The 57,671-nt window shown below is 38.9% G+C and carries 51 protein-coding genes and 1 pseudogene (2 of these 52 only partly in view); 50 read left to right on the plus strand and 2 right to left on the minus strand.

The window, feature by feature from the left end:
- The 10 genes from nusA to pnp form a co-directional block, all read left to right on the plus strand.
- Window positions 1-48: the 3' portion of a transcription termination factor NusA gene (gene nusA, locus CD33_RS17340; protein ID WP_036203091.1), read on the plus strand. It extends 1,104 nt beyond the left edge of the window; only the last 48 of its 1,152 coding nucleotides appear in the window; the start codon falls outside the window, past its left edge; its stop codon occupies window positions 46-48.
- A 70-nt stretch (window positions 49-118) separates the two neighbouring features.
- A complete protein-coding gene (rnpM, locus tag CD33_RS17345) occupies window positions 119-397 on the plus strand; it encodes an RNase P modulator RnpM (RefSeq protein ID WP_036203094.1) in 279 nt (92 codons plus the stop codon).
- Window positions 394-699, plus strand: a complete 306-nt coding sequence (locus tag CD33_RS17350; protein ID WP_301138584.1) for a YlxQ family RNA-binding protein — start codon at window positions 394-396, stop codon at window positions 697-699. Before rnpM ends, CD33_RS17350 begins: the two co-directional genes overlap by 4 nt.
- A 14-nt stretch (window positions 700-713) precedes the next feature.
- Window positions 714-3,143, plus strand: a complete 2,430-nt coding sequence (infB, locus tag CD33_RS17355) for a translation initiation factor IF-2 (RefSeq protein ID WP_036203101.1) — start codon at window positions 714-716, stop codon at window positions 3,141-3,143.
- A complete protein-coding gene (locus CD33_RS17360) occupies window positions 3,143-3,421 on the plus strand; it encodes a DUF503 domain-containing protein (RefSeq protein WP_036203105.1) in 279 nt (92 codons plus the stop codon). The genes infB and CD33_RS17360 overlap by 1 nt, the downstream gene beginning before the upstream one ends.
- Window positions 3,422-3,623: 202 nt before the next feature.
- On the plus strand, window positions 3,624-3,965 hold the full coding sequence (gene rbfA, locus CD33_RS17365; protein WP_036203108.1) for a 30S ribosome-binding factor RbfA: 342 nt from the start codon (window positions 3,624-3,626) through the stop codon (window positions 3,963-3,965).
- Between the two features lie 163 nt (window positions 3,966-4,128).
- The gene (gene truB / locus CD33_RS17370) at window positions 4,129-5,034 is read left to right on the plus strand and encodes a tRNA pseudouridine(55) synthase TruB (protein ID WP_036203111.1); all 906 of its coding nucleotides are present in this window, start codon (window positions 4,129-4,131) and stop codon (window positions 5,032-5,034) included.
- Between the two features lie 19 nt (window positions 5,035-5,053).
- Entirely contained in the window at window positions 5,054-6,007 is a 954-nt protein-coding gene (ribF, locus tag CD33_RS17375) for a riboflavin biosynthesis protein RibF (protein ID WP_036203114.1), read from the plus strand.
- Between the two features lie 131 nt (window positions 6,008-6,138).
- Complete coding sequence (gene rpsO / locus CD33_RS17380; protein WP_036203117.1) at window positions 6,139-6,408, plus strand: 30S ribosomal protein S15; 270 nt, start codon at window positions 6,139-6,141, stop codon at window positions 6,406-6,408.
- 445 nt (window positions 6,409-6,853) lie between these two features.
- Window positions 6,854-8,974: a polyribonucleotide nucleotidyltransferase gene (gene pnp / locus CD33_RS17385; RefSeq protein ID WP_036203119.1), complete on the plus strand. Its 2,121-nt coding sequence runs from the start codon at window positions 6,854-6,856 to the stop codon at window positions 8,972-8,974.
- 122 nt (window positions 8,975-9,096) lie between these two features.
- On the opposite strand, the pseudogene CD33_RS20955 reads toward pnp, so the two are convergent.
- Window positions 9,097-9,394: pseudogene (locus tag CD33_RS20955) on the minus strand (FtsX-like permease family protein); the annotation flags it as partial.
- 243 nt (window positions 9,395-9,637) lie between these two features.
- Between CD33_RS20955 and CD33_RS17390 the strand changes: the two are divergent.
- The 6 genes from CD33_RS17390 (at window position 9,638) to dapA (ending at window position 14,927) form a co-directional block, all read left to right on the plus strand.
- Window positions 9,638-10,864, plus strand: a complete 1,227-nt coding sequence (locus tag CD33_RS17390; protein ID WP_036203121.1) for a M16 family metallopeptidase — start codon at window positions 9,638-9,640, stop codon at window positions 10,862-10,864.
- Window positions 10,865-11,259: 395 nt separating this feature from the next.
- The gene (locus CD33_RS17395; RefSeq protein WP_036204096.1) at window positions 11,260-11,526 is read left to right on the plus strand and encodes a YlmC/YmxH family sporulation protein; all 267 of its coding nucleotides are present in this window, start codon (window positions 11,260-11,262) and stop codon (window positions 11,524-11,526) included.
- Complete coding sequence (locus CD33_RS17400) at window positions 11,527-12,309, plus strand: NAD(P)-dependent oxidoreductase (RefSeq protein ID WP_036203124.1); 783 nt, start codon at window positions 11,527-11,529, stop codon at window positions 12,307-12,309.
- Entirely contained in the window at window positions 12,303-12,893 is a 591-nt protein-coding gene (locus CD33_RS17405; RefSeq protein WP_036203127.1) for a dipicolinate synthase subunit B, read from the plus strand. Before CD33_RS17400 ends, CD33_RS17405 begins: the two co-directional genes overlap by 7 nt.
- 80 nt (window positions 12,894-12,973) lie before the next feature.
- Window positions 12,974-14,011, plus strand: coding sequence for an aspartate-semialdehyde dehydrogenase (locus CD33_RS17410; protein WP_036203130.1), 1,038 nt, complete (start codon window positions 12,974-12,976; stop codon window positions 14,009-14,011).
- A 13-nt stretch (window positions 14,012-14,024) separates the two neighbouring features.
- Entirely contained in the window at window positions 14,025-14,927 is a 903-nt protein-coding gene (gene dapA, locus CD33_RS17415) for a 4-hydroxy-tetrahydrodipicolinate synthase (RefSeq protein ID WP_036203133.1), read from the plus strand.
- A gap of 75 nt (window positions 14,928-15,002) precedes the next feature.
- Here the strand turns inward: dapA and CD33_RS17420 are convergent, their stop codons facing one another.
- Window positions 15,003-15,908 (minus strand): nuclease-related domain-containing protein, encoded by a 906-nt coding sequence (locus tag CD33_RS17420; RefSeq protein ID WP_036203136.1) that lies wholly within the window; start codon window positions 15,906-15,908, stop codon window positions 15,003-15,005.
- A gap of 1,266 nt (window positions 15,909-17,174) precedes the next feature.
- Here CD33_RS17420 and CD33_RS17425 point away from each other — a divergent pair.
- From CD33_RS17425 to CD33_RS17590, 34 genes are all read left to right on the plus strand, one after another.
- Window positions 17,175-18,842: a ribonuclease J gene (locus CD33_RS17425; protein ID WP_036203139.1), complete on the plus strand. Its 1,668-nt coding sequence runs from the start codon at window positions 17,175-17,177 to the stop codon at window positions 18,840-18,842.
- 149 nt (window positions 18,843-18,991) lie between these two features.
- Complete coding sequence (locus CD33_RS17430) at window positions 18,992-21,340, plus strand: FtsK/SpoIIIE family DNA translocase (protein ID WP_036203141.1); 2,349 nt, start codon at window positions 18,992-18,994, stop codon at window positions 21,338-21,340.
- Between the two features lie 180 nt (window positions 21,341-21,520).
- Window positions 21,521-22,249 (plus strand): GntR family transcriptional regulator, encoded by a 729-nt coding sequence (locus CD33_RS17435; RefSeq protein WP_036203144.1) that lies wholly within the window; start codon window positions 21,521-21,523, stop codon window positions 22,247-22,249.
- Window positions 22,250-22,302: 53 nt separating this feature from the next.
- Window positions 22,303-23,385, plus strand: a complete 1,083-nt coding sequence (locus CD33_RS17440) for a BMP family lipoprotein (RefSeq protein ID WP_036203147.1) — start codon at window positions 22,303-22,305, stop codon at window positions 23,383-23,385.
- Between the two features lie 463 nt (window positions 23,386-23,848).
- On the plus strand, window positions 23,849-25,390 hold the full coding sequence (locus CD33_RS17445; protein ID WP_036203150.1) for an ABC transporter ATP-binding protein: 1,542 nt from the start codon (window positions 23,849-23,851) through the stop codon (window positions 25,388-25,390).
- Window positions 25,387-26,436, plus strand: coding sequence for an ABC transporter permease (locus CD33_RS17450; RefSeq protein ID WP_036203153.1), 1,050 nt, complete (start codon window positions 25,387-25,389; stop codon window positions 26,434-26,436). The genes CD33_RS17445 and CD33_RS17450 overlap by 4 nt, the downstream gene beginning before the upstream one ends.
- Before the next feature lies 1 nt (window position 26,437).
- Entirely contained in the window at window positions 26,438-27,397 is a 960-nt protein-coding gene (locus CD33_RS17455) for an ABC transporter permease (RefSeq protein WP_036203155.1), read from the plus strand.
- Between the two features lie 391 nt (window positions 27,398-27,788).
- Complete coding sequence (gene yfmF, locus CD33_RS17460; protein ID WP_036203158.1) at window positions 27,789-29,051, plus strand: EF-P 5-aminopentanol modification-associated protein YfmF; 1,263 nt, start codon at window positions 27,789-27,791, stop codon at window positions 29,049-29,051.
- A gap of 6 nt (window positions 29,052-29,057) precedes the next feature.
- A complete protein-coding gene (gene yfmH, locus CD33_RS17465) occupies window positions 29,058-30,353 on the plus strand; it encodes an EF-P 5-aminopentanol modification-associated protein YfmH (protein ID WP_036203161.1) in 1,296 nt (431 codons plus the stop codon).
- A complete protein-coding gene (gene ymfI / locus CD33_RS17470) occupies window positions 30,354-31,082 on the plus strand; it encodes an elongation factor P 5-aminopentanone reductase (RefSeq protein ID WP_036203165.1) in 729 nt (242 codons plus the stop codon).
- 44 nt (window positions 31,083-31,126) lie between these two features.
- On the plus strand, window positions 31,127-31,384 hold the full coding sequence (locus CD33_RS17475) for a DUF3243 domain-containing protein (protein WP_036203168.1): 258 nt from the start codon (window positions 31,127-31,129) through the stop codon (window positions 31,382-31,384).
- Window positions 31,385-31,780: 396 nt separating this feature from the next.
- Window positions 31,781-32,581 (plus strand): DUF3388 domain-containing protein, encoded by an 801-nt coding sequence (locus tag CD33_RS17480; RefSeq protein ID WP_036203171.1) that lies wholly within the window; start codon window positions 31,781-31,783, stop codon window positions 32,579-32,581.
- Between the two features lie 177 nt (window positions 32,582-32,758).
- Window positions 32,759-33,640, plus strand: a complete 882-nt coding sequence (locus CD33_RS17485; RefSeq protein ID WP_309299214.1) for a helix-turn-helix domain-containing protein — start codon at window positions 32,759-32,761, stop codon at window positions 33,638-33,640.
- Between the two features lie 138 nt (window positions 33,641-33,778).
- Entirely contained in the window at window positions 33,779-34,357 is a 579-nt protein-coding gene (gene pgsA, locus CD33_RS17490) for a CDP-diacylglycerol--glycerol-3-phosphate 3-phosphatidyltransferase (RefSeq protein ID WP_036203177.1), read from the plus strand.
- Window positions 34,358-34,370: 13 nt separating this feature from the next.
- Complete coding sequence (locus CD33_RS17495; RefSeq protein WP_036203180.1) at window positions 34,371-35,624, plus strand: competence/damage-inducible protein A; 1,254 nt, start codon at window positions 34,371-34,373, stop codon at window positions 35,622-35,624.
- 234 nt (window positions 35,625-35,858) lie between these two features.
- Window positions 35,859-36,926 (plus strand): recombinase RecA, encoded by a 1,068-nt coding sequence (recA, locus tag CD33_RS17500; protein WP_309299215.1) that lies wholly within the window; start codon window positions 35,859-35,861, stop codon window positions 36,924-36,926.
- 729 nt (window positions 36,927-37,655) lie between these two features.
- Window positions 37,656-39,209 (plus strand): ribonuclease Y, encoded by a 1,554-nt coding sequence (gene rny, locus CD33_RS17505; RefSeq protein ID WP_036204102.1) that lies wholly within the window; start codon window positions 37,656-37,658, stop codon window positions 39,207-39,209.
- A 626-nt stretch (window positions 39,210-39,835) separates the two neighbouring features.
- Window positions 39,836-40,966 carry an S-layer homology domain-containing protein gene (locus tag CD33_RS19605; protein WP_052130319.1) on the plus strand — a complete coding sequence of 377 codons (1,131 nt, stop codon included), beginning with the start codon at window positions 39,836-39,838 and terminating at the stop codon, window positions 40,964-40,966.
- Window positions 40,967-41,109: 143 nt separating this feature from the next.
- Window positions 41,110-41,868, plus strand: coding sequence for a hypothetical protein (locus CD33_RS17515; protein WP_036203182.1), 759 nt, complete (start codon window positions 41,110-41,112; stop codon window positions 41,866-41,868).
- 210 nt (window positions 41,869-42,078) lie between these two features.
- Window positions 42,079-42,843 (plus strand): YveK family protein, encoded by a 765-nt coding sequence (locus CD33_RS17520; protein ID WP_052130320.1) that lies wholly within the window; start codon window positions 42,079-42,081, stop codon window positions 42,841-42,843.
- The gene (locus CD33_RS17525; RefSeq protein ID WP_036203185.1) at window positions 42,803-43,504 is read left to right on the plus strand and encodes a CpsD/CapB family tyrosine-protein kinase; all 702 of its coding nucleotides are present in this window, start codon (window positions 42,803-42,805) and stop codon (window positions 43,502-43,504) included. Before CD33_RS17520 ends, CD33_RS17525 begins: the two co-directional genes overlap by 41 nt.
- A 47-nt stretch (window positions 43,505-43,551) precedes the next feature.
- Complete coding sequence (locus tag CD33_RS17530; protein ID WP_235863135.1) at window positions 43,552-44,319, plus strand: tyrosine-protein phosphatase; 768 nt, start codon at window positions 43,552-43,554, stop codon at window positions 44,317-44,319.
- Between the two features lie 147 nt (window positions 44,320-44,466).
- Window positions 44,467-46,326, plus strand: coding sequence for a polysaccharide biosynthesis protein (locus CD33_RS17535; RefSeq protein WP_036203190.1), 1,860 nt, complete (start codon window positions 44,467-44,469; stop codon window positions 46,324-46,326).
- Between the two features lie 144 nt (window positions 46,327-46,470).
- Complete coding sequence (locus CD33_RS17540; RefSeq protein WP_036203192.1) at window positions 46,471-47,484, plus strand: Gfo/Idh/MocA family protein; 1,014 nt, start codon at window positions 46,471-46,473, stop codon at window positions 47,482-47,484.
- A 13-nt stretch (window positions 47,485-47,497) separates the two neighbouring features.
- The gene (locus tag CD33_RS17545; RefSeq protein ID WP_373906709.1) at window positions 47,498-48,832 is read left to right on the plus strand and encodes a nucleotide sugar dehydrogenase; all 1,335 of its coding nucleotides are present in this window, start codon (window positions 47,498-47,500) and stop codon (window positions 48,830-48,832) included.
- 2 nt (window positions 48,833-48,834) lie between these two features.
- Window positions 48,835-50,094 (plus strand): lipopolysaccharide biosynthesis protein, encoded by a 1,260-nt coding sequence (locus CD33_RS17550; protein ID WP_036203194.1) that lies wholly within the window; start codon window positions 48,835-48,837, stop codon window positions 50,092-50,094.
- A gap of 180 nt (window positions 50,095-50,274) precedes the next feature.
- Window positions 50,275-51,378 carry a glycosyltransferase family 4 protein gene (locus CD33_RS17555; RefSeq protein ID WP_036203197.1) on the plus strand — a complete coding sequence of 368 codons (1,104 nt, stop codon included), beginning with the start codon at window positions 50,275-50,277 and terminating at the stop codon, window positions 51,376-51,378.
- A 110-nt stretch (window positions 51,379-51,488) separates the two neighbouring features.
- Entirely contained in the window at window positions 51,489-52,196 is a 708-nt protein-coding gene (locus tag CD33_RS17560) for an acyltransferase (RefSeq protein WP_036203198.1), read from the plus strand.
- Window positions 52,197-52,203: 7 nt separating this feature from the next.
- Window positions 52,204-53,424 carry a glycosyltransferase family 4 protein gene (locus CD33_RS17565; protein WP_036203200.1) on the plus strand — a complete coding sequence of 407 codons (1,221 nt, stop codon included), beginning with the start codon at window positions 52,204-52,206 and terminating at the stop codon, window positions 53,422-53,424.
- Window positions 53,405-54,016, plus strand: coding sequence for a sugar transferase (locus tag CD33_RS17570; RefSeq protein ID WP_036203203.1), 612 nt, complete (start codon window positions 53,405-53,407; stop codon window positions 54,014-54,016). Before CD33_RS17565 ends, CD33_RS17570 begins: the two co-directional genes overlap by 20 nt.
- Window positions 54,001-54,642 (plus strand): acetyltransferase, encoded by a 642-nt coding sequence (locus tag CD33_RS17575; RefSeq protein WP_036203205.1) that lies wholly within the window; start codon window positions 54,001-54,003, stop codon window positions 54,640-54,642. The genes CD33_RS17570 and CD33_RS17575 overlap by 16 nt, the downstream gene beginning before the upstream one ends.
- Before the next feature lie 22 nt (window positions 54,643-54,664).
- Window positions 54,665-55,819, plus strand: a complete 1,155-nt coding sequence (locus CD33_RS17580; RefSeq protein WP_036203208.1) for a DegT/DnrJ/EryC1/StrS family aminotransferase — start codon at window positions 54,665-54,667, stop codon at window positions 55,817-55,819.
- Window positions 55,820-55,831: 12 nt separating this feature from the next.
- A complete protein-coding gene (locus CD33_RS17585) occupies window positions 55,832-56,965 on the plus strand; it encodes a DegT/DnrJ/EryC1/StrS family aminotransferase (RefSeq protein ID WP_036203210.1) in 1,134 nt (377 codons plus the stop codon).
- Between the two features lie 312 nt (window positions 56,966-57,277).
- Window positions 57,278-57,671 carry the 5' portion of an O-antigen ligase family protein gene (locus tag CD33_RS17590; RefSeq protein ID WP_036203212.1) on the plus strand. 881 nt of this gene lie beyond the right edge of the window, so 394 of the gene's 1,275 nt are visible here — the first part of the coding sequence; it begins with the start codon at window positions 57,278-57,280; the stop codon falls past the right edge of the window.

The raw sequence follows: 57,671 nt of genomic DNA on the forward strand, positions 1-57,671 counted from the left end.
TATGATGAAGAAGTGGCTTACGATCTTTATCAAGATGACGAAGAATAAGCATATATTTGTGCAAAGCGGTAAGTATGATTAAGAATAAGTGCTTACTCATAAGGGAAGGTGAGTTCTTATGGCAACACAAAGAAAGGTTCCTCTACGTAAATGTGTCGTAACAGGCGAAAGCTTGCCTAAAAAATCGATGATACGTGTTGTCCGTTCGAAAGAAGGCGAAGTATCGGTTGATGTTACGGGAAAGAAATCTGGACGTGGGGCTTATATCTCTAAATCTGAAGAGGCAGTTGAAACTGCAAGAAAGAAAAATATTCTGGAACGCCATCTAGAAGCGAAAATCCCCGAAGAGGTTTATGATGAATTGATTAAGCTGATTCGCAGGGAGTCCATATTATGAGTGAAAGATTACTCCAATTACTAGGTTTGGCAGCTAGAGCTAGGAAGATCGTTACTGGGGAAGAGTTAGTAGTAAATCAAATACGTACAAATAAAGCAAAGCTGGTACTACTAGCATCGGACGCCTCAAAGAATTCTAGCAAGAAGATTCAAGATAAATGTACGTATTATAACGTTGAGTATCATGTGTTTGGTGATCGCTACCAGCTAGGGACTGCAATTGGTAAAGAAGCACGTGTGGCAATAGCTATTGTAGATAGTGGATTTGCGAAAAAGATGTCTAGTCTACTCAACGAAAATTAATCGGGGGTGAGCAGATGACCAAATTAAGAGTTCATGAATATGCGAAAAAAGTAAATAAATCAAGTAAAGAAGTAATCGAAGAGCTTAAAAAGCTAAACGTTACTGTGTCTAATCATATGTCGACGCTTGAAAGTGATGCTGTTACAAAATTGGATTCTGTTTTTAAAGGATCTTCTAATTCTGCACCAAGAAACACAGAAGCACGACAAGAGAAGAACCAGGCTTCTTCAAGTGGTCAAAGGGCACAATCCAACGAGCAATCGAATCGCCCGAATCGTCCGGCGAATGGTTCGTCGAATAGACCGTCTAATGGGCAAAATCGTCCGGCCAATGGTTCAACAAACCGACCATCAAATAATTCATCAAACAGAACGTCAAATGGCTCAGCAAATAGACCATCAAACGGCCCATCAAACAGACCGGCCAATAACAATTCAACGAATCGTCCATCGAACAATTCGTCTAATGAACAAAGATCAACGGCACAAAACAGTGGCGAAAAATTTAAGAATGCAAAAGGTAACCAAAATCGAAATATGTCCCAAAATAATAATAATAACAACTCAAACAACAACAAAAATAAAGGCGGCTTTAACAATCAACAACGCAAAAAGCCGGGTATTCACGGAGGCAAACGCCGCCATCCAAAGACACATCAACCAACTATTCCACAAGCTCCAAAAGAGCTGCCGGAAAAAATTACGTTTTATGAGTCTCTATCCGTTGCAGAATTAGCGAAAAAGCTTCACAGAGAACCATCTGAAATCATCAAAAAATTGTTCATGTTAGGCGTTATGGCAACGATTAACCAGGAATTGGACAAAGATGCAATCGAGCTGATCTGTGCTGAGTACGGCGTAGAAGTAGAAGAAGAAGTGCGTATTGATAAAACAGACTTGGATGTTTACTTCGACCAAACAGAGGTAGTTGATGAACAACAAGTAATACGTCCTCCGGTTGTAACAATCATGGGTCACGTGGACCATGGTAAAACAACATTACTTGACTCAATCCGTAATTCAAAAGTAACTGCTGGTGAAGCAGGCGGAATTACGCAACATATTGGTGCATACCAAGTAAAAATCGATGACAAAAAAATTACGTTCCTTGATACTCCAGGACATGCTGCATTTACAACGATGCGTGCACGTGGTGCGAGCATTACCGATCTAGCAATTATCGTTGTTGCCGCTGATGATGGTGTGATGCCACAAACAGTCGAAGCAATCAACCATGCGAAAGCTGCCGAAGTGCCAATTATTGTTGCAGTTAATAAAATGGATAAGCCATCTGCGAATCCAGATCGCGTAATGCAAGAATTGACTGAACACGGCTTGGTGCCAGAAGATTGGGGCGGCGATACAATTTTCGTGCCAATATCTGCCTTGAAAGGCGAGGGTATTGATACGCTTTTAGAGATGATACTATTAGTGTCTGAAGTCGCTGAATTAAAAGCAAATCCAAGTCGTTCAGCTATCGGTACAGTTATTGAAGCACAACTGGATAAAGGCCGTGGCTCTGTTGCAACATTACTAGTTCAAGATGGAACTTTACGTGTTGGTGACCCAATTGTAGTAGGTCATGCTTATGGACGTGTACGTGCGATGGTAAATGATATTGGACGCCGAGTAAAAGAAGCGGGTCCTTCAACTCCAGTTGAAATCACTGGTATCAACGAAGTGCCGCAAGCAGGTGACCGTTTCGTAGTCTTCGAAGATGAGAAAACTGCCCGCCAAGTGGGTGAATCTCGTGCAATGACGGCAATCCAGGCAAACCGTTCTGAGAAACAACGCGTAACATTAGATAACCTATTTGAACAAATGTCCCATGGCGAAGTTAAGGAATTAAACTTAATCGTAAAAGCCGATGTTCAAGGTACTGTTGAAGCAATGGCTGCATCATTGATGAAAATCGAGGTAGCAGGCGTTAACGTAAAAATCATCCACACTGGTGCAGGTGCAATTACAGAATCTGATATTTCGTTAGCTGCAGCATCAAACGCTATCGTAATTGGATTCAACGTTCGTCCTGACGTAAATGCAAAACGTGCTGCCGATGAAGAAGGCGTTGATATTCGATTACATCGCATTATTTACAAAGTAATCGAAGAAATCGAAGCAGCGATGAAAGGAATGCTGGATCCAGAATTTGAGGAAAAAATTATTGGCCAAGCAGAAGTCCGTCAAACGATTAAAGTATCAAAAGTTGGTACAATCGCTGGTTCTTATGTAACTGAAGGTAAAGTAACGCGTGATTCAGGCGTTCGTATCATTCGCGAAGGAATCGTTGTATTTGAAGGTGAATTAGATTCGCTAAAACGTTTCAAAGACGATGCAAAAGAAGTTGCAAAAGGTTACGAATGTGGTATTACAATTAAAAACTTCAATGACATCAAAGAAGGCGATATTATCGAAGCCTTCGTTATGGAAGAAATTAAACGATAATGATCGTTTATGCGGAAGTTGAGTTCATCATTTCTGATTCACATTCGTTAAAAGAAAAGCGAGCAGTACTCCAGCGAATGATTACACGAACAAAACAGAAATTTAATGTTTCTGTTGCAGAAATAGATCATCAAAATGTGTGGCAACGGACAAGAATCGCTCTTGTCTGTGTGTCCTCATCCAAGATGAGTGCAGAGAGAGAAATCAATCATGCCCTTCACTTCCTAAAGTCAAATCCATCCTGGGAACAACTAGAGGTTTGGACAGACTACTTATGAAACATTTTTAAATCTTAAATTGTACTCTTACAACACAAACGGATCGCTTTTTTCGAGCAATTGGGTTGTGACATTAGAGGCAATTTTTAGCGGATAAGAGAAAGTATTTTACTTTTTTATCCGTATAAATGCAACTAAGGCTAATTGCCAAAGAGTCGGCAATTAGCCTAGTTTTCTAATCTTTATAAAGAGGTGTCACTATATGTCATTACGTTCAAATCGAATAGCAGAACAGATGAAAAAAGAGCTTGGTGATATCATCACCCGTAAATTAAAGGACCCACGTGTCGGGTTTGTCACAATAACAGATGTAGCTGTTACCGGGGACTTACAACAAGCAACAGTCTATATTTCATCTCTGGGCAATGACCGAGAACGCGAAGAAACGCTTAAAGCTTTAGTTAAAGCGGCAGGTTTCATCCGCACTGAAATTGGTCATCGCATTCGCTTGCGTCGTACACCGGAAATTACATTTGAATTCGATTCATCTATAGAATATGGCAATAAAATCGATGCACTATTACGTTCACTAAATGATGAATAATTGATCGATTCGAAGTAAAGTCTACATCTGCATAAACTTGTGCGATGTAGGCTTTTTCTTGTGATTTTTTCGAAAAAACTCCATCGATACCGACAAAAGCACTGGATTATATCCATATAATCAACCATTAAATAAAATAAACATTTTCTAAAGGAGAACACATATGAACGGCATCCTACCTCTCTGGAAAGAACGGGGCATGACTAGTCATGATTGCGTCTTTAAATTGCGTAAAATTTTAAAAACGAAGAAGGTTGGCCATACAGGGACACTCGACCCAGCGGTTGAAGGCGTGCTCCCCATCTGTATCGGACAAGCCACAAGAATTGCCGAATACTTAACTGATGCAGGGAAAACATACGAAGCAGTAGTATCTATCGGCAGAACAACGACAACAGAAGATGCAGAAGGAGAAACGGTTGAGGAGAACTTATCGCCTAAGTCATTCTCCAGACGACAACTGCTCGACGTTCTTGAACAATTAACCGGAGAAATTGAACAAACTCCACCAATGTACTCAGCTGTTAAGGTGAACGGAAAAAGGCTATACGAGTATGCACGTAAAGGGGAAACTGTCGAACGTCCAACGAGAAAAGTCACAATATATGATTTGGAATTACTGGACGATGAACAAGTATATGATGGACAAGAAGTTTCTTTTCGTATCCGTGTCGTATGCAGTAAAGGGACGTATATCCGCACACTCGCTGTTCAAATTGGCGAAAAACTTGGTTACCCGGCCCATATGGCTTCCCTCGTACGGAAAGCATCAGGGACATTTACTGAAAAGGAATGCGTAACATTGCAACAGGTGCAAGAAATCATGGATGAAGGAAAGATAGATGATGCGCTTCTACCTGTAGAATATGCACTATCGGCCTATCCATTTATTGAGATGGAGGAAGCCAATAAGAAGCAAATTTTAAATGGACAAGTGCTTCCGATACATGCATTATTGAAAGAACATGATAAAATTGTATTTAGCATTCAACAGAAAGCCAATGCAGTCTATATACAACATCCGACAAAAGAAGGGTTCATGAAGCCGGAGAAGATGTTCCCAAATTGATTAGGAGGCGAGTTCCATTATGAAGGTAGTTCATTTAAAATATCCGCATCAACTAAACGTGACACAAGAATTTACTACTGCCTATTCTCTAGCAGTAGGTTTCTTTGATGGGGTACATAAAGGGCATCAAGCAGTAATACAAAGTGCAAAAGAGATGGCGAAGCGACTCAATATCGAAAGTGCAGTCATGACGTTTGACCCTCATCCATCAATCGTTTTAGGCGGACGCAGAGAAAAGGTTTTTTACATAACTCCCCTGCAGCAGAAACTGGATGTCTTGGAAAACTTCGGTGTAGAAAATGTCTTTGTAGTTCATTTTACATCGGATTTTGCTAAACTTTCACCTGAAGACTTCATCCAATACTTTATAAAAGATCTAAATGTAAAGCACATCTCCGCGGGTTTTGATTTCTCTTTCGGCCAATTTGGAAAAGGCAATATGGAAACGATGCAAACGCTCAGCAATGGGGAATACGGTGTCACTGTCATTGACAAGCAAAGTGACCAAGAAGAGAAAATCAGCTCTACAAGAATCCGAAGATACTTGCAAGATGGCGACATGGAAAGTGCTGCAAAACTATTAGGACGCGCATTTGAAGTGCCGGGAATCGTCATTCATGGAGATAAGCGCGGGCGTACAATCGGTTTCCCAACTGCAAATATACAATCGATGGAAGGTAGCTTCATTCCAGCAACAGGTGTGTATGCCGTCAAGATTCTTGTGCAAAATAAATGGCATGATGGTGTTTGTAATGTTGGATATAAACCGACCTTTAAAAATCCCGAGGATAAACAACTGTCCATCGAAGTGCATATTTTGGACTTCAATAAAAACATCTACGGCGAAGAAGTTAAAGTAGGATGGTACAAACGAATCCGTAGCGAGAAAAAATTTGATGGGATTGAATCTTTAAAAGTCCAAATAGAAAAAGATAAAAACGAAGCCATCGAATATTTTACAGCATATTCGTAATAGTTGATTGTCAAACGGAAGTATGGTACTATTCATTAAGTGCAAAAGCACAAACCTTAGCTCGGCTTTCCGATTCTCCAACGACTGCTGTGCTATAGGGGTAAATTAAATTTATGGGAGGTCCATTCAACATGGCAATTACAAAAGAACGTAAAAACGAAATTATCGCTGAGTTCCAAACTCACGAAGGAGATACTGGTTCTCCGGAAGTACAAATCGCAGTATTAACTGCTGATATCAACGCTTTAAACGCGCACTTAAGTACGCACAAAAAAGATTACCACTCTCAACGTGGTCTTCTTAAAAAAATCGGTCGTCGTCGTCACTTATTGAAATATCTTCGTGAAAATGACGTTCAACGCTACCGTGAATTAATCAAACGTTTAGGCTTACGTCGATAATAAATGTGCCAAGCAGCTTTTCTTTTGCTACTTAGTAGCATCTCCTCAGGGAAGCAAACAGTCAAGAGCCAAGCTGCTTAGCTAGACATAGGGAAGCGGGCAACTGCCCCTTAGTTTTGGAAAAGCGGGAACATTCCCGCTTTTTATTTATGTAAAAAGTATATGGTCAAATATAACAATTTCGCCGATATCAAGTATTTAAATGAAAAATTTGGACAAGTTAAAAATAAGACTTTTTCACAAAATAAATTAAACATATTCAATCATTCATTATAAATGAACTGATTTTTAGATAATGGATAAATATCTCCTAAAGTAATTGTAAAAATTATACGAATTAGACATAATTAGATTGAAAATATTTAGCATATAAATTGGTTTTTTGATACACTTACTATGATTATAGTCGTGAAGTAGTGTGTTTCAAGAGAAAGGGGTTCATTAAATGACCGAAAAGAAAGTCTATTCATATGAATGGGCTGGCCGACAACTAGTAGTAGAAGTAGGACAGCTAGCAAAACAAGCAAATGGTGCTGCATTAATCCGTTACGGTGAATCAGCGGTACTATCAACAGCAACAATGTCAAAATCACCTAAACCATTAGATTTCTTCCCATTAACAGTAAATTATGAAGAACGTCTTTACGCAGCAGGTAAAATCCCTGGTGGTTTCATTAAGCGTGAAGGACGTCCATCCGAGCATGCGATTCTAGTTTCACGCTTAATTGACCGTCCAATTCGCCCAATGTTCCCTGATGGCTTCCGTAATGAAGTACAAGTTATTTCAATGGTCATGTCATCCGATCCAAATTGCCCGACAGATGTAGCTGCAATGTTCGGTTCTTCTCTAGCTTTGGCTGTTTCGGATGTTCCATTTGATGGCCCTATTGCCGGAGTCCATGTCGGTTATATCGATGGGGAATTCGTCCTCAATCCAACTACTGAACAATCAGAAAAAAGCACGATTCACTTAACAGTGGCAGGAAACAAAGATGCCATCAACATGGTTGAAGCTGGTGCACTAGAAGTGCCGGAAGAAATCATGCTTGAAGCAATCATGTTCGGTCATGAAGAAATTAAAAAGTTAATCGCATTCCAAGAACAAATTGTGGCCGAAGTGGGCAAAGAAAAAATCGCTGTGGAATTATATGAAATCAATGAAGAACTTCAAACACAAGTAAAAGCAATGTGTGAAGAGGAAATGATTGCTGCTATTCAAACAGTGGAAAAGCATGCGCGTGAAGAAGCAATCGGTGTTGTAAAAGAACGCGTCATGGCAAGTTATGAAGAGCAAGAAGCAGACGATGAGACATTAAAACAAGTTAAAACAATTTTAGATAAAATGGTAAAAGAAGAAGTCCGTCGTCTAATTACACAAGACAAAGTGCGTCCGGATGGCCGTAAACCGGATGAAATTCGTCCTTTATCTTCTGAAGTCGGTCTATTAGAGCGTACTCACGGTTCAGGGCTGTTCACACGTGGGCAAACTCAAGCACTATCAATATGTACATTAGGGCCTCTTGGCGATGTTCAAATCATTGATGGCTTAGGTCTTGAAGAGTCTAAACGTTTTATGCACCATTATAATTTCCCACAATTCTCTGTTGGGGAAACTGGACCAATCCGTGGACCAGGCCGTCGTGAAATCGGTCACGGTGCTTTAGGTGAACGTGCATTATTAGCAGTCATTCCTGATGAAGCGGACTTCCCATACGCGATTCGTTGTGTATCAGAAGTTCTTGAATCTAACGGATCAACTTCCCAAGCATCGATTTGTGCGTCGACACTTGCAATGATGGATGCCGGTGTTCCAATTAAAGCTCCTGTAGCAGGTATTGCGATGGGCCTTGTAAAAAAAGGTGAACACTATACAATCTTGACGGATATTCAAGGTATGGAAGACCACCTTGGCGATATGGACTTCAAAGTAGCAGGTACTGCCAAAGGGGTAACAGCACTTCAAATGGACATCAAAATCGATGGCCTTTCACGCAACATTCTTGAAGAAGCGTTACAACAGGCTAAAGCGGGCCGTATGATCATCCTTGAATCTATGTTGGCAACACTTGCTGAGTCACGTACAAATCTGTCTAAATATGCACCGAAAATTGAAGTAATTCGCATCAATCCAGATAAAATCCGTGATGTAATCGGATCTGGCGGTAAAACAATCAATAAAATCATCGATGAAACTGGTGTGAAAATCGATACAGAACAAGATGGTACAATCTACATTTCTTCTGCAAATGAAGAAATGAACAAACGTGCGAAAGAAATCATCGAATCAATCGTTCGTGAAGCAAAAGTAGGCGAGTACTACATGGCGACGGTAAGACGAATTGAAAAATTCGGTGCATTCTGTGAAATCTTCCCAGGAAAAGATGGCTTGTTGCATATTTCTGAAATCCAGGAAGAACGTACGAACAAAGTGGAAGATGTATTAAAACTTGGCGACGAGTTACTAGTAAAAGTCATCGAAATTGATAACCAAGGCCGCGTTAACTTATCACGTAAAGTGGTCATCAAAGAAGAAAAAGAACGCGCGGAACAAGCTGAACAACAGTAGACAAGTTCGAGCAGGGGAAATATTTCCTCTGCTTTTTTTCTTGTTCGGTAAGTTTAATATTAAAATTGAGTGTAAGGTCTAATAGCATAGGAAGCGATTACCGCTAGAACCGTGCCTAATTAGCCAATAAACGTACTTTCCATCAATAATAAGCGTTGAATTAGGAGGGAGAGGCACCAATACCAATCGCCTTTAAAACCCCTATTTCGCCTGTTCTTTCCGTAAGCGCCAGGGTCATCGTATTGAATATCCCGATAGAAGCGATTAGAATCGCAATGGTTCCTATAAATACCAAGCCGAAATCAAGAAGAATAAATCAAGTTCTTCCAATTGTCCTACTTGTGAATAGACTTGATAGTTTTGTTCCTTTAACAACTCACGCACAGGCATAACATTTTCAATGGAATCAACATAAATGTTATCATATTAAATCATTCCTTCATTTTATGTAATAACATCATTGCAGCTAGCAATAATGAAAAAAATGAAAGGAAAAATCTGAAGAAATTTTTAAGATTCAATATTTATGAGCTGAAAATGAAAGTTTCTAAGTTGAAGGTTCGAACAGTTTGGCATATGATTAATCAAATGGGCATTTAAAGATGTTCAGAGGACGTGAAATCTCGTCGATGTTAAAGAAATCTAGATAGGTGAGGGAAAAATTTGGTTACAGTTTATACTTGTCAAAATGGTGTTCGAATTGTTTCGGAGGAAATCCCCCATGTACGTTCCATCTCGGTTGGTATTTGGGTGGGGGCGGGCTCCCGATTTGAGCTCCCGGAAGAAAACGGGATTACACATTTTATTGAACATATGTTATTTAAAGGAACGACAACAAGGACAGCACGGCAAATTGCAGAAGAATTTGATCGCATTGGAGGGGAAATCAACGCCTTCACGTCAAAGGAAAACACGTGCTATTATGCAAAAGTTTTGGATCATCATGGTGAACTGGCCGTTTCGATTCTGGCGGATATGTTCTTCAATTCAACTTTTGATGCCAACGAATTAGACAAAGAACGTCAAGTTGTATTGGAAGAAATACTCATGAGTGAGGATGCACCTGATGATGATGTACACGAACAATTGTGGCATGTCATGTATCCGAAAGATGCTTTAGGATTGCCCATCTTAGGGACGAATAGGACTTTATCCACTTTCACTGAAGAAACGATCCGTAATTATATGGACAAATATTATTACCCAGAAAATATTGTGATATCGATTGCCGGTAATGTAACAAAGGAATTACTCTTACATATCGAGAAGCTTTTTGGCCAGTATGAACGTTCGTCTAAAGCTGTTGATACAACACTGACACATCCGGAATTCCATTCAGGTAAATTCGTGAAAGAACGGGATGTGGAGCAATCTCATCTTGCTATTTCTTATCCAGCTATAGGAGTGAAAGATCCGAATCTAAATAGTTTTATTGCATTAAACAACATTGTTGGAGGGAATATGTCCTCCCGATTATTCCAGGAGGTTAGGGAAGAAAGAGGACTGGCCTATACAATTTACTCCTATCAATCCTGCTATGCCGATGTCGGAGCGTTCACCATTTATGGGAGCACGAACAATCAACAATTGTCGGTTATGCGCGATACTATAAATACAACTTTAAAAAAAGTGCAGGCTGATGGGATAACGGATACAGAGCTGGCTAATGCCAAGGAACAGCTTAAAGGAAGTTTTGTTCTCGGATTGGAAGGCACCAATTCGCGGATGAGCCGAAATGGCCGAAATGAACTAATCCATGGACGACATAAATCAATTGACGAAATTATCTCGGAGATTGATGAAGTTTCCATGGATAAAGTAGATCAGCTCATACGATCTATTTTCTCAGCAGACCCTGCCACTTCCATTATTGGGCAAGGGGTAAAATAATTTAGAATGGCTGTCTTCTATAGCAATAGGAGATAGCCATTTTATTATGGATTGCCTTCGATATGATAATTGGAAGCAATTAAGATTTCTTGTGGATTCAGTAATAATATGTGGGTCTGATCCAGTAAATTAAACTAACTAATATACCGTTTGCAATAATTTAAAAGGTTATGCATCAACCAAATCTGCACTCTTACCGTAATTTGAAATCTGTTCAAAATGGGACTATAAGAGGGTGCCAGCTTGCACGGAATTTCCATATCGTCAAATATCCCTTTCTATAATGGAACCTGCAAAGAGTGGGACATTCAGTGAAGGAAGGAGATTCGAAAAAAGGGGCACCAACAATTCTTGCATTGCATATAGTAACAATAAGCTCATGGGGGAGGGAAAACATGCTGCTATCGGAGCTTGCGGAGAAGGAATTGATTGAGATGGAAAATGGTGTGAGATACGGCTATTTGTCAGAAACGGAATGTCTATTTGATCCCAAAACGGGAAAGATTTTCGGTTTTGAGCTTCATGAACAATCTTCCAAAATGCCATTCCAAAAGAAAAAAGCAACCACACCGCTATTTATTCCTTGGGAAGAAATTCATCTTATTGGAGAAGACAGGATTTTATTCCACCGAACATCATCAAAAAGAAGGCAGTTTGAGTAGATGACTGAAGAGAAATGGCTCGTTATAGGTACGGATATGCGAATGAAAGTATTAGCAAAAAATTTAAGCAATGAACATCGAACAGTATATTATAAAAATTTGGCAGTATGGGATGAAGAGCTTAACAGAACAGTTCTGGAATTTCATCCTGATTTTGTTGTGCTGCCTATTCATCCCTTGCTTGTAGAAGTGCCGCTTGTTTTAGGACTTTCTAAAGCTGTTGTTTTTGCTGGGAAGCTAAATGATGAGTGGCGGGAAATATTAAAAGAAAATGAAATTCATTTTTATTTAGAAGATGAAGGCTTTATATGGCACAATGCGGTTTTAACAGCGGAAGCATTTTTATCCAGCTTCTATAATACAAAAAGAGCAATTTTGGGAAAGAAGTTTGTGATTACCGGTTTTGGGCGAGTGGCCAAAATGGTGGCACATACATTAAGAAGTATGGGTGCCGAGATTTGCATTGCGGTACGCTCCAATGTGCAGCTGAATGAAGCCAAGGCATTTCGGTATGAAGCTGTTGATTTAAATGAAGTTGGAGAAATTGATGGAGATTTCTTTATTAATACAATCCCTGCAAAATGGCTTGATGAGCAATTTAATACGAAAATCTCGATGCCAATTTTTGATTTAGCCTCCTATCCAGGGTGTTTACAAGAAGGTATCAACAGAAAGCAGTATGAACTGTTGCCTGCATTGCCAGGAAAGTTTTTCCCTGAAGATGCTGGAAATGTACTATATGAATCAATTGTTGAACAATTAAGGAGGAGACACACTTGTTAGAAGGTAAAAGAATCGGGCTTGGTATAACAGCATCGCATTGCACGTATGAAGATGTGATTCCAAAAATTGAAAACTTCACGAAAGTTGGGGCAACTGTTGTTCCTATTATTACTCACTCCGTGTTAACGGCTGCAACACGATTTGGAACAGGGGAAGAATGGATTCAAAAAATCGAAGCGCTGACAGGGGAAAAAGTTGTTTCTTCCATTGTAGAGGCTGAACCATTCGGCCCGAAAAATCCATTGGATTGCATGGTTATCGCGCCGATGACAGGCAATTCCATCAGCAAATTTGCCAATGCTTCAACGGATAGCCCCGTTTTGATGGCGGCCAAGGCTACGCTTCGAAATGGATCGCCGGTGGTACTTGGGATTTCCACAAATGATGCACTTGGCTTGAACGGCGTCAACATCATGAAGCTAATGAACTCCAAAAATATTTATTTTATCCCGTTTGGCCAAGATGATCCAATAAACAAACCGAATTCATTAATCTCCGACTTCACAAAAATGGTCGAAACCGTTGAACATGCCATCCATTATAAAAAACAGCTTCAGCCTCTCCTTATCCAATATTCGAAATAACTAAAAATTCTAACACAAACAGTTTTTTTTATGATACAATTTTCAACATTATGTTATTTGTAATTGAGGAGAGATGAGTTATGGCAAAAGAATTGACAGTTGCAATTGTAGGCGCTACAGGTGCAGTAGGAACAAAAATGAAAGAACAATTATTAAAACGTAATTTTCCGATTAAACATATAAAATTTTTAGCTTCAGCTCGTTCTGCTGGAACAGAAATTGAATTCGGCGGCAATATATATCAAATTGAAGAGGCAACTCCCGAGGCATTTGAAGGGGTAGACGTCGCACTTTTCTCCGCGGGTGGTTCGGTTTCGGCAAAATTAGCCCCCGAAGCTGCAAAACGTGGAGCAGTGGTAATTGATAATACTAGTCATTTCCGTATGCACCCCGACGTACCTTTAGTGGTGCCTGAGGTCAACAGAGAAGACCTTGCCAAGCATAATGGCATTATCGCAAATCCAAACTGTTCAACAATTCAAATGGTGGCTGCATTGCAACCAATCCGTGAACAATTTGGCTTAACGAAGGTTATTGTTTCAACGTACCAAGCTGTATCGGGTTCCGGTGTTTCAGCAATTGAAGAACTTCGTACACAAAGTGCCGAGTGGGACGCTGGGAAAAATATAGAAGCGAAAATTTTACCAGCGAAATCAGATAAAAAACATTATCCGATCGCACGTAATGTCATTCCGCAAATTGACGTATTTACGGACAATGGCTTTACATACGAAGAAATGAAAATGATCAACGAAACGAAAAAGATTATGCACATGCCAGACTTGGCTGTAGCGGCAACTTGCGTTCGCGTTCCAGTTGTTTCTGGACATTCGGAATCCGTTTATATTGAAGTGGAGAAAGAGATCGGCGTTCAAGAGATGTTCGATGTTTTAAGAAATGCTCCAGGCATTGTTCTACAAGATGATATTTCAGCACAAGACTATCCAATGCCTTTATTTGTTGAAGGGGAAGATCCAGTGTACGTTGGGCGCATACGCCAAGACCTATCAAACAAAAAAGGGTTCCATCTATGGATCGTATCAGATAACCTACTAAAAGGTGCCGCTTTAAACTCAATTCAAATTGCCGAAAGCATGTTAGAGGATAATTTACTCTAAGGGGTGTTTTTTAGTGGACTTAGGTCGAGTTGCTACTGCCATGATTACCCCATTCCACGATAATGGAGCAATTAATTATGAAGTAGCAGAACGAATAATTGAGCACTTAATATCAAATGGTACTGACTCAATTGTGGTATGCGGGACGACAGGAGAGACCCCAACATTATCAATTTCGGAAAAGCGAGCTTTTATTAACTTTACAATAAAGAAAGTCAATAAGCGTATTCCGGTTATTGCGGGTGTCGGTTACAATGACACCGCATACACAATCGAAGCAACGAAAGTGGTTGAAGCTTTTGGTGCTGACGGCATCATGGTCGTGGCACCTTTCTATAACAAGCCAAACCAAAGAGGGATTTACGCCCATTTTGAGGCTGTTGCAAATACAACGGATTTACCGATTGTCGTGTACAATGTCCCAGGACGCACGGGGGTCAATATCACAGCTGACACAACCATTGCATTGAGTAAAATTCCGAATATACGAATTGTGAAGGAAGCAAGTGGCAGTTTGGAACAGATGACGGAAATTTTAAGAGGCGTTCCCGATGATACGTTTGTTTATAGTGGGGATGACGCCCTAACTTTGCCCCTCGTTTCGATAGGGGGCAGAGGGGTGATTTCCGTTGCTTCCCATGTAATCGGAAACGAAATGCAAGAAATGATCCGCGCCTATGAAGAAGGCCGACACAAAGTCGCACAAAGCTACCATCAAGCGATACTGCCACTGGCCAAACAATTATTCGTAGATCCAAACCCAGTCCCGGTTAAATACGCACTAAGTAAACTAGGTTTCCCTGTCCAGCATGTCCGCCTACCATTAGTAGGCTTGTTGGAAGAAGACAAAAAGAACTACGATAAAATCTGGGAAGAATTTGAAGAAAAAGTGCAAGAAATAAAGAGCCACTCGTGAAGAGGCGTCGATGAAGGAGCAAACACTTTTAGTAGGTGTTTGCTTTTTTGTTTTTTGCAATATTGAATGAGGCACTTATTCAAAGTGCATTCTTCGGAGAATGTCAGTTGATTTAAAATTCTTTTTAAGAATCCTTAAAATCCTTCTCCTCGAGTCGATGATCTGACACCATTCATATATCTTACTTGTCGTCACTTTTTCATTCGGAAAGAGGAGTTTAAATTCCTTTACATTTCGCACTACTGCTGATTCAACTGATTCTTTATTCCCACAGGAGGTACAAGTGCACTTCTTGCCTTGGACGGAAATGGCAAAGGACTGGCAGCACGCACAATACATTCCTTTACGTAACTGATGATAATGGTAAGGGGGGAGCTGTTGGTATGGATTTTCATCAATATGTAAAGTCAGTAACCGTTCAGCTGTTTTTATATGATCTTCAGGCACTTCGGATTCACTGGAGTGAAGTTTTTTTATAAAACCATTTAATTGAGATGGAAAAATAAAAGGTACACCGTGAGGAGCTTGATATAAAGTAAACTCGGGATTTATAAAGATTACCAAGGGGTGAATGGAAGTCTTGAACTGAAATTTTAAGAACAATTGACGGAGTAAGGATTCGGTTCTGTATAACTGAATTAAGGGGTTGGTTATTTCTGCTTGATCTTTTAGAAATATTTTATCTGTTTTGTAGCTGTAATTTCCAGAGTAATTTTTAATTTCTAGAAGGTAAACGGCATCTTTCAACATAATCAAAGAATCAATTTGAAAGGTTTGGTTATTTACTTTGAGTAACAAGTCATTTAATACGAGACACTCACACTCTATGTTTTCCAGAAGTAAGTCAAATAAAAGTTCACCTTCAAAACCCTTTTTAAGGCTAATGTAGTTTTGCTGGTAGGCCATGGACAAATCCATACGATTTCTAAGTGTCTTTAAAATTATTAATTCTTTAGGTTCGGTTCTAGGTTTGAATATCATGCCATGTATTGCTCCTTTCTTTTTTTATTATTTTATAAGGAATAATTAAAAATTGTAACAAAGGTTTCCAAAAAACAACTTTGGCATTTCGAACAAAGGAATAGGGTACATGTAAACAGGCTATTTAAATCGGAGAATTTGGAGCTAGAACGCCCCTCGAGATGGGGGAAGAGTAAACGTAGGGAAGAATGCTTGGGAGGGCACAAAAACAGGCGGCTTTAGCTAACGAAAAGGCTATGGCAAGTAAGTGCCGCTAAATAGAACGGTAATAAGACAAATCGGAGGAGCATGGGCCGAGAGATGTCACCAAACAGGCGGGAATTAGACAAATCGATGTAGGAGGAGCCAAGAAGTGTCACCTAAGAAGCTGCAATAAGACATATCGAAGAAGCAGGGGCCGGGAAGTGACACCAAACAGGCATCAATAAGACAAATCGGAGGAGCACGAGCCGGGAAGTGACACCAAACAGGCATCAATAAGACAAATCGGAGGAACACGAGCCGAGAAGTGACACCAAACAAGCATCAATAAGACAAATCGGAGGAGCGCGTGCCGAGAAGTGTCACAAAACAAACGGCAATAAGACAAACCGGAGGAGCACGAGCCGAGAAGTGACACCAAACAAGCATCAATAAGACAAACCGGAGGAGCACGAGCCGAGAAGTGACACCAAACAAACGGCAATAAGACAAATCGGAGGAGCACGAGCCGGGAAGTGACACCAAACAAGCATCAATAAGACAAACCGAAGAAGCATGAGCCAAGAATTGTCACCAAACAAGCAGCAACAAGACAAATCGGAGGAGCATGGACCGAGAGATGTCACCAAACAGGCATCAATAAGACAAACCGAAGAAGCATGAGCCAAGAATTGTCACCAAACAAGCAGCAACAAGACAAATCGGAGGAGCACGAGCCAAGAATTGACACCAAACAGGCAGCAATAAGACAAACCGAAGAAGCATGAACCAAGAAGTGACACCAAACAGGCATCAATAAGACAAACCGAGGAAGCATGAACCAAGAAGTGTCACCAAACAACCATTAATAAGACCATTCTGGATAACAAGCCCCCTATTCTATCACTAGTAAGTTACCAAAACATGCTCCACCAAACTGTACACCTACCCCCATCCCAAAAACACCAGACCCTCCCCAAACCCCCATACTTGTAAAAAATTCGCTTTTTTATTTGTGCTTCATCCGTGGACACCGTATAATGGGGTATAAGTGGTTGCGTTCGGTATAATATAGGAGGAAATCAAGTGACAAAGACTAAAAACGAAGTAATCCGAGTAATCCCTCTTGGTGGAGTTGGAGAAATCGGGAAATCGATGTATGTAATTGAAATCGATGACGAACTTTTCATTGTTGACAGTGGATTAATGTTCCCGGAAGATGAAATGCTTGGAATAGATATCGTCATCCCTGATATTACATACTTAGAAGAAAATAAAGAGCGTGTAAAAGGGATCTTCCTAACACATGGACATGAAGATGCAATTGGTTCAATTGCTTATGTACTACAAAAAATTAAAGCGCCTGTATATGGTTCCAAATTGACGGTAGCCTTGGCAAAAGAGCATTTAAAAGATTTACAAGTTTCACAGCCTGTGAAGTTTTTTGAAGTAACAAATAGAAGCCGTATGAATTTTAATTCGACGTATGTAACATTCTTCCATACGACGCATAGTATTCCAGATTCGTTGGGAATTGTTTTCCATACTTCGGAAGGGGCGATCGTTCATACTGGGGAATTTAAATTTGACCAGTCGGCAAAAGGCAAATTTAAACCGGATATTGCGAAGATGGCACAGTTAGGTGAAGAAGGCGTATTTATGTTGCTTTCTGAATCCACTGAAGCAGAACGTCCAGGCCATACAACGAGCGAAGTCGAGATTGAAGAGAAACTAGCAAAATACTTCCATGCTGCACCTGCCCGTATACTTGTGGCTGTGTATGCATCGAATTTCATTCGCATTCAGCAGGTTTTCAACCATGCTCAGGAATCAGGTCGAAAAGTGGCCGTTGTTGGAAAGAGCCTAGAAAAAGTAATCGATATCGGTTTAAATCTTGGCTATCTAACAGTGGACGAAACAACACTTATTCCTGTCAACACAATTCAGAAATATCCGGATGAGGAGTTAATCATTCTGGTGACAAGCAATCAGGGCGAGCCCTTGGAAGCAATCGATAAAATTGTCCGTAAGCAACACCGTGATATCCGCATAAAAGATACGGACACAGTGTTAATTACATTTACACCATCACCAGGCATGGAAGTGCAAATGGGAACAGCAATGAACAACCTTGCAAAAGCAGGGGCGAACGTCTTGGCAGCTGACAAGAAAATTCATGTTTCAGGTCATGGCAGCCAGGAAGATTTAAAAATGATGCTGAACTTGATGAAACCAAAATACTTTATCCCAATCCAGGGCGAATACAGAATGCTGATTGCCCATTCCAAACTTGCTCAGCAAGTGGGGATGAAAAAGTCACAAATCTTTATCGCCGACAAAGGGGATATCGTGGAATACAAAAATGGTAAAATGAGAATGAGCGGCCGTGTTCAAGCAGGCAATGTCTTAATTGACGGAATTGGTGTAGGTGACGTAGGGAACATCGTCTTAAGAGATCGTAAATTATTATCACAGGACGGAATTTTCATCGTTGTTGTTACATTAAATCGTGCTCAAAAAAGAATTGCTTCCGGCCCGGAAATTTTATCGCGCGGATTTGTTTATGTGCGTGAGTCAGAGGAGTTAATCCTTGAAGCTACTGAACTTGCACGAACAGTTATTGAAAAATATGTCAATAAAGATACTTTTGAATGGACAAACATTAAACAAGAAATCCGTGATACACTAAATGCTTATTTATTCCAAAAAACAAAGCGCCGCCCAATGATTATCCCAATAATAATGGAATACTAAGCGAGAGTTTAGGTGCGTTGTAGACAATAAAATAAGTTCTTCCTTTGCAATGTGAGGAACCGTCGCAACAAAAGGATTTTCTTAACCGTTTCTGGTCGAGGAAATCCTTTTTGTCTTCAACAAAATTTTTAGAAGAAGGGGTGAAATGAATGGCGGAAAAAAAGACGAAAGCCAAAAAGGGACTACATCCATTAGCATATGAAATCATCGGGTTATTACTAATTGGTGTGGCCATAATCATCTTCTTTGAATTTGGGGTAGTTGGAAGAACAACCCAAACCATATCGATGTTTTTATTTGGCAATCTACATATCGTAGTACCGTTCTTTCTGGTGCTGATTGCCGCTTTATTAATGATTAATAGGGAAGGAATAACGTTTACGGATCGCATTGTCCAAGGTTCGATTTTGATTGTGTGTAGTCTGGCGATTTTCAGCCATAGCGTGCTATTTGAGGAATTGCATAATAGTGACAAATTATTATCTAACTCTGTTATCCGTGAAACATGGCGTTTATTGATCGATATGGAAGGGATCGAGAAACGCAGTAATGCGATCGGTGGCGGTATTATAGGTGCGTTACTGTTCAGTATGTTCCATGTTTTATTTGACTCGACCGGTGCAAAAATAGCTGCATGGCTCCTGTTCTTTATCGGTATGATTTTAATTACCGGTAAAGCGCTAGTACCGGTATTGGTTGATAATGCGCCAAAATGGAAAAAGAAATTCCCGCGGAGAAAGAAAAGAGCAAAGCCGGTCGTAAAAGATGAGAAAAAAACAAGACGCTCCAGAGCCAAAGATGAAGGAGTGTCAGATGAGATTGCGGCAACCTCATCAGAGCCAGCACGTGAAAAAAAACAAAAAAGAAAACGGAAGACCGAACCAATATTTGAAGAAGTGATTGATGAAGAAGATGACTTTGACGAAGAACCAATCATCTCTGCTTTCACACAACATATCCAGCATAAACAGCCGGAGCCAGCGCAAATTACTATAAAAGAAGAAGAGCCGGCAATGGTTGATAAGACGAATATCGACGAAGTCATTCAAAAAGCAGTGGAGACAAATGTTGAAAATGTCGATTATCTATTGCCTTCCATGGATTTGTTATTACTGCCACCTGCTTATGATCAAAGTGGGGAATACTCCGTTATACAAGCAAATGCGAAAAAGTTGGAGCAAACCTTCCTAAGTTTCGGTGTGAAAGCTAAAGTGACCCAAGTCCATCTTGGCCCAGCCGTAACAAAATATGAAGTAATGCCCGACGTTGGGGTCAAAGTAAGCAAAATTGTAAGTTTAACAGATGACTTGGCGTTAGCACTTGCAGCGAAAGATATACGTATGGAAGCACCGATTCCAGGGAAATCGGCAATTGGAATTGAAGTGCCGAATAGCGAAATTGCAATGGTTACATTGCGGGAGGTTCTTGAGGCGAAAGAAAATAATAAACCAGATTCAAAGTTATTGATCGGCTTCGGTCGCGATATTACAGGCCAAGCCATATTAGCGGAGCTGAATAAGATGCCCCACTTACTTGTGGCGGGTTCAACCGGTAGTGGTAAGTCTGTATGTATCAATGGAATTATCATTTCCATTTTAATGCGGGCAGCACCGCATGAAGTGAAAATGATGCTGATCGACCCGAAAATGGTAGAGCTGAATGTTTATAACGGAATTCCGCATTTGCTTGCACCCGTTGTAACAGATGCACGTAAAGCATCGCAAGCACTGCAAAAAGTGGTTTCGGAAATGGAACGGAGATATGATTTATTTTCCCACACCGGCACAAGAAATATTAAAGGGTATAACGATCATATTGATAAACACAACCTGCAAACGGAAGAAAAACAACCGAAACTTCCATATATTGTCGTTATCATCGACGAGTTGGCCGATCTTATGATGGTGGCTTCCCACGATGTGGAGGATTCTATTACACGATTGGCACAAATGGCGCGTGCTGCTGGAATCCACTTGATTATTGCGACACAACGTCCATCAGTGGATGTAATTACAGGAGTCATTAAAGCAAATATCCCTTCCCGAATCGCTTTTGCTGTATCATCTGCTATCGATTCGCGCACAATACTAGATATGGGTGGTGCTGAAAGATTACTTGGAAGAGGTGATATGTTATTCTTGCCGGCTGGCTCATCTAAACCAATACGCGTTCAAGGTTCATTCCTATCTGATGAAGAAGTTGAAGAAGTTGTGGACTTTGTTATAGAACAACAGAAAGCCCAATATGACGAAGCGATGATACCCACTGATGAACCGGAAAAATCTTTTGAAGACGAAACAGACGATTTATATGATGAGGCTGTACAACTTGTCGTCGAGATGCAAACAGCATCCGTTTCCATGCTTCAAAGGCGCTTTAGAATTGGCTACTCCAGAGCGGCACGAATAGTAGACCAAATGGAAATCAGGGGAGTGGTTGGTCCTCCGGATGGAAGTCGTCCGAGACAAGTTCTGTTGGATAAAGCAAATGTAGAGTAATGGGTAAAGTTGTTAAATTATTGGGTGATGTGATAATTTTTCTAATTATTGTAGGCTATTACACAACAGTTTTTTGTTTTTACTATTTTCATTATTCAAGAAAAATGGTATATTATGAATCGATTAGTAGGAATGTTCAACATCAGATGTCTGATCTTGCGTTGTATGGTGGTGATGGAATTGTCGATAAAAACAGATCATCGTCATTTATATCTTCAAGTGATTGATCGATTAAAGGCGGATATTGAAAGCGGTATCTATCGTGAAAACGAAAAATTACCTTCAGAATTCGAACTATCGAAAAAGCTTGGAATAAGTCGAGCAACTCTACGTGAAGCGCTTCGGCTATTGGAAGAGGAAAACATCATCATTAGGCGTCATGGTGTTGGGACATTTGTAAATCCAAAACCTGTATTTACATCAGGAATTGAAAATTTATCAAGTATCTCCTCCATGATTGAAAATGCTGGAATGACACCAGGGACTCTTCTTTTTGACGCAACTGAATGTACTCTAACAGATGATGATCTTGATCGCTTTCAATGTGACAAGGATGACCGAGTATTAACAATTGAACGTGTCAAAACTGCTGATGGGGAGCCGGTTGTTTATTGTCTAGATAAAGTACTGGCCAAGCATCTTCCAGCTGATTATGTTCAAAACAGAGAAGTATCCATTTTCTCGTCACTTGAACAATCTGGTGATATTCATGTTGCTTATGCAGTCACGTACATAGATCCAGTAGGCTATCATGAACAAGTATCACCAATTTTGAATTGTGGTCGAGAAACAGCATTGCTCGTATTAAAGCAACTTCATTATGATGATAGTGATCGCGTTGTTCTTTATTCAAAGAACTACTTCAGGGCTGATAAATTCAGCTTCCATGTAATTCGAAAACGGGTGTAGAACATTTCTGAAACAATTTCCTGCTAATTACAAATCTTTGGGGGGTAACACAAATGAAAAAACGTAAATTTGGTTTAGCTCTTGCTTCAATCTTTGCGGCTGGTTCAATCCTTGCTGCATGTGGCGGAGGCGAAGAAAAAGAAGAAAAAACAACTTCAGATTCTGGCACTACTGAACAAACTTCAGACTTCTCGGTAGCAATGGTAACTGATACAGGTGGGGTTGATGACAGATCTTTCAACCAATCTACTTGGGAAGGTATCGAAGCTTTTGGTAAAGAAAACGGCCTTGAAAAAGGCGACGGTGGTTACGACTACCTTCAATCAGCTGCAGAATCTGATTATGTAACTAACTTAAATAGCTTAATTCGTCGTGATTTCGACTTAGTATTTGCAGTAGGTTTTGCTTTACACAATGCTGTAGCAGAAGTTGCTGATCAACAACAAGATGCGAAAATCGCTATTATCGATGAAGTAGTAGCTGACAAAGAAAACGTAGCTTCAATTATGTTCCGTGCAAACGAAGCATCTTACCTTGCTGGTGTAGCAGCAGCTAAAGAAAGCAAGTCTGGTAAAATCGGATTCATCGGTGGTATGACTGGTGAAATTATCGGTGGATTCCAAGCTGGTTTCGAAGCTGGTGTAGCAGCAGTTAACCCTGATATCGTAGTTGACGTTGAATATGCAGAAAGCTTTACTGATGCTGCAAAAGGTCAACAAATTGCTAAAAGAATGTATGATTCTGGTGTAGATATTATCTTCCACGCAGCTGGTGGTGTTGGTAACGGTTTATTCACAGAAGCAAAAGAACGTAAAGCGAAAGATCCTAACGCTAATGTATGGGCAATCGGTGTTGACCGTGACCAATATGACGAAGGAAAAGTCGATGATTCAACAAACATCATGTTAACATCTGTATTGAAACGTGTTGACGTTGCAGCTCAAGAAGTTGCTAAATTAGCTCAAGAAGGTAAATTCCCTGGCGGAGAGTTAATTACTTACGGTTTAAGTGACGGTGGAGTAGACCTAGCTGATTCTCGTGGTGCAATTTCTGAAGAAACAATGACGACAGTTGAAGAATACAAGCAAAAAATCATTGATGGTGAAATCACGGTTCCAGAACAACCAGAAAAATAATTACTTAATTTGATCATGAAGGCTAGCTTTGCTAGTCTTCATGTTTTGTAAACAAATAATCGTGTAAATCTTCAGTAAAGTTTGAATTATGTACATAATAAACATTTCCGTGGCGCAGTACTCAATGGAAATCTCGAAATCAAGTGAAAGTTGTTGCATATAAATAAACGCACGTAACGATCTAATTAGTTTTCAGAATAAAGAAATTTGTGAAAGCGCTTTTTGTCAAAAGCCTTTCATAGCTTGAATTGATAGATGAAAGGTTTGAATTTAATCGAATTTTACATAAATTACTGTCTTAAATTAAAACCTTTCTTGTGTTAATTTATATACAACACTAGTAATCTCTTTTCATACTGATAACAATCCAACAAGGACATCAGGATGAAACAAACATAAGATTTGCACGGTTGTGGCAAATTTATGTTGACCAATACTAACAGTATCCAAGGGAGTGAACACATTGGAATATGTAATTGAGATGCTTGGAATCCGTAAGCAATTTGGGGATTTTGTAGCCAATGATAACATCACCCTTCAACTTAAAAAAGGCGAGATTCATGCGCTGCTTGGTGAAAATGGTGCAGGGAAATCTACGTTGATGAATGTCCTGTTTGGGTTATATCAGCCTGAAGCCGGAAAAATCCGTGTTCATGGGAAAGATGTAAAAATAACGGACCCGAATGTAGCCAATAAGCTTGGCATCGGAATGGTGCATCAACACTTTATGCTAGTTGAAAATTTCACGGTGACGGAAAATATCATTCTTGGTAGTGAACCTACGAAGATGGGAACAATCAACATTAAAGACGCAGCAAAGAAAGTGCAAACACTTTCTGAACAATACGGCTTGAATGTTGATCCATACGCAAAAATCGAGGATATTTCGGTTGGGATGCAACAGCGTGTAGAGATATTGAAAACGCTTTATCGTGGTGCAGATATCATCATTTTCGATGAGCCGACTGCTTCATTGACTCCTCAAGAGATTACAGAATTGATGCAAATTATGAAACGTTTAATTGAAGAGGGTAAATCCATCATCTTGATTACACATAAATTAAACGAAATCATGGAAGTGTCTGACCAAGTAACCGTTATTCGTAAAGGTAAAGGGATTGGAACAGTCACAACCTCAGAAACGAATCCAACAGAACTTGCTGAGCTAATGGTAGGTCGTCAAGTTGTGTTCAAAACTGAAAAAATCGCTTCTAATCCAAAAGAAGTAGTTCTTCAGATTGATTCACTGACAGTGGCAGACAACCGAGGAATTGATAAAGTGAAAAACCTTAACCTGACAGTTCGTGCCGGTGAAATTGTAGGGATAGCAGGGATTGACGGTAATGGTCAATCTGAACTGATCGAGGCGATAACGGGTCTTCGTAAAGTGAAAAACGGTAATATTAAATTAAATGGCAAGGAAATCACGGGTTTAAAACCTAGAAAAATTACTGAATCGGGCGTAGGCCATATTCCTCAAGACCGTCATAAGCATGGACTGGTTCTTGATTTCCCGATCGGGCATAATATTGCATTGCAAACGTATTACAACAAACCGATTTCTAAAAATGGCGTTATTGATTATAAGAAAGTTAATGAATTTGCTCGCCAAATCATCGATCAATATGATGTTCGTTCCGGTGAGGGAGAAATGTCACTGGCCCGTTCACTATCGGGCGGTAACCAACAAAAGGCCATTATTGGTCGTGAAGTAGAGCGCAACCCGGATTTATTAATTGCTGCTTTGCCAACTCGAGGACTTGATGTCGGGGCGATTGAGTTTATCCACAAACGCTTGATCGAGCAACGTGATAAAGGAAAAGCAGTCTTATTAATATCATTTGAATTAGATGAAGTAATGAATGTTTCCGATCAAATTGCCGTTATCTATGACGGGTATATTATTGATACTGTAAGCCCTCATGAAACGACTGAGCAGGAACTGGGATTACTTATGGCAGGACAATCGTTGCAAGATAACAAAAAGGTAGGTGGTACTCAGTGAGTAAACGACTAGTAAATATACTCGTTCCACTTATCTCGATTCTTTTAGGTTTAATCATTGGTGCTATCGTTATGGCAGTTAGTGGATTTAATCCAATTGATGGATATGTGGCACTTTGGAACGGTATCTTTATGGATACTTATACAATGGGTGAAACGGTTCGCCAAATCACACCTTATATATTCTCCGGTTTGGCTGTTGCATTTGCTTTCCGCACAGGACTATTCAACATCGGGGTAGAGGGTCAGTTGATTATGGGCTGGCTTGCAGCTGCCTGGGTTGGACAAGCTTTTGAATTACCAGCAGTAATACATGTACCAGTGGCACTAATCGCAGCGGCAGCAGCAGGTGCTTTATGGGCATTCATTCCTGGTTTATTGAAAGCGAAGTTGCAAGTTCACGAAGTTATCGTAACAATCATGATGAACTACACGGCATTACATGTTGTAAACGCATTGATCGGTGTCATTTCAGGTGGCGAAGAGCGTACAGAAAAAATTCACGAATCTGCATCATTGCGTTCCGATTTCTTGGAAACAATCACGGATTATTCCCGTATGCACTGGGGTTTCCTGATTGCACTATTGGCAGTAGTAATCATGTGGTTTATTCTTCAAAAAACAACGCTTGGCTATGAGTTGAAAGCGGTTGGTTTCAATAAAAACGCATCCGAATACGCAGGGATGAATGTAAATAAAAACATAATTTTAGCCATGGTTATTTCTGGTGCTTTCGCCGGACTTGGTGGTGCGATGGAAGCGCTGGGGACGTTTGAAAATATGTCGAAACTACATGCCTCAACGGGGATTGGATTTGACGGGATAGCTGTTGCCTTACTTGGGGCAAATCAACCATTTGGAGTACTACTAGGAGCAATTCTATTTGGTGCATTGAAGAATGGTGGATTAAATATGCCGAGTGAAGCAGGCGTACCTACAGAAATCGTTTCGATTGTTATTGCGCTCATTATCTTCTTTGTAGCTTCAGGCTATATTATCCGAGTGGCGCTAGAACGTTTTGGTAAAAAGAGAAAGGAGGAAAAATAACATGAGCTTTTTAGAATTGCTATATTTTATTATTCCTTCTGCCATCTTCTATGCAGCGCCATTAATTTTAACGGCAATCGGTGGGGTATTCACTGAGAGATCAGGGGTTGTAAACATTGGTCTTGAAGGGATAATGATTGTTGGTGCAGCAAGCAGTATCATTTTCAACTTAACATTTGCCGGTCAGCTTGGGGATGCAACACCTTGGTTAGGATTACTTGTCGCAATGGTGTTCGGTATCCTGATCTCGTTGATACTCGCTGTCGCTGCAGTATCATTGCGTGCAGACCAAACGGTTTCCGGGGTTGCCCTTAATATGTTGGGCCTTGCCGTCGCGGTATTTATTGTAAAAATGATTTATGATAAAGGGCAAACCGATTCAATTACTGAACGTTTCTCACGTTTTGATATACCACTATTAAGTGATATTCCTATCATCGGGAAGATGTTCTTTGTGGACGTATATGCAACTTCTATTTTAGCGATAGCTGTTGCCATAATAGCTTGGTATGTAATTTATAAAACTCCTTTTGGCTTACGACTAAGATCAGTAGGGGAACATCCAATGGCTGCGGACACAATGGGTGTAAATGTAACGAAAATGCGCTATGTCGCAGTTATGATTTCCGGGGCACTAGGTGGTATCGGTGGTGCGATATATGCACAAGCAATCTCTGGCAACTTCGGTGCTTCCACAATAAGTGGTCAAGGCTTCATGGCCATTGCAGCAATGATTTTCGGTAAGTGGCATCCACTAGGTGCACTAGGAGCAGCCCTATTCTTCGGATTTGCGCAAGCATTAAGTGTGGTTGGTGGATCGATTCCATATGTACAGGACGTTCCGGATATCTTCTTGCTCATCTTGCCTTACGTCTTAACTGTCCTGGCTTTGGCTGGATTCATCGGAAAAGCCCATGCTCCAAAAGCAAGTGGTGTACCTTACATTAAAGGCAAACGCTAAACTGTAATGCGAATATGCAGCGCCTTCTCTTATCTAAAGGGAAGGCGTTTTTCTTGCCTAGTAAGAGCTAAGTGGGGCGGTTAAGCGTGAAAATTCCCATACGTTTGGAGTATTACCTGGAGAAAATATGGCACAAACAAAAGCTCGAAGAAGATGTTTCTCAAAAATCGCGCCACTTTCATGAATTAAACCCGCATTCAAGGGTAAAATGAATAAATGGATAATGTAGATTAGAAACAAATTGGATTATTTTTGCATATTCACCAATTCTACATGTATAGTAGTATTATCTCTGTTTTTCTGGTCCCATGAAGATTTTCGAAGACCACAACCAAGTTAATAAACAGTCAGTGTATTTACAGTGGCCACTGAGATGATAGGAGGAGTTTTTTTGTTTTTATCGACACAGTTAGCTGAAGGTGTGAATCTGCATATTCGACAAACTACACAATTTAAAACTGTGAGTTTTTCAATAAAATTTAGAGCACCATTAAATCAACAAACGGCTGCAGAACGTGCAGTTTTATCAAATGTTCTTCAGCATAGTAATGGAAAGTTCAAAAAATCGGCCGAATTTAGAAGCTATCTAGATGATTTATTTGGTACGGTATTATATTTTGATGCGTCAAAACGTGGAAATGAGCATACGCTTCTATTAAATGTTGAAACTGTCAATGATCAATATCTTCAACAAAACCAAGTATTTAATGAAGTGTTGGAGCTTATTAATACAGCGATTTTGGAACCAAATTTTGATAACGGTGCTTTTGTACCATCAATAGTGGAACGTGAAAAGGAAATGGTCACACAACGTATTCAATCCATTTTTGATGATAAAACGCGTTATGCTCAGCATCGTTTAACACAGATAATACGGCCAAATCATCCTGCATCGATTTCGGCAAACGGTACGATCGATACAGTGAAGCAAATCACGCCTGAGTCATTAACAAAGGCTTATGAGACGATGATCCACGAAGATAAAGTCGATATTTATGTTGTTGGGGATATCGATGTGGAAGCCGTGCAGAAAAAACTAACGGAAGCCCTTCCTTTTAAAGACCGGACGCCAAAAAAATTGGAACAGGATTCGAACGAATCAAAACCAGAAAAAGACTATACAAAAGAGCAGCAAGATATGAAACAAGGGAAACTCCATATCGGGTTTAGTACGCCAGTACGTTTCGGTGATGAGGACTATGCGAAAATGCAGATTTTTAATGGCGTCTTCGGTGGGTATGCCCACTCCAAACTATTCATGAATGTCCGTGAAAAAGAAAGCTTGGCATACTATGCATCCAGTTCTTATAATTCCCAGTACGGCCTCGTTTATGTTGTGTCGGGCATTGAGCCTTCCAACGAAAAGAAGGCCATCGACGTAATAAATGAACAATTAGATGCGATGAAAAATGGAGAAATAACAGATTTGGAACTTTCCCAAACAAAAGCGATGCTAGTAAACCAACTGAAAGAAACACTTGATCTCGCACGTGGGCAAATAGAGATTTTTGATCAATATAAAAACTTGGATGAAACGTTCTCGGTAGATATCTGGAAGGAACGTTGGGATCAGGTTACAAAAGAAGATGTGCAAGAAATGGCTTCTCAAATACAATTGGAAGCAATCTATTTCTTATGCGGGAAGGAGGCCTAAATCGTCATGAAAACGATTGAATTTAAACAGTTAGATGAAACTTTATTCTATAAAAAATTATCAAATGGTTTGGATGTATATATTTTACCAAAAAAAGGTTTTTCAAAAACGTTTGTGACATTCACGACGAAATACGGCTCCATTGATCGTACATTTGTGCCACTTGGAGAATCGGAAGCTATCACGGTTCCTGATGGGATTGCACATTTCCTGGAGCATAAGATGTTCGAAAAAGAAGATGGGGATGTATTCCAGCAGTTTAGTGAAGCGGGAGCCTCTGCAAATGCCTTTACTTCCTTTACTCGTACAGCTTATTTGTTCTCGGCGACAGACCATATCTATAAAAGTACCGAGACTTTGCTTAATTTTGTTCAAGAGCCTTATTTTACTGACAAAACAGTCGAAAAGGAAAAGGGGATTATCGGGCAGGAAATTACGATGTATGATGACCAGGCAGATTGGCGCCTGTATTTCGGTGCGATTGAAAATATGTATCATAACCATCCCGTGAAAATCGACATCGCGGGAACAATCGAATCGATCGACAAAATTACAGCAGATCATTTATACACATGCTATAACACGTTCTATCACCCATCGAACATGTTATTATTTGTAGTCGGTGCAATTGACCCAACTGAGATGATGGCATTTATCGAAGAGAACCAGAAGAAAAAGGAATTCCCTGAACCAACGCAAATCGAACGTCAATTCGAAGAGGAACCGACGGAAGTGGCGATTGCAATGCGCGAATTAAAGATGGATGTTCAAAAACCGAAAGTATATGTCGGTTTAAAAGCGAAAGAAACAAATTTAAGTGGGGAAGAAATGTTGAAACACGAGCTGTCTGTTCAGATTGCCTTGGAGTGTTTGTATGGTAGAGCTTCCAATTTCTATACTGATGTATATGAAAATGGCTTGATTGATGAATCGTTCGCTTATGATTTTTCGCTTGAAAAGGGATATGGTTTTGCCCTGATCGGTTCAGATTCCAGTGAACCAGATCAATTGGCCGAAAAAATTAAAGAAGTCATCAATAACGCCGAAAGTTTACTGAGTTCAGATGGTATAGAACGTGTGAAACGAAAAAAAATAGGCTTCTATTTAAGAGCATTAAATTCCATGGAATTCATCGCGAACCAATTCACGCGTTATGAATTCAATGAAATGAACCTATTCGATGCTGTTCCTGTCATTGAAAAATTAACATTGAAAGATGTTGTCGAAGCTCTGAAAACAATTCAGGGGGAAACACAACAAACCGTATTCAAAGTGCTGCCATCAAGCGAGCGTGCGCAGTAAATGAAAAAATTCGCACTTGTGGTAGGAGCATCCGGTGCGATAGGAAATGCAATAGCAAGGCGGCTGGCATCTGACGGTTGGTCGCTCTATTTGCATTTTAACCAAGGTCAATCCCGGGTGGAACAGTTGGCATCAGAGTTGATGAATGAGTATGCAGGTCAAGAATTTTTAGTCGTACAAGCAGACTTTGCGAGTGAGGATGGCGCTGATAGTTTAGCCCCGCAAATCTATTCACTCAGTGCAATTGTTTTTGCCGGGGGCCATAGTTTTTATGGACTGATTGAAGATACACCAGTGGAGGAAATGAGCAAGCTGTGGAAGGTTCATGTACAGAATCCGATGAGATTGCTTGCACTTCTTTCTTTAAAGCTCAGACAAAATGAGAAGAGCCATGTATTATTCATTGGATCCATATGGGGAGAAGCGGGTGCCGCTTATGAGGCGGCTTATAGTGCAGTTAAGGGAGCGCAACACGCCTTCGTGAAATCCTATGCAAAGGAAGTTGCCTACAATCATATTCTTGTTAATGCGATAGCCCCAGGATTAATCGATACATCAATGAATAAGCATTTAAATGAAGAGGAGAAACAAGCATTATTTGAGGAAATCCCTCTGGCTAGGGCTGGGAAAGTAGAAGATGTCGCAAACCTTGCCAGTTTTTATTTAAGTGGTCAAGCAAATTATGTAACAGGACAAATTATCAGAATTAATGGTGGATGGTACATATAAATTCCAAACTTGCACATAATAATTGTGCAAAGGAGGAGAGAAACATGGCGCTATTAGAAAACTGGGAAAAATGGACATCATTTTTAGGTGAACAAGTCACAGAAGCTAAAGAACACGGAATGTCTAAAAAAATGATTGAAAAATCAGCTGTACAAATCGGTGATTATTTAGCTAAAAATGTAGATCCTAAAAACGAACAAGAACGCGTACTGGCAGATCTTTGGGCAGTTGCAGATGGCGAAGAAAAGCACGCGCTTGCAAACTGCATCATCAAACTAGTGCAAAGCCATCGCGTACAGTAGTATCCACTCTTAATGCCGAATGGCTTATAAAGTAGCTGCTTTACAAGGGATAACTGTTGGTAGCTGCTTTCTTTCATTAAAAAATATATCATAGAACAAATTTATCGTTTCATCTAATCTTCTAACTACTCTTTAAGGAGGCTTGTCCTCCTTTCTTTTCTATATTATCGATGAAACCGAGACTACAAACTCATGAATTAATTAACCTTAAACCAAACTACATTATTTAAAATGCGGGAGTTAATTTTTGCTGCGTGTCATTTTTTTACCTTTTAATGATAAAATTTGATAATTTGGGTGAAAAACGGCTGTTTCTAACTTTTCAATACATATAAAATCCGCTATGATGAAACTTATAGGAAAAATTTTCGTTTCGTTAGTAGGGGGACGTTTTTTATGGGCGAATGGTACTTTGAATATGAAATCCAAGTGAATCGTCCGGGTTTATTAGGTGATATTGCATCACTCCTGGGAATGTTACGTGTTAACATTGTTTCAATTAATGGTGTAGATGAAGGACGACGGGGAATGCTATTAAAAACAGAGAATGATGAATCCATTCGACGTTTTATATCGATTGTTTCGACAATGGAGAACATCAATGTGACGAAATTCCGCGAACCAAAAGTACGAGATCGTCTTGCTGTACGACATGGTCATTATATTGAACGCGATGCGGACGAAAAAAATACATTCCGCTTTGTAAGGGATGAACTCGGAATTCTAGTTGATTTCATGGCAGAATTATTTAAAAAAGAAGGCCATAAATTAATTGGAATCCGTGGAATGCCTAGGGTGGGCAAAACAGAATCCGTTGTGGCGGCCAGTGTTTGCGCAAATAAAAAATGGCTGTTTCTGTCATCGACCATGATTAAACAAACGATTCGCCACCAATTAATGGGTGATGAGTTTAATGAAAATAATATCTTTATCCTGGATGGAGCAGTAACACGAAGATCGACAGATGAGCGGCACCAGCAACTAGTTCGGGAAATGATGCGTGTACCGGCAATCAAGGTAGTCGAACATCCCGATTTGTTTGTTCAGCATTCAGAATATAAAATCGAGGATTTTGACTATATTATTGAACTCCGTCATCATCCAGACGAAGTGATTACGTATGAGATTATTGAAAGAAATGAAATGATGTCTCAAAACGACCATTTTGGTGGTTTTGGTGGTGGCTTTAATTTCTAAACACCAAAATACGTTAGCGTGATCAGTTTTTGTACAATTGGATATTAAACATGAAAGACCCGCAAATTGTGGCATGAACTCCTGGAAAAGTCACACATTTTAAAATGAATTGCTTTCACATCCATATTAAAATCGTGGACGACAAAATCCCCGAGTTGAAATGATAAAAAAAAGTAGGTGTTATGGTTGACTGAACTCGGAACTCGCCTTAAAGAAGCGAGGTTATCTAAAGGATATAGTTTGGATGATCTTCAAGAAATTACTAAAATACAAAAAAGATATCTAGTTGGGATTGAAGAAGGTAATTATTCAATCATGCCTGGTACATTTTATGTACGGGCATTTATAAAACAGTATGCAGAAGCAGTTGGGCTGGATGCAGATGAAATCCTTGACGAATTCAAAAAAGAAATTCCTCATCAGCAAAAGGAGGAAGTGGCTCAATCGATTTCACAGAGTCCTTCGCGGCGTAAGCTGAACACGCGTTCGACCAATCGTTTACTAGAAACGATGCCAAAAATCATTGTTGGGTTATTCATTGTGGTTAGTTTAGTGGCATTTTGGTTTTTATACCAAAAAAAGATGGCTTCCGATCTACCGGAGGAAGTAGAAGAAGATACGGCTGTTGAGTACGAACAAGTACCGCCGCCAACTGAACCTGCTGCTGGTGGGGAAGAAAAGCCTGCAGAGGAAGCAGAGGAACCAGTGGAGGAAGAAGTGGTAGAAGAACCGACTCCGACTCAAACTATCTCTCAAGGTGTCGCAGATGGTGAAACAACATCTTATACACTATCTGGAACAAATGCGATGAATATACGGATTGAAGTTTCAGGAGATACATGGGTGGGTATCCGTAATGCAGAGGGCAGCGAGCAAGTAGAAGATCGTGTATATACTGCAGGGGAAGTGGTGCAATTCGATGCCACTGCGAATGCATATGCTCGTATCCGCCTAGGAAATGCAAATAATACAAAAGTATTTATTAACGATGAACCACTTCAATTTGTACAAACAATTACAACTCAAAATATTATCATTACATTACAACCAGAAGAATAGTCATCGTTACGATGGCTATTTTTCACAAGTTTTAGCAATTATAAAGATAATCGAAGAAGCTCGGTGGGAAATATACTCATGTCGCGATAAGCGTCTCACCAAATGTTTCACTTTATTTCGAATGAAAGGTGTTAGCAAATGAATATACCGAATAAGATTACAGTCTCAAGAATACTACTAATTCCGGTCTTTGTGATTGTAATACTATTTGACTTTGGATGGGGAAATATGAATTTCCTGGGGGCAGAAATGCCGGTCAATCACTTTGTAGCGGGGTTGATTTTTATCATCGCATCTTGTACGGATTGGGTCGATGGATATTATGCACGTAAATACAACCTGGTTACGAACTTAGGGAAGTTCCTTGACCCATTGGCGGACAAGCTCTTGGTAGCTGCTGCTTTTATTGTCTTAGTGGAGCTTGGCATGGCCCCATCTTGGATTATAATTATAATTTTGAGCCGTGAATTTGCGGTTACGGGGCTGCGTGCGATACTGGCTGGCGAAGGTGAAATTGTCGCTGCAAGCCAACTAGGGAAAATTAAAACTTGGGCACAAATTGTTGCCATATCGGCACTTATTCTCCATAATACTATTTTTGCCTTGATCAATATACCATTTGATATGATTGCTCTTTATATCGCACTCATCTTTACGGTGTGGTCCGGTTGGGAATATTTCTATCTAAATCGACGTGTATTTGTAAACTCTAAATAAGGGGGCGAACTAAATGAATGCTGAGATCATTGCTGTTGGCTCCGAGTTGCTTCTTGGGCAAATTGCCAATACAAATGCAAAATTTATCTCCACACAATTGTCCGAACTCGGTATCAATGTTTTTTATCATACAGTTGTGGGGGATAATGCAGATCGCTTAAAAAGTGCAATTGAGATTGCAGAATCTCGCGCAGATTTGATCATCTTTTCCGGAGGTCTTGGACCGACAAAAGATGATTTGACTAAAGAAACGATTGCAGGGCATCTCGGTCTGCCTTTAGTATTTGATGAAATGGCATTATCATTTATCGAGCAATTTTTTGCTGCCCGAGGTCGTGGGATGACCGAAAACAATCGTAAACAGGCATTAATCCTGCAAGGTAGTGAGGTTCTGGCAAATCACCATGGCATGGCCCCGGGAATGCTTCTGGAGAAAAATGGACTTACATATATATTGCTCCCCGGGCCACCGAAGGAGCTTGAACCAATGTTCCAATTTGAAGCAAAGCCTAAACTCGCTGCACTTTTGAATGTGGGTAGAGTGATTCAATCCCATGTACTGCGTTTTTATGGTATTGGGGAAGCCGAGCTCGAGGTGCGAATCCAAAATATATTGGATAACCAAACAAACCCAACCGTGGCACCACTTGCCAGTGATGGAGAAGTTACACTTCGAATTACTGCAGGGGCACAAAACGTTGAGGAAGCTTGGAAGCTCATTAAAGAGAAAGAAGAAGAAATACTGGCTATTGTCGGTGAGTACCACTATGGCTATAATGATGATTCATTGGCATCCAAATTGGTGGAAATGCTCATGCATAACAATTTGACAATATCAGCTGCAGAGAGCTTGACAGCCGGCCTATTTCAATCCGAGCTTGCTGAAGTTCCGGGTGTGGGTGCCAGCTTGGTGGGTGGAGTGATTACTTATACACCGGAAGCTAAAATGAATCAGCTTGGGATTGAAAAATCATTGTTGGATAATTTCGGAATTGTAAGCAGTGAATGTGCTGGTGCAATGGCTCGTAAAGTACGTGAAAAGTTTGGCACTGATATAGGGGTTGGCTTGACAGGTGCAGCAGGACCGGATCCTCATGATGGACAAGCACCAGGAACAATCTGGATCGGTTTTAGCATCGGTGATTCGGATTACACCCACAAGCTTCAACTGCAAGGAATGCGTAATACGAATCGCATTCGCAGTGTGAAATTTGCGTGCAGCTATCTATTGCGCCTCCTTGTTGAAAAAGGCTACAGAAAGATATAATTTAATAGAGTAGTAGAATTGCTTTCTAGAAACGCTGCTACAAAAAGCTTTTTGAAATGAATGTTTCAGTTTTGAAAATTTGGGCTACAAAAAAATAGCTCAAATTTTTATTTTGCCCTAAAAACGAAAATATGTTCGCTTTTTTCTTGAAACTTGTCTCAAAAAGAAGTATAGTAGAGACATAAGAACAAGACAATAAAGAATTTAAGCTTTTATATATAAGGAGGAAATATTTTGAGTAATGATCGTAAAGCGGCCTTAGATATGGCGTTAAAGCAAATTGAAAAGCAATTCGGTAAAGGCTCTGTTATGAAGTTGGGTGAGCAATCGGATCGTCAAATGGAGACTTCTTCAAGTGGATCGCTAGCAATTGATGCAGCATTAGGTGTTGGTGGTTATCCGAGAGGGCGTATCGTAGAAATCTACGGTCCAGAATCTTCAGGTAAGACAACTGTAGCGTTACATGCAATCGCTGAAATCCAAGCAAAAGGTGGACAAGCAGCATTTATCGATGCAGAGCATGCACTAGATCCAGTTTATGCACAAAAGTTAGGTGTTAACATTGATGAGTTGCTCCTTTCTCAACCAGATACTGGTGAACAAGCATTAGAAATTGCTGAAGCATTAGTACGTAGTGGTGCAATCGACATTATCGTAATCGACTCAGTCGCTGCCCTGGTGCCAAAAGCCGAGATTGAAGGTGAAATGGGTGACTCTCACATGGGTCTTCAAGCCCGTTTAATGTCTCAAGCATTACGTAAATTATCAGGAATTATTAATAAATCTAATACATTAGCAATCTTTATCAACCAAGTACGTGAAAAAATCGGTGTTATGTTCGGTAACCCTGAAACAACTACTGGTGGACGTGCGCTTAAATTCTATGCGTCAATTCGACTTGAAGTTCGTCGTGCTGAAACGATCAAGCAAGGAACTGAAATGATCGGGAACAAAACAAAAATTAAAGTCGTGAAAAACAAAGTTGCACCTCCATTCCGTACGGCAGAGGTAGACATTATGTATGGTGAAGGGATTTCAAAAGAAGGAGAAATCGTTGACATAGGTGCTGAACTAGACATCATCCAAAAAAGCGGATCATGGTATGCTTATGATGGTGAACGCATTGGACAAGGCAGAGAAAATGCAAAAGCCTTCTTAAAAGCAAATCCTGAAATTCGTGAAAAAGTGTCTAACCAAATTCGTGAATCTTACGGCATGACAGCCAACTCCTACACAATTGGTGCTCATGACGAGGAAGAAGAAATAGACAAAGAACTAGCATTGTTACTAGACGAAGAATAGGATATTCAAAACAAGCCCGTCCCAACATCTTGGGGCGGGCTTGCTGTTGTGTGTATAAAAAGAATGATAGAGTAAACTGAGAGAAAGTAACAGTAGAGAGCTATCCAATAGATAAAATTGAAGTTGTGAAAATTAGGGAAACTAAAGCATCTTGTTTCAAGTAAAAATCATTGAATTTTTTTTGAATGGGAAGAACTGAGGCCTCGGGTGGATCGGGAACTGAAGAAATCCATTCAGGAAGCCTCCAATATTACGAAAAGAGGAGCTTTTTGGATTTATGTGAACTTCGAGATATTCATTGTATTATTCCCAAGCATCAAGCAAATATACATAAATTTTCTCAAAATGAATAGATGGAATTAATTTTGCCAATAATAGTTAGAAATATCTTTTTTATTAGATATTTTAAAAAACTATGTAAACCGTTAGACTCTCACAATTATCAAAATAATAATTCTAAAGACTTATAAGCTGTTTGTCCGCTACTTCAAACAGCTTACATTAATTGGGCACATCTCGTGGGAATCCTTGACATTACTAGGTTGGAGCTATACAATTAAAATTGTATAATTTCTAAATTTTGAAATGAAATAGGCAGTATGTTGAAAGCGTAAGTTTTGTTAACAATAGATTATCAAATCATAAAGAATTTGGTATATTGAAAAACTTTAGTCAATATATGGGCCGACTGAAAATGAAACGAATATAGCAAGAGGAGGTGTTCGAATGATGGAATACATTATCTCCGCTTTGCTTGGACTCATCGTCGGTGGCGCTGTTATCTATTTCTATATGAAAAAAGTGAACGAATCCAAAGTAAATGGTGCGAAAAATTCAGCTGAGCTAATCATTGATGAAGCTAAGCGAGAAGCGGAAGCGCTGAAAAAAGAAGCACTACTTGAAGCCAAAGATGAAACTCACAAAATTCGAACTGAAGCAGAAAAAGACATCCGTGAACGCCGGGCAGAGCTTCAGAAACAAGAAAACCGGTTATTGCAAAGAGAAGAAAATCTTGATCGCAAGGATGATGCTCTGAACAAGAGAGAATCAGGCTTAGAGCGAAAAGAAGAGGCTCTAACTGAGAGACAACAGCATATTGAACAGATGGAAAGTAAAGTGGAAGAGCTAGTACGCGAGCAAACGTCGGAGCTTGAACGTATCGCTGCCTTGACTCGTGAAGAAGCGAAAGGAATCATCTTAAAAGAAGTTGAAAATGAACTTTCGACTGATATCGCAGTGATGACGAAAGAAGCAGAAACACGTGCAAAAGAAGAATCTGACAAAAAGGCTCGTGAGATATTATCACTTGCACTACAACGTTTTGCAGCAGATCACGTTGCTGAAACAACAGTGTCTGTTGTAAACTTGCCGAATGACGAAATGAAAGGCCGTATTATCGGTCGAGAAGGACGTAATATTCGAACACTGGAAACGCTGACTGGTATTGATTTAATTATTGATGATACACCAGAAGCAGTAATCCTGTCCGGCTTTGATCCTATCCGTCGTGAAACTGCGCGTCTTGCCCTTGAAAAACTAGTACAAGATGGAAGAATCCACCCAGCACGAATTGAAGAAATGGTGGAGAAATCACGTCGCGAAATGGACGAGCAAATCCGTGAAACTGGTGAACAAACTACTTTCGAGGTAGGTATTCACAACTTACATCCAGACTTAATGAAAATTCTTGGTCGCATGAAATATCGTACAAGCTATGGTCAAAACGTGCTGAAACATTCAATTGAAGTTGCACATTTGTCAGGACTTCTAGCGGCAGAGCTAGGGGAAGATGTGACGCTAGCGAGACGTGCTGGATTGCTTCATGACATCGGGAAAGCCATCGATCATGAAGTTGAAGGTAGTCACGTTGAAATTGGTGTAGAACTTGCCACTAAGTATAAAGAGCATCCTGTAGTTATTAACAGTATTGCTTCTCACCATGGTGACACGGAGGCAACCTCGGTCATCGCAGTAATTGTTGCGGCTGCAGATGCCTTATCAGCAGCAAGACCTGGTGCACGTAGTGAAACACTTGAAAACTATATCCGTCGACTAGAAAAACTGGAAGAGATTTCAGAAAGTTACGATGGAGTAGAAAAATCGTTCGCCATTCAAGCAGGTCGTGAAATTCGTATCATCGTTCAACCGGAGAAAATTGATGATTTAGCTTCACATCGTTTAGCAAGAGACATCCGCAAACGAATTGAAGAGGAACTTGATTATCCGGGGCACATTAAAGTAACGGTAATTCGCGAAACACGCGCAGTAGAATACGCAAAATAGAACATTCACAGCTTGTAGACAATGTAATTTTGTCTACAAGCTTTTTTATTTTCTTCAGAGTGTTTATTAAGAAGCATTCTATCTTTAGATGGTCATTTTTAATGCCAAGACCTACATTGACAGATGACTCATTTAGTAAGAATACGGTTGTAATTATACCCGGCTTCTAAGAGCAATCTGCATCGGTTAAAATTGTGTCATAGTTTCATTGTGGTTTTTGGTGTGGCCAGCATACTCAAAGTTGAAACTAGTTAAACCCAAATAGGGATTCAAAAATGTGATTTTTGCATGAGCAAAATCATTTTTTTTTTTGTAAAAGTTATTTTAAGAAACAAAACTACTAATTTGAAATTAGGAATATAAAACTAGTTTTTTGAGTATATGTCGTGGGTACATGAAGAGAGGTTGCGATATTTCTAAAAATTCGAAATAGACTTTTTAAATTTTTATCCATTAATAGTTTATAAAACAAAATTTATGAATAAAGGAGAGAATGGCAGAGATTGTTTCGGATTGGAAAGTGATGAATAGATTAAAAGTTGGTCATACATTTCTACGTAAATGTATTTTTCTCGTCAGGCTGTTAGATATGAATTTAAATATAACTTATACATTGGGAGGAACATATGAAAAAAGATAACAGAAAAAAATTATTTAATATTGCAATCACAACAACTTTGGCGACTGGTGCGGTTATCGCTGCAGCGCCGGGGGTTTCAAATGCCGCAGCAACGTTTAAAGACGTTAACGGAAACACTATGCACTATTCAGCTATTACAGATTTAGCGAGTCGTGGCATTATCAACGGTTATCCGGATGGTACATTCAAACCGAAATCACCGGTACAACGCAATCATACGGCATCCATTCTAGCAAACTTATTGAGACTGAATACAGTGAATGTCACAAACCCTGGTTTTAAAGATGTAACCCCCAACTATCCATATTATGGTGCAATCGCAGCTCTTAAGAAAGCAGGCATCGTGAATGGTTATAAAGATGGTACGTATGGAAATAACAAACCATTAACGCGTGGCGAGATGGCCACCCTCATTGTAAGAGCGTTTGATTTGGCAGGAGCAGCGGATACACCTTTCAAGGACATTGACGATAGCCCGTATAAAGAAGCGATTCAAATTTTATATGCCAATAATGTGGCGAAAGGTACATCTTCCACAACATTCAACCCAAAAGCATTAGTAACGCGTGGCGAATTTGCCTCATTCGTTGTAAGGGCTGAAGCGGCAAGAGTTGTACCGGTGATACCTTCACCTCAAGAGCCGACACCAACAGTACCAACAGAACCAACAAAGCCAACTGAACCTACTGCTGAAGAAGTAAAAGCACAATTTGTAGGAAAGTTAACAGATGATATTAATAAAATAAACGAGTCCGATACAATACAATTTTTGTCTGCTACAGTGCCTGTTTTGACTGATGATCAATATCATATTGATATTAAAATTGAAAATCCGGAGGTAACTGTACCGGAAATGGTAAGTAATAAAGACAAACTTTTACCATTCTTAACTGATAATTTGAACCTGCTTTCAGAAATACAAATTGGTGATGGCGCTAAAATTAAAATCACTCAAGATAATCGAGACGAAGTTTTAGCCTCTTTAGTTGAAGAGATGAATTTTGATTTCTTAAATGGAACATTAGGTGATTTAGAAGGAAAAGAAATTGAGTTAGCCCTTTGGATAGAAGATGGTGGAAATTTGCCGCTAGAGTTTGATCTGGATTTCCAAAAATAATAAAGAGATTTCAAATATGTCATTATCAGCGATATGCAGTAATCATTGCAGCACAGTATATTCCCCAGAGCTTCAGGTTTTGGGGAATATCTTTGAAAAGGATATTTTGACTACAATTAATCTTGAAGGGGTTAAAACACTTTATGAAAAAGAAGCGTAAAAAAAAGCGGATGAAAAAATGGTTGCGATCAATTTTAATTGTTGCTTTTCTCCTGGTGGCGATTGTCGGTGGCTATGCACTTTATGAATTTAAGTTTAAAACTTATGACGTAGCGGATGAAAAGGTGGATGAAATTATTGAAGATAATTATGTCATCGAGCTTCCGGATGGAACTGAACTTACCCTTGGCCGTGATGGAGAAATCGTGAAGGAGACTTCAAAACAAGTAGTATCCAACAATGAGGAAAATGTAAATTCAACTGAGACTCTTTCCAGCAAACCAAATAATATATCGAATAATGAAGATAAGACAGCAATTTCTGCTTCTACCCCAAAAGAGAATAAGGAAAGCAACGAGACAAGTGCTGAAACAATAGAGAGTAAAAAACCGACTGTAAAATCGATTAAAGAAAAATATCGACCAGCATTGGAGGCTTTACAATCACAAGCTTCTTCACGCATAAACAACCTTATCGGTAATGCCAAGTCGGAGTATATAGAAAAAAAAGCAAATGGCGGGAGTATTAGCCCTGGATACTTCTATCACAAATATATGGCGGCAGCCAATAGTCTCGAAGCAAGTACAGACGCAGCATTCAATAGTTTGATTAAAATTATTGAAAATGATTTAGCGAAAAATGGTTATGACAGATCCCATGCCCAAAGTTTTCGTGATGAATATGCAGCATCAAAGGAAGAACTTCGCAGTAATCTATTATCTCAAGTAAAAAGTGCATTATAGGAAAATTAAAGTAGCCCAATTCCTACTATTTCAGGTTGGGAGCATACTATTGAACTTTTTGGCGAACAAAAGTCTGTAATAATTAAAATGGAAACTACAATAGAATCTATGTTTATGAGGAGGGATGAGTCTCCAATAAATAATCTTAGTAGATTATGTATGCTCATAAAATTAAAACTAAAGTCGGTATTGAATTAAGGAGAGGAACCTGTGGAGGAAACGATTAGCTTACAAGAATTATTTATAATTATGCGCAAACGGTTTATGCAAATTGCTATCTTTGCAATTATTGGTGCTTTGACAGCTGGAATCATAAGTTTCTTCTTACTGACTCCAGTCTACCAGGCATCAACGCAAATATTAGTTAATAAACAAGTACATGAGCAACAGACAATTGAATCCCAAGATATTCAGACAAATCTACAATTGATCAATACATATAATGTGATTATAAAGAGTCCCGCTATTTTATCGAAAGTCATTGAAATTCTGGATTTAAATTTAAATTCAGCACAGTTGACAGATAAAATCTCGGTTGCAAGCCAAAATGATTCCCAAGTGGTCAATGTAACAGTTCAGGATGATAATCCGGCAATAGCGGTGGAAATTGCCAATACAACAGCTGAAGTGTTCCAGCAGGAAATCCCAATTTTGATGAATGTAGATAATGTTAATATTCTTTCTCCGGCAGTTTTGAGTGATAATCCAACTCCCGTAAAACCAAATAAATTATTGAATATTGCTGTCGGAACTGTCGTTGGGCTCATGATTGGATTAGGATTGGCATTTTTGATGGAATATTTCGATACAACAATTAAGTCGGAAGAAGATGTGGAAGAAATTCTGGGGCTACCGATTATAGGTCTTGTAAGCCCGATACCAGAAGAATTATCGACTACATTTGACTTGACGAGAAAAGGAAAGGGGGATCCACATGTTAAAACGGAAAAGGAAAAAGTCCAACACTATGTCTAGAAAAATTGTTGCTGCGACACATCCAAAGTCAATTAATGCTGAACAATATAGGACAATCAGGACGAATATCAATTTTTCAATGCCCGACCAGGAATTGAGAACACTCTTAGTTACATCTGCATCTCCAGCGGAAGGTAAATCGACAACAGCGTCCAACATTTCTGTAGTATTTGCACAAGAAGGGAAAAAGGTGCTTTTGATTGATGCCGACATGCGAAAGCCTACATCGCATCATACTTTCAAACTGACCAACATGTATGGCTTGTCAACTGTTTTAACAAGACAAGGTGAAGTGGAAGAGGCGATTCAGAAAACCGATGTGGAAAATCTATGGGTAATGACAAGTGGGCCGATTCCGCCAAATCCCGCCGAATTATTAGCATCGAAGAATATGGATTTTCTATACTCCCGCTTGCAGGAAGATTTCGATTTACTTGTGTTTGACACACCTCCTATTTTATCGGTATCGGATGCGCAAATCGTTTCAAACAAAGTGGACGGTACAGTTTTGGTTATTAATACGGGGCAATCCGAAAAGGAAAGCTCCTTAAAGGCAAAAGAACTGTTGTTGTCTGCTAAGGCCAATATACTCGGCGTTATTTTAAATAATTTTAATCTCGAGAAAAATCAATATTACTACCAATATTATGGTGAAGGGTAAAGACATTTAAAACCTTTATTATTGGCTTATATAGGAAGGAGGATGCCATGATGATCGATATGCACAGTCACATCTTATGGAAAGTGGACGATGGCCCATCGACAAAAGAAGAATCTCTCGCACTGCTTGAACAGGCGGCAAAAGAAGGGATTACCGATGTGATTTCAACTTCCCATAGCCAGCACCCTCAATATGATGCAGATTACGGTGTAGTTCTTGAGAAAATCACGGAATTACAGAAAGAACTGAACAGGCGGCAAATCCCTATAGTGTTGCATAGCGGACATGAAGTTCGTCTAACCGAAAAACTAGTTACGGCCATTCAGGAAGGAAGAATTCATTTGCTGGCTGATTCCAAATATCTTTTATTGGAACTGCCTTCCAGCCATATCCCCAACTATACAAAGAAAATGATTCATGCACTACTAATGGAAGGCATTACACCGATTATTGCACATCCGGAACGCAATAAAGGGGTAGCGGAAAAACCGGAAAGATTGGAACGTTTGATCCGTGAAGGCGCACTTGCCCAAATTACAGCTGGCAGTTTAGCTGGTCATTTTGGAAAATCCGTACAGCAATTATCATTGAATTTGGTGCGTGCCAACCTAGTTCATACATATGGTTCGGACGTGCACAATCAAACGACAAGACCACTTCTTTTTGAAAGCGGACTTCGATTTTTGGAAAAAAAGAAAGAATTTGAAGCTATTGAAATGTTACTGCACAATAATAAAATGATTGTTGAAAAGAAATCATTTGTACTGTTTGAACCGGAAATAGTCCAACCGAGAAGGTGGTGGTCCTTATTATAGGTGTTTAGTTTTAGTTATAGCTATGTTCGAGAAAAATTAGTCTTTTAAGTCGGAATGAGAAACCCCGAATAATAAGTGTTGAAATGGTTTTAACAATTTTGGATTATCAAATAGGAATCGAATATATAGGTGAAAAGAGGGAAGAAAATGAATTATAAACAACGATATGCAGTATTCGTCATAGTAGATTCGCTTATAGTTCTCTCGGCAATTTTCTTTTGTTATTGGGTTCTTTATCCAACCTTTAATACTTATTCAAATAAATTAATTCTTATTTCGGCAGTGACATTATTATTAAGCCATCACATTGCTGCACACTTTTTTCACTTATATGATCGGATATGGAGTGTGGCTTCCGTCCGTGAATTATTAACAATTTTCTATTCGGTAACGATTTCAATTACTTCAGCAAGTTCCGTACAATTTATCGTAAATGGGGATATTTACGTTCGTTTGATGTTAATTACATGGTTAGTCCACATAGTATTGATTGGTGGTTCCAGGTTTATCCTTAGAATTGCGCATGATCGAACAACCATTAAAGCAGTGGGGGAATCAAAGAGTGTACTGATTGTTGGAGCTGGACAAGCTGGAACCATGCTGGCGAGGAGCATCAATAATAGCTCGAATCGTGAGTACAGTGCGGTAGGGTTTGTGGATGATGATCCAACAAAGCAACAATTAACATTGATGAATCTTAAAGTCTTGGGAACAACTGAAGATATCCCAAGACTTGTGGAAGAAAAAAATATCGATGAAATTATATTAGCGATTCCATCACTAGGAAAGTTCGCAATACAGCATATATACGAAAAATGCTCCAAAACAAAGGCGATAGTGAAAATTATGCCTAAAGTAGAGGATGTTTTAACTTGTAAAGTGTCTGTAAAAGATATGCATGATGTCAGAATTGAAGATTTGCTGGGTCGTGAAGAAGTAAAGCTGGATATGTTTTCTATATCCAATAAATTAACAGACAAAGTAATTTTAGTGACGGGTGCAGGGGGCAGCATTGGATCCGAGATTTGCAGGCAGGTAATGAAGTTTTCACCAAAACAATTACTATTACTGGGTCATGGTGAAAATTCAATATATAGTATTCATTTGGAATTAATGGAGAATTATCAAGAAACCTCCACGCAGTTTATACCAATCATTGCGGATATACGTGATCGAAACCGTATTTTTGAGATAGTAAAATCATACCGACCGGATGTTATTTATCATGCAGCTGCACATAAACACGTTCCGCTAATGGAATATAATCCATGGGAAGCTGTTAAAAACAATGTTTTCGGTACAAAAAATGTCGCTGATGCGGCCCATGAATATGGAGTGTCAAATTTTGTCCTTATATCAACGGATAAAGCCGTGAATCCGCCTAACGTAATGGGGTCAACGAAACGAATTGCTGAAATGATTATTCAAAATCTTTCGACAATAAGTAAAACAAACTTTGCAGCAGTGAGATTTGGCAACGTTTTGGGGTCTCGAGGAAGTGTTGTTCCACGCTTTAAAGCCCAAATTGCAGCAGGTGGGCCTGTAACTGTCACTCATCCAGAGATGACGAGATATTTTATGACGATTCCCGAGGCTGCACGGCTGGTTTTGCAAGCTGGCACACTGGCGCGCGGTGGTGAGGTATTCGTGTTGGACATGGGTGAGCCGGTGAAAATAGTGGATCTAGCTAAAAACTTAATTCGCCTTTCCGGCTTTACAGAAGACGAAATCAAAATTGAATTCACAGGTATCCGCCCAGGAGAAAAAATGTACGAAGAATTACTCAAGCCTGAAGAAATTCAAAAACGCCATGTTTACCCCAAGATTCATGTAGGCAAAGCACATGCTTTGGATACCGACTCTCTACATCAGTTACTCATGAAATTGCAGTCACTGGAAGTACATGAAATTAAAGAGGAAGTTGTTAAAGTAGCAAATGGGAGAAGGACTGTACCACGGAAGAAATACCCGACTTCCAACTTTGTTGAATCCTATGATGTGTCTTAGTTGTATGCAAGTTGCCGGGCAATCTTATATAGTAAGTAACTTTTTAAGTATCAATAGATCATTAAATAATTAATAAGAAAAGTAGAGAAGTTACCGTTTATATACTATCCATCAATAAAATAGATAAGTAAAGAAGGTAGAAGAATGAATTTTGCAATCATAGGATGCGGGTTTATTGCAAAGAAACATGCAGAAGCCATTAGGAATATACCGGGTGCTAATCTTGTAGCAGTTTGCGATCGACAGCCAGAGCTAATGCTGCCATATATCGAAAATGACAGTGCAGAAGCGTTTGTAGAAATAGAAGAATTGCTAAAAGTTGAAAGTATTGATGTAGTAAACATTTGTACACCTAGCGGAAGTCACGCGGCTATTGCCGAACTGGCAGCTAACAGTGGAAAACATATTATAGTAGAAAAGCCTATTGCAATGACAATTGAACAAACAATTCGAATAATAGAAGCTGCAAATAGAAATAACGTAAAACTTGCAGTAGTTCATCCTAATCGTTTTAGGCCAGTTGCAATGAAGCTTAGGGAAATGATTGATAATAATCTTCTGGGAAAGATTAGCCATGCATTATGTATTGTCAATTGGAACCGTGGACAAGAGTATTATGACCAATCTCCCTGGCGCGGAACGAAGGAACATGATGGTGGCGTACTAATGAACCAAGCCATTCATAACTTAGACTTATTACTTTGGTATTTAGGAAATCCTATTGAAGTAATGAGTATGGAAGCAACACGTTTAAGAAACATTGAAGCCGAAGATGTTTCAACCGGGATTATTAAATTTGAGACAGGAGTACTTGCGACTGTTCAAGCTTCGACAACTGTTTATCCAAAAAACTATGAAGAATCCATAACTATTTTTGGGGAAAAGGGTACCGTTAAAATTGGTGGTGCAAATGCCCTCAATTTTGAACATCTGGCTTTGGAAAATATGAACGATAGTGAAATTTTGCAAATAAAAGAAGCGATTGAAAAGGAGCCGTGGGGAACACCAGGACACCAGAAAATTATTGAAGATATGATTGTAGCAATTAGAGAAGACAGAAAACCTGCTGTGACTGGGGAAGACGGAAAAAAAGCGCTTTCCCTAGTAGAAGCATTTTACAAATCTGCTAAAAGCAAAAAACTATTAAAACTACAATAAAGGACTGATCGAATTGGTGCAAATCTTCAACAAATCAACGAGTAAAACACTTATTGAAAAACTGGAAACTAAAACAGCCACTATTGGAGTGGTGGGGTTAGGATACGTAGGTTTACCTCTTGCCGTTGAAAAAGCAAAGGCGGGCTTTAATGTAATCGGATTTGATGTACAGCCGGAAAAAGTTAAAATGGTAAATAATGGGGAAAATTATATTGGTGATGTGATTTCAAAAGATTTAAAAGAGTTAGTGAAATCCGGAAAATTGCGTGCCACTTCCGACTATTGTTTTATAAAAGATGTTGATGCAATTGCTATTTGTGTACCCACTCCATTGGACATTTATAAACAGCCAAATATGAAGTATGTCGAAAGTTCGACAAAAGCTATAGCAAAAAACATAACGGAAGGCACATTAGTGGTTTTGGAAAGTACAACCTATCCAGGTACAACAGAAGAATTAATCAAACCTATCCTTGAAGAAAAAGGATTTGTGATTGGTGAAAATATTTTCCTGGCATATTCTCCAGAGCGAGTAGATCCAGGCAATAAAAATTTCAATACAAAAAATACACCAAAAGTAGTTGGAGGAGTAACAGCTAACTGCACAAAAGTTGCTGCAACCATGTACCGTTCAGTATTAGAAGGGGATATCCATGAAGTTTCGAGCCCTGCCATTGCTGAAATGGAAAAGTTGCTAGAAAATACTTTCCGAAATATTAACATCGGTTTAGCGAATGAGATGGCCATTCTATGTAACAAAATGGGCATTGATGTATGGGAAGTAATTGATGCTGCATCGACAAAACCATATGGGTTTATGCCGTTTTATCCAGGACCGGGTTTAGGTGGGCACTGTATACCGATAGATCCGTGGTATTTAACATGGAAAGCCCGTGAATATAATTATCACACCAAACTTATTGAGACTGCAGGTGAAATTAATGACAGCATGCCTGACTTTGTAGTTCAGCGTTGTATGGAAATATTGAATGAACAAGGGAAGTCATTGAAAGAGTCAAAAATTTTGATACTCGGTGTGGCTTATAAAAAAGATATTGATGATTACCGTGAATCACCAGTATTACCTATTCTGGATAAGTTAACTAAATTTGGTGCAAAGTGGGCAGTGGTTGATCCTTTTATAAGCAAATTTAAATTGAACGATGAATTTGTTGAAACAGTCGAAGCAACTGATGAGAAGTTAAAAACATCAGACCTCGTATTGATTGCAACAAACCACAGCAATTTTAATTATGAGAGGATTATTGGTAATTCAAAAGCAGTTTTAGATACCCGGAATGTTTTGAATGGAAAGAGTAAAACACGAAGCCATTGCTATAAGTTATAACTATGAATCTTAAAAGTGTTTCGAAGAACATCTCGATATTAATGACAGGTACAGTAATTTCGCAAATAATTCCAATAGCCATGTCTCCTATTTTAACAAGATTATATACTCCAGCGGAATTTGGAGTACTAGCTGTATTTACTTCCCTTGCATCATTTTTTGCAATTTTCGCCAATTTACGTCTGGATGTGGCGATCATGTCTGCAAGTAATAAAAAAGAAATGTTAATACTTAGAAATATAAGTTTAATCGTAACTGCACTTCTAACTTTAATTATATGTTTGATACTAATTGTATTTGCAGACTTATTTAAAGAGATGTTTAAGGAGGTAAATTATAGTTTAATACTTGTTTTCGTACCTCTATTTGTATTGTTATTTGGAACCTTGCAACTACTCACCTATGTCGCTAATAGTAAAGGTCAGTATAGTTTAATTTCTAAAAGTAAAGTAGATAAAAATCTAAGTATGGTGATCATCCAAATCATACTAGGTATGAATAAAATCGGAGTAGTAGGCTTAGTGTTAGGAACGGTCGCCAGTTTTATCCCGCCGTTAGGAAGGTTAGGCAAAGGGACGATTAAGGAAAATAGGAATAGAAAAATTAACAAGTCGGAGTATGTTGCTACCCTAAAAAAATATAAGAAATTCCCCTTGATATCAGCCGGAACTGCAGCTATGAATAAATTTGCAACAGAGTCACCTGTGTTGATAATGAATAGATTTATAGATCAAAGTTCTGTAGGGTATTTTGATTTAGCGAGACGGACAATTTTGCAGCCGTTAAGTTTTATCTCTGCTTCTATTTCGCAAGTATATTTAAAGCAGATAACCGAAGAGAGTGATTATAGGGAAAATATTAAACTTACAGCCATTATTTTAGCAGGACTGTCTTTTGTTGCTGTACTAGTAGCAACGATTATTCTCTTGTGGGGAGAAGTGATTTTTGCTTTTGTATTTGGTGACGAATGGAGAATTGTAGGGGAATATTCCAAAATCCTTGTATTTCCGTTTCTAATGCGATTTATTGTATCTCCATTAAGCGTGGTATTTCTAAAACCGGAAAACATTATAATGGGTGGGGTGTGGCAATTTTTATACCTTGTCACAAGCTTAACGGTAGCATTAGTATTCTTGCCTGCTGGATTTATGACTTATATAAAAGTCTTTGCAATTTCTGAAATATGTATCTATTTAATTTATCTAGTAATGATATTGTTTGCATTAAGGAAAATTGGCAGAAAAAGTGAGGTAAGCACGTAATCAAAGATTGTTCTTTTAGCAATTTGTTTACTTCATATTCCATAATGTTTCGGTTATTAGCATTCTCTATACATTCTAATAGAGAAATGAAAATACCTATGAGTTCCTAAAGTAAATAAGTATTATTTTCAGCACGTAAATAAAAATTTTCATTAGATCAGGAAAATGAAGGAGGTTTAAATGAAAGTTTGCCACTTGACATCCGTGCATCCACATAACGATACAAGAATTTTTGTAAAAGAATGCTGCACACTAGCGGAAAATGGTTTTAGCGTAACGTTGATTGCACCAGGTGCGCCAGATGAGAGTATAAAAGGGGTACATTTGATTGGTGTAGATAAAGTCAAAGGTAATAGGGTAAAACGCATGACACAAACAACTAAAGCAGTATATGAAAAGGCGCTTGCTGTGGATGCGGATATCTATCATTTTCATGATCCGGAATTAATACCTGTTGGGTTAAAGCTTAAGAGAAAAGGCAAAATCATTATTTATGATGTGCATGAAGATGTTCCCAGACAAATTCTCAGCAAGAACTGGATACCTAAACTTTTCAGGACACCTATTGCTAAATTTTTCGAAAGGTATGAAAGTGATGCATCCCGAAAATTCGATGCAATCGTAACAGCCACGATGCATATCGAAGATCGGTTTAAAAACTATAACAAAGAAACGTACAATATTAACAATTTTCCCTCCCTAAAAGAGATGGATTTTAAGATTGGTACCCCACCCAAGAAAGAAGCTGTTTGTTATGTTGGCGGCATTACAAAAGTGAGAGGGGCTTTTGAAATGACCGAAATGTTGGGGATTGTAAATCAAAAAAGAAATCTAAGATTAAAATTAGCGGGTCCGATTGATCAAAAAATCACTCCGGAATTAACAAATCACAAGAATTGGTCATATGTAGACTATAAGGGTGTACTAGATAGAAAGGGAGTAAAAGAAGTTTTAACTTCTAGCAAGATTGGCTTAGTAACGCTTCATCCCATAATAAATTATTTAGACGCACTTCCAGTGAAAATGTTTGAGTATATGGCAGCGGGGATACCAGTTATTGCCTCGGATTTCCCACTGTGGCGAGAAATTGTCGGGAAAGCCAATTGCGGTGTTTTAGTTGATCCGTTGAATCCGACTCACATTGCGGAAGCTGTAGAGAGTTTATTGAAGGATGAACAAAGGGCCAAAACCATGGGTGAAAATGGTCGGCATGCGGTGGAACAAGAGTACAACTGGGAAAAAGAAGGTCAGAAGTTAGTGAAATTATATCAGTCATTCCAATGATGTACTCCAGTATGCTGGGAAGGGAAATATAACACATAAGCTTGTAAACCTTATTTTATCAGAGGTAAAAAGCGCTGTATCTGAGCAGTTTTCGAAAGGAGTGTTTTCAAATGATAAAAGGGAGTAACGTTATTATTGATGAAAGTGTGGTGCTGGGGAAGAATGTCCAGCTTGGCAATAATGTTGTCATTTATCCGGGCACAACAATTGGAAATAACGTAATTATTCAGGATAATGCGGTCATTGGAAAACAACCTACCCGCGCAAAAGCCTCAATATTGCCTGATGTTAAAAGTCTTCCCCCAACAGTCATTGGAAATGGGGTTACTATCGGAACATCAGCCATCATTTACGCAAATGCCAAAATTGAAGATGATGTATTTATCGCCGATTTGGCAACTGTTCGAGAACGGGTAACTATTGGCGAAAAAACAATTATAGGTCGTGGTGTAGCCGTGGAAAATGATTGTACCATAGGAATTCGTTGCAAACTTGAAACAAACTGCTACATTACAGCCTATTCTGAAGTAGGAGATTATGCATTTATAGCTCCATGTGTCGTAACTACAAATGATAATTATATGGCAAGGAGTAAGGAAAGGTTTGACAAGTTTAAAGGTGTTACCGTAAAAACTGGTGGTCGAATTGGTGCGAATTCTACTATCTTACCTGGAAAAATAATTCATGAAGACGGTGTAGTAGCAGCAGGAAGTCTTGTTTCAAAAGATGTGGAATCTGAAACAATTGTCTTAGGCAACCCTGCACGGAAATTCGATAAAGTACCTGAAAATCAATTGTTAAAAAACCAACAAAATTAGGTGGATTATGAATATATGGTTATTAAATCACTATGCTGTTTCTCCAAACAGCACTGGGGGAACTAGACATTTCGATCTAGCGGAACAATTGGTGAAAAAAGGACATATAGTTACGATATTTGCCTCCTCTTTTAATCATTTTAATAGAAAAGAAACGCAAACTTATAAGTCTCGTAATTTTTACAAGACAGAAGTAATCAACGGTGTAAGATTTGTTTGGTTTAAAACCCCTCAGTATAAAAATACATTGGAGAGATTGCTCAATATAAGTTGCTTTGGGTTATTTTTACAAAAAAGTTTGAAATATTTCTTAACATTAGAAAGGCCTGACTTAATTATTGGTTCAAGTGTTCATCCTTTAACTGCATTGATAGGTTTGAAATTTGCTAAAAAAAATAACATAAAATTTTACTTTGAGGAAAGGGATTTATGGCCGCAGACTTTTGTTGACTTTGGATTGATAAAACCTACTAACCCTCTTGCAAAAATATTATACAAAATCGAAAAAAATCTATATTTACAGTCAGACAAGATTATTTTCTTATTTGAAAATGCTTATCTTTATGCACAAAGTAAAGGGGCAAATATCGAAAAAATTATATATTTGCCAAATGGTTTCAATCCAAACAGGAATATAAATAATCAAAGGTTAGATTCAGGCTTAGAGAAGATTTTTAAACGTTTAGATGGAAAAAAGATATGTACTTATATAGGAAGCATGAATCTTTCCAATAATCTTGAATCAATAGTTGAGTTAGCTAAAATTATGAGAAATGAAGAAAATTATCATTTCTTATTAATAGGCAACGGAAATACAAAAAAAGCTTTAATTGAACTGGTGAAAACCGACTCATTAAATAATATAACGATATATGACTCTGTGCCCAAATCATCGGTACCCGCGATTCTAAAAAAGTCACACTTTGGATTTATTTCGATAAAAAGCTCGCCATTATACAAGTGGGGGATGAGTATGAATAAATTATACGACTATCTATCCGAAGGACTGCCTATTATTTGTTATACGGATATGGAGGATTTAGGTGAAATAGAAAAATCTAGGGCATTTTACAAATCATCTGATATTTATGAGTTGAAAGATTTTCTTTTAACCATAGACAATTTTAACTCTCAATTTGTAAAAGAATTCGCCTACAAACATTATTCCTGGGATATCCTTTCCGACAAGTTAATCGAGGTAATGGAAAATGATAAAAAGAATGATTGATATAATCTTAAGTTTCTTGGCTTTACTGGTTCTAGCACCAATAATCCTACTGGTTGCAGTACTAGTTAGAAAAAAGCTGGGTTCACCCATAATTTTTAAACAACTAAGGCCTGGTAGGAATGGAGAGATATTTCAACTTTATAAGTTTCGTACAATGACTGATGAGAAGGATGAGGATGGTGAACTCCTTCCAGATACAGTTCGTTTAACTAATTTTGGGCAACTTCTGCGGAAACTAAGTTTAGATGAACTTCCTCAACTGTGGAATATCCTTAAAGGTGATATGAGTTTTGTGGGACCACGCCCGCTATTAGTTGAATATTTACCACTTTATAACGAACGCCAAGCACGGCGACATGATGTTCGACCGGGAATCACTGGGTGGGCCCAAGTGAATGGGCGGAATGCGATTTCGTGGGAGCAGAAGTTTGAGTACGATGTTTGGTATGTGCAAAACCAATCTTTGTTCCTAGATTTCAAAATTTTGTTTTTAACGTTCAAAAAAGTACTTCAATCGGAAGGTATAAATCAACCGGGTCAAGCAACAAACGAAAAATTCAAAGGTAGTGGGGCTGAATGGAAATCATTTTAGTTGGGGACAGTGGACACGCCAAGGTGATTCGAGATTGTGTGGAATCCAATGGATGTAAAGTTGTGGCCATTGTTGATGATAAGTATGAGCAGATCTTTTCAGATAAGGATAAGGAAGTACTTAAGGGGCCAATTGATGGATTTGTTCACGAATTAATAAAGAAGAATAATAGAAAACTAGTCATTTCAATCGGTGATAATGAAACTCGTAGGATGATTGTAAAGAGACTTGCTTTACCAGAAGATTGCTATTCGACCATAATACATACCTGCACTTCTATTAGCAGTACTGCAAAAATAGGTGTTGGGACTGTTATTATGCCTGGTGCTGTTATAAATGCGGATACACAGATTGGCAATCATTGTATTGTTAATACCCATACAGTAATTGAACATGATTGTATCATTGAAGACTTTGTTCACCTTTCACCAAGTTGCACATTGACTGGTGGGGTAAAGCTTGAAAAAGGTGTTCACCTAGGAGCAGGTAGTACAGTCATTCCGCTAAAAGAAATTTCGGAATGGACAATCGTAGGGGCAGGTTCAGTCGTTATCGATAATCTCCCTCCTAATTGTACGGCTGTTGGTATACCAGCTAAACCGATTAAATTTCGTGAATTACAATAAAAAGTGTGAGAGAAGGCTTAATATGGTCGAACGAATTCTATTATCCTCCCCTCATATGGGTGGACTTGAGCAGAGTTTTATTCAAGAAGCTTTTGAGACTAATTGGATTGCTCCACTTGGAGCGAATGTAAACGCGTTTGAAAGGGAGCTTGCATCCTACGTTGGCATAAAAGCGGGTTCAGCAACAAGTTCTGGTACTGCTGCCATTCATCTCGCTCTTGATTTACTAGGTGTTCGGGCAGGCGATATCGTATTTTGTTCTACCCTGACTTTTATAGCTAGTGCCAACCCCATTTTATACCTTGGTGCAAAACCAGTTTTCATCGATTCTGAAGAGAGTACTTGGAATATGTCTCCTGAAGCTTTGAAGCTCGCCTTCAAAGATGCAAAAGCAAGTGGACAACTTCCAAAAGCAGTCATCATCGTCAATTTATATGGTCAAAGTGCCCGAATGGCGGAACTAATGGACATATGTAATTCGTACGGTGTTCCTGTTGTTGAAGATGCAGCAGAATCATTGGGTTCTACATACAGAGGAAAGAAAAGTGGAACATTTGGAAAGTTTGGCATTTATTCTTTCAACGGTAATAAAATTATCACTACTTCCGGAGGGGGTATGCTCATGTCGGATGACATAGATTTAATTGAAAAGTCCCGTTTTTTGGCTACACAAGCAAGGGATGCAGCCAAGCATTATCAACATAGTGTTATTGGTTACAATTATCGAATGAGCAATATTGTAGCGGGTATTGGACGTGGTCAATTAAAAGTCTTAAATGAAAGAGTATCTCAAAAGAGAGCTATCTTCCAAAGATATGCTGAGGCATTCTCACATCTCGATGGAATCGAGATGATGCCGGAACTAGACGGTACATTTTCAAATCGTTGGTTGTCAACAATGACTTTAGATCCTATGAAAATACTAATCACACCCAATGAGCTAATCGATGTTTTGGATGAAGCAAACATTGAAGCTCGTCCGGTCTGGAAGCCGCTTCATATGCAACCCTTGTTTTCAGGCTCTAAATTTTTTCCGCATGATGAAAAAGATATCGTAAGTGAACGATTATTTGCTAGAGGCATTTGTTTGCCTTCCGATACAAAAATGACGGAAGAACAACAACAACGAGTTATAGATTTAATCATCCACAAGGTTAAACCCATATTAATCAAATAGGACGTGTGAATAATGGAATTTAGAGATTTAAAAATACAATATGAAAAATATAAAGATGAAATCGATTCCGCCATTCAAAATGTAATTTCGGAGACTCAATTCATTGGTGGTAAAATCGTTTCGGATTTAGAAAGACAATTGGCTGAATATGTAGGAGTGAAACATTGTATTACTTGTGCAAATGGTACTGAGGCTTTGTCATTAGTTTTGATGGGTTGGGGAATTGGGAAAGGAGATGCGGTTTTTGTCCCTGATTTTACTTTCTTTTCAACGGGCGAGGTGGTTTCCTTTGTAGGGGCGACTCCAGTTTTTGTAGATGTTGAACGTGATACTTTTAATATTGATGTGGTCAAATTAGAAAGTGCAATTCAAGCGACAATCGAGGAAGGAAAATTAACACCAAAGGTTATTATTCCGGTTGATTTATTTGGTTTACCGGCAAATTATTTAGAAATCGAAAAGATTGCAAAGAAATACAACCTTTTAGTTTTGGAAGATGGAGCGCAAGGATTTGGTGGCAGCATCAACGGTAAAAGAGCGTGTAGTTTTGGGGATGCTGCCACAACTTCATTTTTCCCAGCCAAGCCATTGGGGTGCTACGGTGACGGTGGAGCGATCTTTACAAATGATGATATCTTGGCTAAGTTATTAAACTCTCTAAAAGTACATGGCAAAGGCGAAAATAAGTACGACAATATTAGAATTGGTGTAAATTCGAGGTTGGATACGATTCAAGCAGCAATATTAAAAGTGAAATTTAAAGCTTTTATTGAACATGAAGTTGAAGATGTTAATAGAGTCTATAGATTATATAACGAAAAATTGAGTGGTATAGTCGAGACTCCAGTAATACCGCATGGTTATTATTCAAGTTTTGCACAATACACCTTGAAGTTGAAAAGTAGAGAACAACGAGATGGGCTACAATCATTTCTTAAAGAAAATGGGATTCCAAGCATGATTTATTATGTGAAGCCTATGCATAGTCAAAAAGCATTCGAGGATTTAAACATTGATGAAAGTAATTTTGAAGTAACAAATGAGCTATGTGAAATTGTTTTATCTCTACCAATGCATCCGTATTTAAAAGATCATGAGATAGACCTGGTGAGCAGCATGGTAAAGAAATATATTATGGCTACTTAGGGCGTTCATCTAGAAAATATGAACAGAGGGGAAGTTTTTTGATGATTATATATATGGAACAACCCTTATATGCTCAATACTGCAATAGTAATAAACCTCTAAAGGAAATGAAACTAATATAGGAGATTAAAGAGTAATGGTGAGTGAATTGTACAAAATGGGGGATTATTTTAAATGTTTCCTACGTAAAACAGAAGGTGAAAATTAGTTACTATGCATAATTAGATGTTAACTAGTTGTCCAACTTTCAACAAATCCTTTCACTTAAAAACTATGAATCTATTATGGTAACAAAACAGGAGCTTATTACTTATGAAATTATTTAAGCATCTCCTGAGCGGAGAAGTATGGTTCGTTTTATTTTTATTCTCAGGCGCATTTAAAGAAAGTTTGAACTTACAGATAGATATTGCCATAGTATTTTTTATCTTGACATTTTTTTCGGTGGTATTTCGATTTGCGAAGAATCCTACTGTTACCAAATATTCTATTACACCTTTAGTGTTCTTCGTTTTTCTGATTTGTATTGTCATTATTAGTTATTTATATACTTTAGGTACGCTTAATGCCGATGAAAAAATTATTAAATTTTTAGTATTAACTGTACCTTCTTTTTTGTTTCCTTTGATTCTTATTAGGGACAAGGAGAGTTTGATTAAATTTTTGTCTACAATAGCAATCTTATCTGTTGCGCTTTCCATAATTT

Source organism: Ureibacillus sinduriensis BLB-1 = JCM 15800 (assembly GCF_000772955.1).
Classification (GTDB): domain Bacteria; phylum Bacillota; class Bacilli; order Bacillales_A; family Planococcaceae; genus Ureibacillus; species Ureibacillus sinduriensis.

What these genes read in the sequence shown, in the direction of transcription:
- rnpM (WP_036203094.1), top strand. Translation starts at nt 119, where the DNA reads ATGGCAACACAAAGAAAGGTTCCTCTACGTAAATGTGTCGTAACAGGC.
- CD33_RS17350 (WP_301138584.1), top strand. Translation starts at nt 394, where the DNA reads ATGAGTGAAAGATTACTCCAATTACTAGGTTTGGCAGCTAGAGCTAGG.
- infB (WP_036203101.1), top strand. Translation starts at nt 714, where the DNA reads ATGACCAAATTAAGAGTTCATGAATATGCGAAAAAAGTAAATAAATCA.
- CD33_RS17360 (WP_036203105.1), top strand. Translation starts at nt 3,143, where the DNA reads ATGATCGTTTATGCGGAAGTTGAGTTCATCATTTCTGATTCACATTCG.
- rbfA (WP_036203108.1), top strand. Translation starts at nt 3,624, where the DNA reads ATGTCATTACGTTCAAATCGAATAGCAGAACAGATGAAAAAAGAGCTT.
- truB (WP_036203111.1), top strand. Translation starts at nt 4,129, where the DNA reads ATGAACGGCATCCTACCTCTCTGGAAAGAACGGGGCATGACTAGTCAT.
- ribF (WP_036203114.1), top strand. Translation starts at nt 5,054, where the DNA reads ATGAAGGTAGTTCATTTAAAATATCCGCATCAACTAAACGTGACACAA.
- rpsO (WP_036203117.1), top strand. Translation starts at nt 6,139, where the DNA reads ATGGCAATTACAAAAGAACGTAAAAACGAAATTATCGCTGAGTTCCAA.
- pnp (WP_036203119.1), top strand. Translation starts at nt 6,854, where the DNA reads ATGACCGAAAAGAAAGTCTATTCATATGAATGGGCTGGCCGACAACTA.
- CD33_RS17395 (WP_036204096.1), top strand. Translation starts at nt 11,260, where the DNA reads ATGCTGCTATCGGAGCTTGCGGAGAAGGAATTGATTGAGATGGAAAAT.
- CD33_RS17400 (WP_036203124.1), top strand. Translation starts at nt 11,527, where the DNA reads ATGACTGAAGAGAAATGGCTCGTTATAGGTACGGATATGCGAATGAAA.
- CD33_RS17410 (WP_036203130.1), top strand. Translation starts at nt 12,974, where the DNA reads ATGGCAAAAGAATTGACAGTTGCAATTGTAGGCGCTACAGGTGCAGTA.
- CD33_RS17420 (WP_036203136.1), bottom strand. Translation starts at nt 15,908, where the DNA reads ATGATATTCAAACCTAGAACCGAACCTAAAGAATTAATAATTTTAAAG.
- CD33_RS17430 (WP_036203141.1), top strand. Translation starts at nt 18,992, where the DNA reads ATGGCGGAAAAAAAGACGAAAGCCAAAAAGGGACTACATCCATTAGCA.
- CD33_RS17440 (WP_036203147.1), top strand. Translation starts at nt 22,303, where the DNA reads ATGAAAAAACGTAAATTTGGTTTAGCTCTTGCTTCAATCTTTGCGGCT.
- CD33_RS17455 (WP_036203155.1), top strand. Translation starts at nt 26,438, where the DNA reads ATGAGCTTTTTAGAATTGCTATATTTTATTATTCCTTCTGCCATCTTC.
- yfmH (WP_036203161.1), top strand. Translation starts at nt 29,058, where the DNA reads ATGAAAACGATTGAATTTAAACAGTTAGATGAAACTTTATTCTATAAA.
- ymfI (WP_036203165.1), top strand. Translation starts at nt 30,354, where the DNA reads ATGAAAAAATTCGCACTTGTGGTAGGAGCATCCGGTGCGATAGGAAAT.
- CD33_RS17475 (WP_036203168.1), top strand. Translation starts at nt 31,127, where the DNA reads ATGGCGCTATTAGAAAACTGGGAAAAATGGACATCATTTTTAGGTGAA.
- CD33_RS17480 (WP_036203171.1), top strand. Translation starts at nt 31,781, where the DNA reads ATGGGCGAATGGTACTTTGAATATGAAATCCAAGTGAATCGTCCGGGT.
- pgsA (WP_036203177.1), top strand. Translation starts at nt 33,779, where the DNA reads ATGAATATACCGAATAAGATTACAGTCTCAAGAATACTACTAATTCCG.
- CD33_RS17495 (WP_036203180.1), top strand. Translation starts at nt 34,371, where the DNA reads ATGAATGCTGAGATCATTGCTGTTGGCTCCGAGTTGCTTCTTGGGCAA.
- rny (WP_036204102.1), top strand. Translation starts at nt 37,656, where the DNA reads ATGGAATACATTATCTCCGCTTTGCTTGGACTCATCGTCGGTGGCGCT.
- CD33_RS19605 (WP_052130319.1), top strand. Translation starts at nt 39,836, where the DNA reads ATGAAAAAAGATAACAGAAAAAAATTATTTAATATTGCAATCACAACA.
- CD33_RS17515 (WP_036203182.1), top strand. Translation starts at nt 41,110, where the DNA reads ATGAAAAAGAAGCGTAAAAAAAAGCGGATGAAAAAATGGTTGCGATCA.
- CD33_RS17525 (WP_036203185.1), top strand. Translation starts at nt 42,803, where the DNA reads ATGTTAAAACGGAAAAGGAAAAAGTCCAACACTATGTCTAGAAAAATT.
- CD33_RS17530 (WP_235863135.1), top strand. Translation starts at nt 43,552, where the DNA reads ATGATGATCGATATGCACAGTCACATCTTATGGAAAGTGGACGATGGC.
- CD33_RS17535 (WP_036203190.1), top strand. Translation starts at nt 44,467, where the DNA reads ATGAATTATAAACAACGATATGCAGTATTCGTCATAGTAGATTCGCTT.
- CD33_RS17540 (WP_036203192.1), top strand. Translation starts at nt 46,471, where the DNA reads ATGAATTTTGCAATCATAGGATGCGGGTTTATTGCAAAGAAACATGCA.
- CD33_RS17550 (WP_036203194.1), top strand. Translation starts at nt 48,835, where the DNA reads ATGAATCTTAAAAGTGTTTCGAAGAACATCTCGATATTAATGACAGGT.
- CD33_RS17555 (WP_036203197.1), top strand. Translation starts at nt 50,275, where the DNA reads ATGAAAGTTTGCCACTTGACATCCGTGCATCCACATAACGATACAAGA.
- CD33_RS17560 (WP_036203198.1), top strand. Translation starts at nt 51,489, where the DNA reads ATGATAAAAGGGAGTAACGTTATTATTGATGAAAGTGTGGTGCTGGGG.
- CD33_RS17565 (WP_036203200.1), top strand. Translation starts at nt 52,204, where the DNA reads ATGAATATATGGTTATTAAATCACTATGCTGTTTCTCCAAACAGCACT.
- CD33_RS17570 (WP_036203203.1), top strand. Translation starts at nt 53,405, where the DNA reads ATGATAAAAAGAATGATTGATATAATCTTAAGTTTCTTGGCTTTACTG.
- CD33_RS17575 (WP_036203205.1), top strand. Translation starts at nt 54,001, where the DNA reads ATGGAAATCATTTTAGTTGGGGACAGTGGACACGCCAAGGTGATTCGA.
- CD33_RS17580 (WP_036203208.1), top strand. Translation starts at nt 54,665, where the DNA reads ATGGTCGAACGAATTCTATTATCCTCCCCTCATATGGGTGGACTTGAG.
- CD33_RS17585 (WP_036203210.1), top strand. Translation starts at nt 55,832, where the DNA reads ATGGAATTTAGAGATTTAAAAATACAATATGAAAAATATAAAGATGAA.